Raw genomic sequence first — 55,973 nt, 5'->3', positions numbered from 1 at the left:
ATCACCTTCTCGCCGAAACAGTCACAGGCCTGCCGCCCGGCGAGGCGCTGGACCTCGGATGCGGCAACGGCGGCGACGCGCTGTGGCTCGCCCGCCGGGGGTGGAGAGTCACCGCCGTCGACATCTCGGCGGTGGCGGCCGCCCGACTCGCCGACCTGGCGGTGGCGTACGGCCTGGGTGACTTCCTCGCCGCCGGTCTCGATCTGGATCCGACGACGTGGACGGTCGAGCGGGCCGAGGCGCCCCGCCGGATTGCGACCGGACCAGGCGGGCACACCGCCGAGGTCACCGACCATGTCCTGCTCATCCGCCGCACCGCCTGACCCGTCCCGTGAAGGAGACCACCGTGCCCACCACCTCACGTCGCAAGCGCCGCCCTGACACCCCGCCGCCCCGAAGCGGAAACGGCGAGTCCGAGACCCTGCGCGCCTTCCTCGACTACCTCCGGTCAGCGATTGCCGCAAAGGTCGACGGCGCCCCCGAACCGCAGGTGCGTACAGCGGCAGTACCTTCGGGCACGAACCTGCTCGGTCTGCTCAATCATCTGACCTTCGTCGAGCGCTCGATGTTTCTCGGAGACAACGTGACCGATTGGCAGGCGACGTTCCTGGCCGCGCCAACGGACAGCGTGTCCGATGTCGTCGCGCGCTACCGCGAGACGGTCGCGGCTGCGAACAAGGTCCTCGACGAGTGCACCGAGCTCTGCGCACCTGTTCCCCTGTCGCGGTCGGGACGCCCCGCCCCCAGCCTCCGCTGGGCACTCACCCACATGATCGAGGAAACCGGCCGCCACGCCGGCCACGCAGACATCCTCCGCGAACTGATCGACAACACCACCGGGCGCTGACTTCAACAATCTCTCCAGGACAGAACGCATGATCAGCAGACCACGGCCATTAGTGTGACCGAGAGTCGAGCAAGGTGAAGCAACGGGCGAGCGAGTCGAGGCGGAGTGGCGATGGACGCGGATGTGATCGTCGTAGGCGGCGGCACCAGTGGTGCGGTACTGGCCGCGCGGCTGTCTGAGGACCCGAATCGGCGCGTCCTGCTGCTGGAGCAGGGCCCGGACGATGCGGCATACGACGACTCCGTTCTGCGGCCCGCCGCGGCGGGGGACGTATGGGCCGGAACGCCTTTCGCTCGGCCGTTCCCGATGCAGGCGGGGCACACCACGGTCCAGATGGTGCGCGGGCGCGTCCTCGGCGGCACCTCAGCCGTGAACTACCTCGCCACGATGCGTGGCCAGCCGGCCGACTACGACGCGTGGGCTGCGCGGGGGCTCGACGGGTGGAGCTGGCCCGATGTCCTCGCGACGTTCCGGGCCATGGAGAACGACCTGGACTGCGGCGCATCGGAGCTGCACGGCTCCGATGGGCCACTCGTCGTACGCCGCTCCACCCCCGACCAACAGACCGAATCGCAGCGGGCGTTCCTCGCGGGACTCCAGGAACTCGACGTGCCGTGGGCCGACGACGTCAACAACCCCGGGCAGCTCCCCGGCGTCGGGATCTTCCCGCTGACGGTGTCCGAGGACGGCGAGCGGCTCACCGTGAGCCAGGCGTACCTGACCGGGGAAGTCCGGTCGCGACCGAACCTGACCGTCGAGACCGGGGTGACCGTGGACAGGGTCCTCGTCGAGGAGGGGCGGGCGACCCGTGTCCTAACCGCTGATGGCAGGGAACTGTCCGCAGGCGAGATCATCGTCAGCGCCGGGGCAACCGGCTCACCCGCATTGCTGCAGCGGTCGGGCATCGGTCCCAAGGATCTGCTCGACGGCCTCGGTATCCCCGTCGTCGCCGACATCCCCGGGGTCGGGGCGAACCTGCAGGATCACCTCGGCTTCCCACTCGTCTACAACCACGCGGGCGGCGGGTCGCTGCGCGGCGGTCCTGTCCAGCCGGTGTGGGTGGGCCGCACGCCGCAGTCGGACACGATCGACTTCCACGTTCTGAACCTGCCGATCGGCGAACCGACCGCCGACGGCGCGTACTTCTCGGTCGTCCCGTACCTGCTCGATGTCACCGGGCGGGGAACGGTTCGGATCTCCTCGGTCGATCCTGACTCCGAACCTGACGTGGCGATGCCGGCGCTGGCAGCGCACGACCTGGAACGCCTCGACTGGATCCTGGGTCGCATTGCCGCACTGGAGTCGACCGGGCCGTTCGCGGAGCTCGGCGCCGCCCGCGTCCAGCCGATGGCCGACCTGAGCGCCGAAGGCGCCGCGGCAGGCCTGGTCGACGGCGGCGTGATCAGCTACGCCCACATGGGCGGTACCTGCGCGATGGGTCCGGACGGAGACCCGCACGCCGTCCTGGACGCGCGCTGCCGCGTGCGCGGGGTCGAGGGCCTGCGGGTCGTGGACGCCTCGGCGATGCCGGTGCTGCCTGCGGGCAACACGTACCTCGGCTGCGTGATGATGGCCGAACGTGCCGCGCAACTGATCTGAGCTACGGCAAGTTCTGCGGGTTCGACTTCGGTGGCCTGCGGCGGAACCGGCGCTTGGCCGGGATGGATTTGTCGCCGCGTTGATCGAATGCGGTACGGCCGATGAGCGGCATGCGAGTCGAATCCTTCTGCAGTGGATCAACTTCCGCCGGTCACGTCGGGGCCGAAGGCGGCCGTCAATGCTGCCGCGATCAGGTTGGACAGGTCCGGGCGACCGTCCTCGGTGGCCCAGCGCGTGAGGGCGGCGTTCATTGCAGCCAGGCAGGCGCCGGCCGCCGCCCAGGCGCGGAAGTCCGATTCGGGGTCGGCGGCGGCATCGCCGCGGAGGGCGTCGACGATGGCCTGCTGAGTGGCGTACTGACTGTCCAGGTGTCGGGCCCGGAGCGCCGGCACGGTGATCATCAGACGGAGTCGGTCGAGCAGTAGATCGTCGGCATCGGTCCGGGAGCCGCTGATCAGGTCGGCCGCCTCGATCAGGGCCCGCCCGATCCGTTGGACCAGCGTGCCGTCGGCCGGGCCTGCCGCGATCCGGTCGGCGATGAGTTGGTCCTGCTGACCGACCAGGACCAGGTCTTCCTTGGTGGGAAAGTGCCGGTACAGCGTCATCGGCGAGATTCCGGAGGCTGCAGCGATCTCGCTCAGGGTGACCGCGTCGTAGCCGCGTTCGGCGAACAGCGGGATCGCGTGGGCCTGGATCGCGCGCTGCATCTCGGCCCGCCGGCGGTCTCGGAGGGTGGGTTGGGGAGCACTCATGTGGTATAGACTACCATCATGCTACTAACTAACAGTTCGAAGCATGGCGGCCCGCTGACGGGTCGAACCGCACTGGTGACCGGAGCTTCGCGGGGGATCGGGCAGGCGGTCGCCCTGCGGCTCGCTGCCGACGGCGCGACTGTGGCCGTGCACTACGGCACGGATCGCGCCGGTGCGACGGCGACACTGGCCGAGATCGAAGCCGCGGGTGGCGGAGGCTTCGTGGTCGGTGCCGAGCTCGGGGTGGACGGCGACATCGACGCCCTCTTCGATGGGCTGGCCGTTGGCCTGGCTGGGAGGCCGCTCGACATCCTGGTCAACAACGCGGCCGCGGAGCCGGCGGGTCCGATCGAGGCCACCACGCCGGAGCAGTTCGACCGCCTGTTCGCGGTCAATGTCAGGGCTCCGTACTTCATCATCCAGCGGGCTCTGCCGTTGCTCCCCGCCGGCGGACGGATCATCACGCTCTCCTCGGTGGCGGCCCGGATGGCCAACGCGACCCAGACCTCGTTCGCGATGACGAAGGGCGCGATCGAGACGATGAGCAGGACGCTGGCCAACGAGCTGGGGGTCCGCGGCATCACGGTGAACGCCGTCGCGCCCGGCGCGACCAGGACGGCGACGAACGGGGCCTACTTCGAGGCCCCGGGCATCGAGAATTTCCTGGCAGGGATGACCGCACTGGACCGGCTGGGGGAAGCGGTCGATATCGCCGACGTGGTCGGGTTCCTGGCCTCACCCGATGCTCGGTGGATCACCGGTCAGGTGCTCGATGCGAGCGGCGGCCTTTTTCTCGGGCCTCGGATCTGAATGACCGTCGCTCAGTGCATCATCGTCGGTTGATGTGAACGCGCCGCACCATCGAAAATCGCAGGCCCGGCAAGGGGATTCCTTCGCATCCGGGCTACTTCGAGCTCCATCATCGGTTGTGTCGCTTGGATCCGCCTACTTCCGTGCGCTGACGTAGGCCGCGATTCCATCGAGGATGCGGTCGATGCCGAATCGCAGGGCATCATTGCGTCCGGCATTCGGATCGGTCTGCTCGGCCTGGTCGGCGAACGCGGCCGCAACGCGCGGGAAGCTGTCGCCGTGGGCGGTCAGGATCGCGCCGATCTCCCTGGCCAGCTGGCCCTCCGTATCGTCGTCCTCGGTGGCCGAACCCACCTGCTGAACCAGGCTGCGGACGTGACCGAGCAGCAGCACCGCACTATCGAGGCGTTCGGGGCCGGTCAGTGAGCTGCCGTCGAGCGCGGCGAGTGCAGTCTCGAGCCAGTTCAGTTCATTGGGGCCGATGGGTCGGGGGCCGGTCGTGAGCTCGAGCGCCCAGGGGTGGGCGCGATAGCGGTTGAAAGCGGTCACGGCCCACGCTGCCAGGTACTCGCGCCAAGGTTCCGGTGAATCCGGCAGGGCTGCAGCCACTTCCGGCGCGGGTCCGAATGCCGTGTCCAGCATGAGTGCTGCGAGCTCGCTCTTGCCGGGGACATAGCGGTAGAGCGCCATCTTGGCGCATCCCAGGCGTTCGGCCAGGCGGGCCATAGAGAGATTGGCCAACCCTTCGGCGTCGGCGAGGGCAATGGCCTCGGCGACGATTCGGTCCAGGGTGAGCGATGGTTTCGGTCCGCGCCTGGGCGCCTGAGGGACTCCCCAGAGCAGTTCGGCGGCGGTCGGTCCGGCCATGGTCGTCATCCTCTCGGAGTTCTTGACGTTTAACTGCGTCCAGCATACGCTAATCACGAAACAGCGTCCGGTAGACACAGTTAATGGAGGGGTCCTCGAAATGCGCAACACCACCGTCCTCATCTCCGGCGCCAGCGTCGCCGGTCCCGCCCTGGCCTACTGGCTGGACCGCTACGGCTTCGACGTCACCGTTGTGGAGAAGGCGCCCGCCCTGCGGGGCGGCGGCCAGGCGATCGATTTCACCGGCCACACGCATATGGCAGTGCTCGAGCGCATGGGCATCATCGAGGACATCAAGGCCCGCCAGACCGGCAAGACCGACATGGTGCTCGTCGATGCGCAGGGTCGGCAGCAGGCCCTCATCTCGGGTGAATTCACCGGCGGCGATATCGAGATCCTGCGCGGCGACCTATCCGAGGTCATGTACGAGCGCACCGCCGACAATTGCCGATACCTGTTCGGCGACACCATCACAGCCCTTACCGAAACCACCGCCGGCGTAGATGTGGAATTCGCCCGCGCGCCCGCCCGCACCTTCGATCTGGTCTTCGGCTGCGACGGCATCCATTCCCGGGTGCGGAAGCTGACCTTCGGTCCTGAACAGGACTTCGTCAAACATCAGGGCTACTACTACTGCATTGCCGGAGCCTCGCACTGGGAGCTCGACGGGAGCAGGCTGCGTGAACGCGCGGTGTCACACGGTCACAATGCACCGGGGCGATTGGCTCTCGTGGGCGGCTCCAAAGCCGGTCAGATGTATCTGTTCGCCTCCCCACAACTCGACTACGACCGTGATGATTTCAATGCTCAGCGGCGCCTGATTGCGGAGAAGTTCGCCGGCGTGGGCTGGGAGGTGCCCGGAATGCTGGCCGAGCTACCCGGCCTGGACGGCTTCTACCTCGACTCGATCAGCAAGGTCAGCATGAAGACCTTCGTCAAGGGTCGCGTCGCACTGCTCGGCGATTCCGGCTACGGCAGCACCCTCGCGGGTTTCGGCACCGGTCTCGCCGTTGTCGGTGCCTATGTGCTCGCCGGTGAACTGGCCACCGCGGGCGGCGATTACGCCGTGGCATTCAGCCGCTACCAGGAAATGATGAAGCGCTACTGCAAGATGGCCAATGGTGCGCAGCCCGGGCGGTTCCTGGCGCCGAAGACCGCGCTGGGTCTGCGCTTGCGCAACTGGTTTCTGCAGTCGAGGTTCTTCGACATGATGGTGAAGTCCGCGGAGAACTCGAAGAATGATATCGAGTTGAAGAACTACCCGGAAATCGTAGGTACACACTGAAGTAGGGGTTACTGCAGTGTCCGACCCACGGGTCCGGATGCGGCGCTTGCATTGGATTACTCAGCTGAGCATGCGGCCTGGCCGACTGGATGGGCGTTCACCAATGGCGGGTCCTCCTGGGCTGCAGGCGGATCGGTCAGGCCGACCAGGCGCTGATCACGCTCGAGGAGGGCTCCCGATCCCACAATTCTGAATGTGTTCCATTCTCGTGTGGCGGCGGGTGTGCGTTCAGGTGTCCAACGGGTGGAACCAAGCGGAATCACGGCGCCGGAGGAACATGTCCAGTGCGGCTCCGACATTCTCGCGCACGAAGTCCTCTTGCTCGGCCGCGATCAAGGAGCGCATCGTCTCGAGTTCACGCTCGGCGCCAGGCAGGTCGAACACCGCACAACCAGCAGCGTTGCGGACATCCCAATCGTCGTCTGTCCGGGCCAGGTGGATCAGTGCCCCGCGGCATCTCTCGGCAAGGGAATCGTCATCGATCCGAAGGATCGCGAAGACCCTTACCGCTTCGATCCTCACCAAGTCGTCTTCTGACACATCAGCCGCTACCGCGAGCAGAAAATGGGCCAGCAGGGATCCGTCGCCATCCTCGGGAACGAATGTTCGCAGTGCGGAGAAACGCCTATCCGCGCTCCACTGCGCGAAGTTGCTGACCAAGTCACGTGCGGCTGCTGATTCGGAACTCATGAAGCTCTCGGCTCACCAACCCTTGACCGCGGTCCCGTCCCACCGTGGGTCGGCCAACAGTTCCGGTGCAGGACCGACGAAGGCGCGCGCGGCGTCGGTGTCGTCGGTGAGGGTGAAGCGCAGCCACGCGGTGAGGTACCCGCGGAATCCGCCCCCGTCGGTGGGCCAGTTGTGCCCCACCCCCAGCAGGCGGCCGCGGGCAGCGGGCCCCGGGCTGACGGAGTGATAGGCGGCCTGCGGTATGGCCGTCGAGACCGGATCGTCTGACCCGGTCAGGTAGAACACCGGACCTGTCAGCCGGGCGACGTCGATCTCGTCGACGGGCCGGGTGGCCCACCACGGATCGGGCAGGTCGAGCACGGCGGTGGAGGTGATGAGACCGTCGGAGTCGGTGCTGGCGTTGATCGATCCCCCGGCGCCCTGCGAATGTCCGACCGCCGCGACGTGAGCGACGTCGATGCGATCGTGAAAGACGCTCTCCGGGTTGTCGTTCTGCGCCAGGATGTAGCGCGCTGCCGCCAGGATCTCGGTCCCGTCACCGGTGACGCTGCTGTCGGCGACCACGACGACGAATCCCCAGGAGGCCAGGTGGCGTAGCAACTCCTCGTACTGCTCGTACGTCGCGTGGCTGCCGTTACCGAAGGTGACCACCGGATGACGGTCGGGGCTGGTGGCGATGTCGGCGGGGTGGAACACCTGATATCCGGGCACCGCGACCGATGCGACGGCGTGGATGCCGGTGGCCGCGTAGCGCTCGCTGACGGATTGCCCTTCTGGAACAGCGGGAGCCGCAGGCGCCGCGGCACCTGGCGCGGGAGCCGATGCGAGTGCCGGTGCCGAGAACCCGGACGCCATCGGCATCGCGATGATCGCGGCGAGGAGCAGTGTCCGGGTGCGTCGGGTGGTGGGAAGTAGAGGTCGCCGTAACGTCACGAAATCGCATGCTACCCAGCGTGGGCGCGTGCGAGCATGCCGCCATGCACAATTCTGTCGAATCCCGGCGGAGCGTCCCGGCCCCGAACGTCGAGACCCGGCCCCGCGTGTGCGTGATCGGTGCGGGGTCGTCGGGCATCGCCGCGGCGAAGGCGCTCCACGTCGCCGGCATCCCGTTCGACTGCTTCGAGCAGGGCAGCGTGATCGGCGGCAACTGGGTCTACGACAACCCGAACGGGGTGTCTGCCTGCTACGAGACGCTGGAGATCAACACGTCCTGCCCGCGGATGGCGTTCTCGGACTTCCCGATGCCCGACGACTATCCGCCCTACGCGCGGCACGACCAGGTCCGGGCCTACTTCGAGTCCTACGTGGAGCATTTCGGGTTCCGGCACACCATCACCTTCGGCACCACCGTCGAGCAGGTCGAGCGGGCACCGGACGGCACATGGTCGGTGCGTACGACCGGCCCCGCCGGCGAGCGCGTGGAGAGCTACGACGCCGTGCTGGTCGCGAACGGGCACCACTGGGACGCCCGCTGGCCGGACCCCACTCCTGGAACCTTTACCGGCGAGGAGATCCACTCCCACGACTACCGCACCGCCGACCAGCTAGCCGGCCGCGACGTGGTGGTCGTGGGCATGGGGAACTCGGGTCTCGACATCGCAGTCGAGGCGTCCAAGGTCGCACGCAGCACCACGCTGGCGGTGCGGCGCAGCCACTGGGTGATGCGCAAGATGCTGCTCGGCAAGCCCGCCGACCGATTTGTGATGCCGGGCTGGATGCCGGGCTGGGCGATCTCTGCCGGACTCCGCGTCACCGCCCTCACGGCCGGTAACCTGACCCGCTACGGGCTCCCGCGGCCGACACATCGGCCCGGTCAAGCGCACCCGGTTCAGTCCGAGCAGATCCGCGCGCGACTGCAGGCCGGTGCGATCATCCCACGCCCGAAGATCGACCGGTTCGACGGTGACACAGTCGTTTTCGAGGACGGGACCCGGTCCCGGGCCGACCTGATCGTGTGGGCCACCGGCTACCGGGTGAGCTTTCCGTTCCTCGACCCGGAGCTCGTCGCCGCCCCCGAGAACGACCTGCCGCTGTGGAGGCGAACTGTGCACCCGGATCTTCCCGGCCTGTACTTCGTCGGGCTTCTGCAGCCGCTCGGCGCGGTGATGCCACTTGCCGAGGCACAGAGCGTGTGGATCGCGGAGACCCTCGCCGGCCGGTACCTACCGCCGCCCGACGCCGAGATCCGGTCGCAGATGACGGCCGAGTACGATCGCGCCAAGCGGCGGTTCTACGACTCGCCGCGACACACCATGGAGGTCGACTTCGACCACTACCTCTGGAGTCTCGAACGCGAGCGCCGGCGCGGCGCCCGCCGCGCCCGGGCCGCCCGCTGACCGCTTTCCTAGGATTGGTGGGTGTCCGATTTGAATTCAGCTACCACCCGAGCACGGGACCTCGACCGTTCGCAGACCTGTACCTTGCTGGACACCGCGTACAGCGACGGCCAGCTCGGTGTGGACGAGTACGAGGCCCGCACCGCGGCCGCGATGCACGCGGCAACGATCGGTGACCTCAGCAGGCTGACGGCTGACCTGCAGATCCCCGCCCACCTTCTCGAGTTGTCGAGTGCACCCGAGGCCCCGGCCCGCCGCTCCGGCCTGCCGGGGCGAGGACTGGTCGTCGCGGTCGCAGTGGTGGTTCTCCTCGGCGGCTTCGGCTTCGGCTATCTGCTGTTCGGCCGCGCCGCCGACAGCGATCAGTCGATCAGCGCGTCCGGATCGACCCCTGCACAACCTGTGGCTGCTGGTGAGCCGGTCGACACCCTGACAGCCGACGGCATCCGCGAGTTTCTGCGCCGCTTCGAGCAGGAATTTCGCGACACGACTGCCGACGATGTCGACCTCTACCGGGACGATGCTGTCGTCGACCGGGTGATGCCCGGTCAGCCGCACCGCTCGCAGCGATGGATGTTCACCGGCGGATTCAAACCATGGACGGAGCCCAGGAACCGGGATCGGGACCAGGCCACGGTCGATCTCGAGCAACTCGATGTCGACCGGATCGGCCAACTGATTGCCGACGCTCCCGGTTTGGTTCGCCTGCCCAGCGGGCGCATCGATCGAGTAGGGATCCGCGCCTCCGACGCCGAGCCTCGCGTCACGGTGTACGTCGAGGACGGTGACGCCTACAAGGGGAACGTGACAGCGACACTCCGCGGCAAGATCCTTGACGTCCAGGCCGCGTGACTGCGCCCGGAATTGGTGACTGGACCACCATGCCTTCCACGCTGCCTGCGGGCACCGACATCGTGGCCGAGACCGAGGTCAAACGCTCCCGGTTCATCGCGGTGCTGCGGCGCGCCGACCGAGCAACCGAGGCGCAGGACTTCCTCGACGAGCAGCGACGCCGGTATCCCGATGCGCGGCATCACTGTTGGGCCTACATCACCGGAGACGAGCCCTCGGAGCGGGCAGAACGCGCGGGGGACGACGGGGAGCCCGGCGGCACCGCCGGGGTGCCGATGCTGCAGGTACTGCGCACCCGGGACCTGGTCGACGTCGCGGTGGTGGTGACGCGGTACTTCGGCGGTGTCAAGCTCGGCGCAGGTGGGCTCGTGCGTGCGTACTCGGGGGCGGTGGCGGCGGTGGTCGACGCGGCGCCACTGGTCGGCCGCGAACGCCTCGAGCTGCTGACGCTCGAGGTCGGTCATGACACCGCCGGCAGGGTGGAGGCCGAATTGCGCGGTCGTGGAGTCGCCGTCGTCGACACCGCCTACGGCGCGGCCGCCGCCCTCACCCTCGCCACCCGTGACCCCGCGCGGCTGGCCGACACGGTCGCCGAGATCACCGCCGGCGCAGGCGAGCTCGTCCCGGCGGGTGCACGGTGGGTGGATGTGTGAGCAGGCCGCCAGCGGGCGTCGACGTCACTCTCGCCCCGTCGAAATCCATTGCGGTCCGTTGAACGTCAGGTTTCGATCGCCGGTCACCAGATCCGCCGCCCGGTCGAGCCTCGACATCTGGTCGTCGCCGAGCGCCACCCGGACCGCGCCCGCGTTCTCGTCGACCCGCGCCGCCCGCCGGGTGCCGGGGATCGGCGCGACCGGCACGCCGAGCCGCTCACCCTGTGCCAGCAGCCACGCCAGCGCCACCTGCGCCGGCGTGGACGACACCTCGCCGGCGACCGCGCGCACCACGTCCACGACGACCTGGTTCGCCTCGAAGTTCTCGTCGAATCGCGGCTGTCCCTTGCGCATCGAACCGGACACGCTCTCCTTGGTCAGCGTGCCGGTGAGGAATCCGCGTCCGAGGGGCGAGTAGGGCACGAAACCCGCCCCGACCTCGATCGCGGCGGGCACCACCTGACGCTCGACATCGCGCGACCAGATGCTCCATTCGCTCTGCACCGCGGTGATCGGATGCACCGCCGCGGCCGCGCGCAGCTCGTCACCGGTCACCTCGGACAGCCCGAGGTGCCGCACCTTGCCCTCCTCGACGAGTTCGGCCATCGCGCCGACGGTCTCCTCGATCGGCCGGCCGAGCTCACGTCGGTGCATGTAGTACAGGTCGATGACGTCGGTGCCGAGTCGCCGCAGCGAGGCCTCGCACGCCGACCGGACGTAGTCGCGGTCGCCGCGGGTCGGCGTGTCCCCGGGCTGGTCACCGATCCTGCCGGTGATGCCGAACTTGGTCGCGAGCTGAACCTCGTCGCGGCGGGTGCGCAGCACCTCGGAGATCAGTTCCTCGTTGGTGCCGGCAGGCCCGAGCGCGTCCGGGCGGGGTCGGCCGTACACGTCGGCGGTGTCGATGAAGGTGACGCCGATGTCGAGGGCGTGGTGCAGGGTGGTCAACGCCTCGGACGGATCGGTCGGTCCGTAGACGTGGCTCAGCGCCATTCCGCCGAAGCCGATGCGGCTGACCGCCAGCCCGTGGCCGAGTTCGACCGTCGGTGCCTGACTCATAGGGAATCTCCTTGTCGTTCGAGAACGGTGAGGTCGGTGATCGGCGCGTTGCCGCAGTCCAGGCCGCGGTCGATCAGCCCTCGGTAGTGCTCGACCTTGTCGTCGATCGCGTCGAGGTCCTGGTGCAGCTGGTCGAGTTGGGCGAGTACTCGTTCGCGATGCGTGAGCAGCAGCGTCATCCGGCGTCCGTGACTGGCTGCACCCTCCTCGTAGAGTTCGAGGAACCGCCGGATCTCCGCCACTGGCATACCGGTGCGGCGGAGCCGAATGATCAGCTGGATCGTCCGCAGCGAGGCGTCGTCGTAGCGGCGGCGCCCGTCGCTCCCGCGCTCGATACGCGGGATCAGACCCTCACGCTCGTACCAGCGAAGCGTGTCGCGGGTCAGCCCGGTCGCCTCGGAGACCTGCGCGATGCCCAGTGCCGTCGTCATGGGTACCGACGCTAGGTGCTGGAGTGCACTCCAGCGCAAGCGTCGGCTCGGACCACGGTGATTCCCTCCGTCGCCAGTGCGGCCAGTGCCCGGTGGTGGGACCCGACCGTCGTGCCGGCGCAGGCATCGGCGATGACGGACACGCGGTACCCGAGCGCGCGCGCCGACCTCGCCGCGAGCGCAACCCCGTGCTCGGTGGCGATGCCGGTGAATACGACATCGGTGATCCCACGCAGGCGCAGGTTCGTGTCCAGATCGGGGTTGGTGAAGACGTCGCGGTCGTACTTCGTCAGCACCTGATCTCCCTCGTCCGGCGCCAGCACCGGATGAAACGACGCGCCGTGGCCCGCCGGATCCGACCGCATCGGATCGGTCGGGTCCGTGCTCAGGTACCGGGTACACACGACCAGCGCTCCCTCGGTCCGAAACCGGGTACGGGCCAACGCCGCCCGGCCGACGACCTCGCGGTCGTGCGCCAGCGCGACGATCCAGTGTTGGAAGTCGATCTCGATCAGTGCGGTGGTGGTGGCCATCCGCGGCACGCTAGCGACTGGAGCGCACTCCAGCGCAAGCCGCTGATACGAGCGCTGTCGGCGCGTTCGTGATGACTCGGACTGGTCTCCGACTGTGGAACCTCAGGTTTCAAGGTGGTCGAGTACCTCACGAAGTCGCGACAAGGTCACCTTCCATCCCCGCTCCAAGGCATTGCGCGCCATTCTCTGCCGACGGTCGTCGATATCAAATCCTGTTTGCGTCAGCAGAAATCGCGTGCCATCGCCCTGTGGCCGGATCGTCCAGTCAACGGTCCACCGCGCAGGATGCGCGGCTCGCAGATCGACCCAACTCAGGATCAACTGCTCACCTGGCCGAGCCGCCAGGACTTCGCAGGCGATCTCGGCGGTCGGCTGACCCGGCACTGCGAAAGTGAAGTGCGTCCCGACAGACGCGGCGAAGCCGACCGATCGCATCAACCATCGCTCGAGCAGTGCCGGTTCTGCCAGAGCACGCCAAACGGCGTCTGGCGAATGCGGGAAGAAGCTGCCGATCTCGACCGCAGCGGGATCCAACTCTGCATCAGCTATCACCGGTGCACCTCCTCAACGAATCCGAATCTGGTCGCCGTGACGCGGTTGCCGCGGCGGGGCGTAGCGCTCAGCGGGTCGCTCGCACTCGAGACGCGTCACTGTTGGTCAGTACGTTGCGGGATCCCAGAAATAGAGCTGACGTGCAAATGCGCCGATCAAGAACCCTGCTGGGGGATTGAGAGCGCGCCTTCTCCCTTGTGGATCGAGCTGGTACACAGCGGTCATTCCGTGGAAGGTGACGCAGTGGATGTTGTCGGATCCGAAGGGGCTGAACGCAACCTTGTTGAGGCCATTCCATGCGTCGAGTGCCCACGGCACCGGAATTGGTCGCTGCACGGGTACTCGCGCAAGCCGATATCTTGCGCCGCTGCGTTGGGTGCCAAGACGGCCCCGAGGCTGACTGTCAGTGCGCAAGCCGCGACGAGCACTGTGCGGTTCATCTCGAATTGCCTCCCCCAGCAAAGGTGATCGACAGTCTGTTAATACGGGCCGGCGGGTGCCGCGTTACAAGCGACTTCGTGGACAAGTACCCGGCTGAGTAGAGAAACGTCCTAGGTTGGGTGGATGTCGATGACGTGGCCGCAGATACGAGGTTTGAATTACAGCACGATGGGGCGGTCCGTCCGCGCCGACATGTGGTGCGACGACACCTTCACGGGGCGGGTGTGGTTCTTGCCGCCCACGACGTGGCGTATCGAGGACGCAGCCGGCGAAGCGACCTACATCGAGAACGACACTGATGAGTACCGCCTCGCCGACGACGGAGTGATGGTCCACACGGCCAAATCTCCGAATCGGTTTGTCATGACCAGCGGTGCCGCGCCATGGCAACTCCTGCAGGCGTATGCCACGTGGCCACTGGAAGATTCAGGGACGGAGCAGCGGCTGGTCCCTACGGGTCTGCCTCGTCCAGTGGAGGTCCGCGGCCGCGCAGGCTGGCAGGTCCAGTTCGCCGACGCTATGCCAGGTGGTGAGGTGACCTACGTGATCGACGCAGAACTGGGCATCGTCCTGTCGAGGTCCATAGGTTCGCAGGTGATGGAACTGGCGAAACCCCATTTCGACGAAGACTTCGATCCGGCGTTGTTCACCTGGATCGGCCCGGTCCGGGAGGAAGAGGATCGGTTCATCACCCCTGCTCAGCGCGAGTATGAAGCGAAGGCACAGGCGCTCGCGCAGATGCCGCGGCCGCAGGTCGCCTGGTTGCCGCGGACCATCGAAGTCCAACCGGTTGACGGTGATCCACGAACCGGGGCCATGGATCTGCAGGTGACGGCTCAGTACGGCTACCTCACTCTGCGCCAATGGGTCACCGAGGTCGGCGAGCCCGAGATCACCTGGATGCAAGGGCAGACACCGTTGCGTCACCGCGAAGCAATCGGTCCATGGACGTTTGAGATCCGCAGCCACAACCTGATCGACTCCGACGACTGCGCACGAATCATCGGCTCGATCGTTCCGGCTGACCCGCCGGCCACCACCGCCGCGCAGATCCGCGAGATGCTCGACCGTGACACAGCCGAACGGGCCGACGCCGAACTCAGTGAAATGTTGGGGACAGGTCGCCACCTCGACGACTACCTCGGCGATCGAGGCGGGGATTCATTGTTCATCCGAACCGATTTCAGCAACGGCGCCGCCTGGCGCGAGGTGGCCGCCGCGGCGATGGCGGCCGGCGAAGGCGACGAATCCGAATTCATGGCGTGCCTGACCTGTATCGACAACCCTGCGAACGACGGCTTGTCGATCTCAGATCTGCTCGAACGGATCGGTGACCGGCCCCCGTACTACGTGTTCATCGCAGACACCACCACGATCACCGACCCCGAACATCCGATCCTCGCCGTGGACACCGGACCCGCAGACTCAGGTCATGGCAGAGGCCAGACTGTGAGGGTGATCCCGTCGCAGATGTGGTCCATCGAGAACAACCTCTCCCTCGCCAACATGGACTTCGAGGACTTCGCCGATTCTGCCGGCCCCGACGGGGTCTATCGCGGATTCTCCTGAACGAGCAAACGGCTGTGCGGGCCTCTGATCTCGATGGGGTATGGCTCCGCTATGGGCCTTGGCTGTTGTCGACGACTTCCCAGAACAGGATGCCATTTTCGATGACTGGCACCCAATATCCGATTGGGAGGGAGTCGGTGATGCAGGTTCGGACTCCTGCGAGCATCGCGCTGATGGATGACCAGGCGGGTCCGTGGCTGTCTGCGGAGTACTTGTCGAATTCGCGTACACAGCCGTGGTGTTCACCCGGGCGGGTGTCGCAGAAGTACGCGTAGGCGTCTAGTTCGGCGATGGGAATATAGCTCGGGAGGAACATCATGGCGGTTGAGCCGGCGTTCGGGTGCTGAACGCACACGCCGTCGTATCCGCCTTCGTAATAGTCGGTGTCCGCATCTGCGAGCTCGCGCCACACTTCGGCTGACATCGCGTGCCAGTCTGCAACCCCGTCGAGGCTGAGAAGATGCTGCACGGGGAGCAACTCTCCCGAGCCGCCACCCGCCGGAGAATTGTCGATCTGACCGTCATGCAGCGAAAAGAACTCGCGCAGTTCAGATGGCCAGACCGTTCCCGTCAGGGCTTCGATCCGGGCTAGCGCCTCGGGCGAGGCGGGTGGGCGGAACGAGTTCGCGGTGCTGGGCGCGACCTCTCGAAGGACGTCAAGCAGCCTTGCCCACTCGGCGGCGACAGTCATGAGCGAACCCTACGCAAACCGTGCTCCTGACTAGGCGTACGAGTCGCGGACGCACCCGCGCTGACCGCCGTGCAGGCAACTCGAGTTATTCGCGTTGCCCCGTTGGTGCAGCCCCGACGTGCATGAATGCGAGCTGGGGGACTCGGCATGTATGAATGTGGCGTCGTCCAGTCGGGCAACGTATTTCGCTGCCCGCTGGTACGACAACCCGACCATCAACAAAGGAGTACATCCATGGGTTCTTCAGACGAACAGCTCGGTCAGATTGGCACCATCGCGGGAGTCGGCGCAGTCGGGCTCCTCGCGATCTGGGGTGGCGCCGGCCTCGTCTCGATGTCGTAGCGCTCAAGCGAGTCCGCTACCGGCAGGTCCAGCCCGTTCCAGATCGGGGCGGGCTGGACCTCCGAGTGCCGCTGCTGCACGGTCCGGGTCGTGCCGTGTGTATCGAGTGGTTGGTGGTTCCGGGCACGCCCTACATTGAGTGGATGGTCCGTGAGGCTGCTGCCACCCATTCGACGGCCGCATCTGTCCCGCGCAGGTTGCGTGTTCTGGGGACGTCCGGGGCCGGCAAGAGTCGGCTCGCGGCGCGAGTATCGGAGGTTCTCGGCGTTCCACGCCTAGAGCTCGATGCGGTCTTCTGGGACGCTGATTGGACGTATCGCGATCTCGACGAGGCACGTTCGCTTGTTCGCGATTTCACGGCCGAGCACCCGAGCGGGTGGGTGATCGACGGCAACTGGACATCGCGTTTGGATGGCTTACTTGACCCGGGCACGCCGGGTGGCGCCGACGCGGTCGTGTGGCTCGATCACTCCCGGCCGGTCGTGATGGGCAGGGTTATCCGGCGCACGCTTCGGCGCGGTCTCTTGCGCGAGGAGCTGTGGCACGGCAACCGTGAGAGTCCGTTGTCGTGGGTGAAGCGCAATCCGCAGGACAACATCATTCTCTGGGCATGGACACAGCACGCTGTCACCCGGCAACGGATGGCAGTGCGGGTCGCGTCGGGGTGGCCAGTGATTCGGCTCGCGGGACAGCGTGAGGTCGATGCGTGGCTCAGGTCGCTGGGCGGGGGTCACCTCGACGCGTGACGGCGGGGGTTGGTTCGTGTTGTTCAGTCCTGGTTGTCGGACGTCAGAAACACTGTTCCGAAAAGCTTTCCATCTATCGTGGTGATGGAGTGAGGGCGGGAGCGGCCGATCGGGCCGCAACCCTGATGGAACAGACGTTGCGGCTGATCGGAAAGGTCAGCGTCCCGTTCGTGGCCGGCTGGTGCCTGGAGACGTTGGCCTGGATCGCGATACGCGAAGACAAGCCGACGCGCGCCGCCGTCCTGATGGGTGCCGCCGGAAGAACCTCTCGCAGACGCTCGGGAGCGTTTCAGTGACCCAACCGCACCTGCTCGGGAACCACGACGAATGTGAGGCGCTCACCCGCGACGCGCTCGGGAATCAAGCCTACGGCGACGCATTCCGCACCGGTGCCGCCGTGAGCATCGACGACGCGGTCGCGTACGCACTCGGAGACCAGCGCGCCGATAAGCCCCCGACGAAATCCGCGGTATCCGTGTTGACCCGCCGCGAAACCGAGGTGGCAAACCTCGTCGCGCCTCGCGGACCCAGATCGTGGCCTGGATTGCCGTGAACCAACAGAATCGACAGCTCTGATCCGAGCGACGATGTAGTTCGTGGCGCACTGCAACGTGGACCGAACCGAAGGAAGAGAATCCGTGACGAAATACGACGACGCCGCCTGGCATTACGGCGGCAGGTTTCCCGACGATCTGCCGAATGCTGCTGGTGGCACTCACATCGGCATGTTTGTCGCGTGGTGCCTGCTGAGCGGTTTCGCGGGGGAGGATGTCGAGGATGAACTCGAACCACTCGAGTCTCGGGAGGTGACGCCCGGCGGCTTTCTGTTGAAGGTGCTCGACGAGAAGTTCGTCAGCGACGATCTCACCGCCGACGGCAACGCCTTCGCCGTCGCGTACTACGCCGGCGAGAACGACGACTCCCGGTACATCGACGACTATCTCGACGCGTTCGACACCACAGCGGCGAACATCTACCGGGTCGAGGACAGCTGGGAGACGTACGCCGTGATCGCGGATCGGATCGCCGCACGCTTCCGCGCCTGGGTGGACGCCGGGCGGCCGCGCTACCTCCGATGACCACCTCCATGGTGGTGGCTAGTCTCGGGGACATGCTGGCCACCGCGATCATCGTCATCACGTTTGCCCTGGTCTTCTATTCCATCGGCGTGTGGTCGGAACGGATCCAGAAGACCCTGAAGTGGTGGCACGCCTGCGCCTTCGCGCTCGGCCTGGTCTGCGACGCCACCGGTACCTTCCTGATGAGCCAAATCTCCGACGGGTCATCGGAAACCGGAACATCCACCTTCGACAAGATCATGATCGTCACCGGAGCCTTGGCGATCGTGCTCATGGCCATTCACCTGGTGTGGGCCGTCATTGTCCTGCTCCGCGATCGCCCCTCGGAGAAGGCGAAGTTCCACCAGTTCAGCCTGGTCGTGTGGACGATCTGGCTGGTGCCCTACTTCACGGGGGCCATCGGCGCCATGACCGGCTAGCGCGGCCTGAGCCAGCCGGACCTAGGTGACTCTGGCTGCGCTGCGCCTTCGCCGGCCTGCTACTTTGATATTGTTCTAGAACACTAGAACACTAGAACACTGGAAAGAATTGGGGGTGGGTGTGGCCATGTCACCAATGGGCGACCCTGGGTTGTCCGGCAGGTTCGGTCGATTCGGTGGGCGGTACGTCCCCGAGGCGCTCGCGCCGGCATGCCGCGCGGTCGAAGCAGGCTTCCGCGATGCGTGGGCGGACCCGGAGTTTCGGGCGGAACTCAGCCGACTCCTGGCCGAGTACTGCGGACGGCCGACGCCCGTCACGCGGGCACTGCGGCTTTCCGAGGCACTCGGCGTCCGCGTCCTGCTCAAGCGTGAGGACCTCAATCACACTGGCAGTCACAAGCTCAACAATGCTCTGGGCCAAGCACTCCTGGCCCGCAGGATGGGCAAGCGCGAACTCATGGCGGAAACCGGCGCCGGTCAGCACGGCGTCGCCACGGCAACGGCCGCTGCACTGCTCGGCATGAAGTGCACCGTGTACATGGGCGAGGTCGACATGGCCCGGCAGGAGCTCAACGTCTACAGGATGGAGACGCTCGGCGCGCAGGTGATTCCGGTTCGAACCGGCGCCAGGACGCTGAAGGATGCCACCAGCGAGGCCTTTCGGCATTGGGTCACTCGGGCGGACGAGAGCCACTACTGCCTGGGCTCGGTGCTCGGGCCGCACCCCTACCCGTGGATCGTTCGCGAGTTCCAGTCCGTGATCGGGATCGAGGCGGCGGCGCAGTGCGCGCACCTGCTCGCCGGCGGCGTCCCCGACATCGTCGTCGCGTGCGTCGGTGGCGGATCCAACGCGGCGGGAACGTTCGCCGGGTTCGCCTCGTCGCAGGCGCGACTCGTCGGCGTCGAGGGTGCGGGTGGCGCCGGCGCCACCAACGGCACCCTGGGTGTGCTGCACGGCTCGATGTCGCTCTACCTGCAGGACGATGCGGGTCAAGTGCTCGAAGCGCATTCCGTCGCTGCCGGTCTCGACTATCCGGGGCTGGGGCCCGAGCACGCCCACCTCGCCGAGCTCGGCCGCGCGGACTACGTGACCGTCACCGACGAGCAGGTCCTCGACGCGGCCGGGCAGCTCGCGCGACTCGAAGGCATCTTCCCCGCCCTGGAGTCCGCGCACGCGCTCGCCTGGGTCGCGCAGGCCGCCCGCGACCGACAGTTCGCTCCCGACTCCACCGTCCTGGTCACGGTGTCCGGCCGCGGCGACAAGGATGCCGAACAAGTCAGGAGACTCGACCGTGAACGTGCTTGAGATGACGCTTCGCAAGGTCCGCGACAGCGGCTCCAAATGCCTGATCGGCTATGTCATGGGCGGGATCCGAGAGGATTGGACCGATCTCGTGCAGGCCATGATCGACGGGGGTGCCGACGCCGTCGAGATCGGGCTCCCGTTCTCGGACCCGATGCTGGACGGGGCAGTCATCCAGCGCGCCTCCCTCGCCGCTCTGCAGCGGGGTGCGCAGGTGGAACGAATCATGGACGAACTCCCGAACGTGTCCGTGCCGCTGATCGCCATGACCTACAGCAATCACCTGGTCTCGCGCGGCGTCCCGAACTACCTGGGTGCGATCGCCGCCGCCGGAATCAGCGGGTCCATTGTCGCGGATCTGCCGTTCGAGGAATCGGCGGACTATCTCGCGGCGGCCCACACCGCGGGCGTGGCTCCGGTGCTCATGGCGGCCCCGTCGACATCGGCGGACACGGCGCAGCAAATCGCCCGGGCCAGTGGCGGATTCGTCTACTCGATGGGCGCGATGGCGCCGACCGGGCGGCACCGGACCACGGACGAGAGCGGGTGGGAGTTCGCCCAACGCCTCCGGTCGGCGGACGGTCTGCCGGTTGTGATCGGGTTCGGAATCGACTCACCCGAGCGCGCGGCACGGGCCGCTCGGTACTCCGACGGCGTGGTCGTCGCCTCGGCGCTGATGGACCCGGTGCTCGAGGGTGCGACCGCGGCGTCGATCATGGGAACCGTCCAAGACTTCCGCCAACGACTCGACGAGGCAGCAATTCCGTGACCAGGCAATCTCGACTGCCCAAGTACCTGGCGATCTACGACGACCTGCGGGCCAGGATCGACACCGGCGAATGGCAGTCCGACGACGCCTTGCCCGCGCAGCGTGAACTCGCGGCGTCCTACGGTGTCACGATCATGACCCTCCGGCAGGCACTGCAACTGCTGGAGAACGACGGACTGATCGAAATGCGCCCGGGAGCGGGCACCTTCCCGGCGAACAAGCGGTACACCTACAACCTGCTCCACCTATCGGGATTTGCGGACGATCTCAGGGCGCAGGGCGCCAACGTCGCGACGCACATTCTCGGGTCCGCGCGGGAGATTCCGCCACCCGAGGTCGCCCGCTCGCTGCACCTCGGGCCGACCGAGCAGGTGCTCGTGGTCACGCGCCACCGCGTGATCGACACGCATCCCTCCGTGCTCCAGTACTCCTACATACCGCGGGGAATGGGCATCTCCCCGGATGAACTGGTCGATGCGTCGCTGTATCAGGTTCTCGCACAACACGGTTACCCGGTCGCCTCGGCCAACGAGTCGATCACCGTCACCACGCTCGGTGCTGCCGAAGCCGAACTGCTGGCGCGCCCGGAGCAGAGCCCGGCGATGCTCAGTCGCCGGACGAACGTCACCGAGGACGGCACCCCGGTCCTGCACGACACCGCCCTCATTCCGTCCGACATCGCAGAGATCCACATCGACCGCGGGCCCCAGCAGCTTCGCGTCACCTATCGCATCAACGACCGGCACACCTGACGACGTGTGGGTACGGCGGGGTTCAGTCGATCTCCAGGTCGTGCAGGATCGGGCGCAGGCGGGCAAGCGCGCGTTCATCCTCGACAGCGATGTCGCCGCTGGAGTCGAAGCGATCGTCGCGGTCCACGAGGGAACGGAGCTTCTTCGCGACCTCGCGGCGGACCGTTGCCGGTGCTGCCGCCAGCCGTTCGGCGAGTCGGAGGCCGAGATCGCGTGCCCACCGGTCGGTCAGGGCACCCGCGACGATCTTCACGATTCGTGTGGGAGTGCCGGGCAGGGGCAGCCCGAGGTCGAGGAGGGCGATCGCGGCGGCGGCATTGGCTTTGATGAGCGGGCCGTTGTAGTTCTTGCGGTCGGTGACGACGAGGTCGGCGAGCAGCGCCTCGAAGTCGGTGTGCGCCTTGGGCGGTAGCAACTGCTGGGCGCGCCACTCGAGCGCGAGACCGATGGCTTCTTCGATCGGGCCGCGCCCCTCGTCGATGATGCTGCGAAGCACGGGCCAGCCGGTTGCGGCCTCGCCCGGGTCGGTGGCGGCGAGAATGCGTAGTGAGGCGAGCTGGTTATCTCGCTGGTAGTCGCTCGTCGCGGGCTCCTCGCCGACGAGGCTGCGGCACCAGTCGAGGAAGCGCGGATCGGTGCGGTCAGCCCAGTGCGCGAGCACCGCGGACTCCCTGTACTCGAGGTCAGCGTCGAGGACGCGATGGAAGTCCTCCGGGTCCTTCGTCAGGCGTGCGAGAGCGAGCAGCACGGTCGCGTCGCCGGAAACGCTCGCCTCGCGGACGCGGTCGATGCCGGCGGTGTCGCCCCATGTCGCGAGCGCGTCGGCGGACTGCTTCGGCGCGACCGCGAGCATCTCCTGTACCTCGGGCAGGGCCTCGGCGGCAGTCTCGGCGGGCCAGGAGGCGAGCAACTCGATGAGGTGTCCGGCGCCGTCGCGGGACGGATCGGCAGGAGGCTGCTGCCGCAGCGCCTGCCGGATGCCGACGATGAGCATGGTGGCGGACGGTGCGTGTTCGCGCACGAGCGCGTAGCCGAGCGCGGACCGTCCCGACGCGGAGGCGGCAACCATGAGGCCGCGCGCGGCGGGGTTCGTGAGCAGGGCCTGAGCCATCGGGCGAGCCCACCGTCCGTCGCCGGCCCGCAGCAGAGCGAGCGCGGAATCTGCCCGAGCATCCGTGTCGACGGTGCTCGACCCGATGGCGGAGGTGTCGCCCGTAGTGACCCGCTCCGCGAGGGCGACGAGCAGGTCGCAGACCTCGGGTGTCGGTGGGCACTGCCGGAGCGCAGCGATCATCGCCTCCGGCCTGGCCTCAGGCAGCGCCGCCAGCGCGAGCAAGCGACGGACCGCCGCCGGAGCGTTGCTCCGGGAACCGATGACGACATCGACGAGCCCTGCGATCGTCGTCTCGTCCGGCGCCGGCAGCGCGGCGAGTACGACAGCCGATGCCTCCGGGTTGACCTCGCTCAACCATTCCGGGAGGTTTCCGACGCCGAACGCGATGCGGGGCGCCACCTCGACGGCGAGCTCCCATCCCGCTACGAGCGCGTCGAGATCGGTGGTCTCAGTGCCCCCGGCCGTGATCCGCGCGAGCGTCGCCGCCATCACCAGGCCGGGATCCCCGTCAGCGAGGGCGGCCGAGACATCGACACCGAGAGTCGTGAGCGCGGCGACACATGCCTGCTCGACCTGCTCCGCCGGGCGGGAGCACGCCCGCGCCGCGAGCGTGTCGAGGGCAGCGGAATCGGCCGTGCGCGCAGCGGCCTGCAGCAATGCCGCGGCCGCGGCCTCCGAGCCGTCGTCGACGATCAGTGGTCGCACGAGCGCCGCGATATCGATCAACGAGTCCCGGGCCGACCGGACCAGGGCGGCCGTCTCGGCGTCGTCCACCTCGACCTGTTCGTAGGCACGCACCGTGTCGGCGAACATCAGCAGCAACCACGCCGTGCTCTCCGCATCCGCGGACTGCCGTGCGCCGAGCACCGACGCGATCGACGTCATCGCCGGCGGGGTCGAGTCATAGAGGGTTCCCTGGTGCAACACCGCCGCCCACAGTTCGTGCAGCGACTCCTCGACCGTCTCCGCGCCGGCGAGCCCCTCGATCCAGCCGGGCACATCGCTCGCGTCGCCGTAGGCGTGTTCCAGTGTCGGCCAGTCGACCTCGGCGAGGTGGGTGCGCCGGGACACGCTGTTCATGGGGTCTCCTTGTCATTGAACTGCCCGGTGTCGGACAGGGCAGTTGCACAGTTGCGCCGCCACCGCGACGGGTCGGCGTATCCGCCGCTTCAGGTGATCGTGTAGCCGAGTTGATGGGCCTGGCGTCGCTTGCAGGGCGAGGAACTATTGGTCGCTTCGGTAGACGCTGCGGACGGCGCCGTCGAACCCGACCGTCAGAAAGCCCTGCGCGCCCGCGTCCTCGTTCCACAAGTGGATGCTCACGACCGGCCCGTCATCGCCGCGCTTCGCTTCCATGTGGATCCGGGTCGGGTCGTCCACGCGAAGCGTGCGATCCGCGCCGTGGAGCAGCCCGATCACCCGCGGGACGTTCGGGCGCAGCTCCGCCAGGTTGATGGGAACGCCCTCGGTGCGATTGGACGACGTCCCGTTTTCCGTGATCCGGGCCTGTCCCTTTTCGACCTGGTACTCGTACCTCTGCGCGAGGCCGGGTTTGCTGGGCACCGGGCGTGAGAACGTCGCGTACTCGGGGTAGACGGTCAGCTGGTCGACCTCCGAGTTGCCCAGTTGGTGGGCTATCTCGTCGAGCATCCGTCCGAGTCCTGCCGCGGTGGTCAACTCCGTGGTCGTCGCGGCGGCGGTGGCCGGCTCGTCGTGATCCCGGGCCGACGTGACCACCACGATTCCGCACACCAGGACCACGGCTGCCGAGAGCGCGACGGCCCAGCGGGCGTCCCGCAGTGATGGCGGTGTCGGCACGGCATCGTGCAGATCCGGATGTACCTGCAGGTCCCGCACGAGTCGGTCGAGGTCGGCGAGCGTTCGCGCCGACCGGGTCGCCTCGGTCCGATGTCGGTGCTCCACATCGCTCAGCTGGCCGTCGGAATACGCCGCATCGAGGACGTCACACACCGCGGCGCGGTCGACGTCGCGGGCGCGCAGCCGCAGTGCCGAGGCCCGGGGGCGCCGGCTGTTCGGTGTGGTCATCGTCCCTCGGCCTTGGAGACGTCGACGACCGTGCCGTTCAGGCGCGTGTCCACCATTCCCCGTCGATCGTCCTTGTCCTGGAACAACACGCTGACCAGACCCTCGCCGGTCGACGAATCGGGGCGCACGAAGATGTGCTCCACCTTTCCCGCCGGGATCCCGACCAGGCCCGCCCCCGTCGTGATCAGCTCGCCGAGCCGGTCGACGTCGAGGGCCGCGAGATCGACCGTGTCGGTGTCGGAGGTGCGTGAACTCGGCGACCCCGACGTGGAGAAGCCGGCGCGGAAGCTCCAACTCTGCTCGCGGTGCGGCTGGTCCTGCAGCATTCGGGTGAAGAACACGTAGGTCGGGTAGAACAGCACTTCATCCACCCGCAGATCCCCGAACGTCTGCTCGTACTGATGTAGGAAGTCACGGATCGCGGCGGGAGAGCGCGGATCGAGCGGTTCGATCACGATCGGCTGCGGCTCGCCAGGAGCGACGGGCGCCGGAACCGGTTCGGCTGCGACGACCGTCGCGGGTGCCGCGTCGTGGCCTCGGGTCATCAACACGACGGTTCCGACGACCGCCACGGCCGCGACGACACCGGCGGCCACGACGCGTCCGGGAACGCGCCTGCGTGGTACCGGTGCGGAAGCGCGTGCGGCCTCGACGAGATGCTCGGGAATCTGCAGGTCCGAGGCCAGCGCGTCGAGTTCGCCGAGCGTCTTGGCCTTCATTGCCGCGGCGGTGCGGGCCTCGTACTCGGCCGGGTCGAGCTGTCCCTCGCCGTAGCCGGCGTCGAGCAGCCCGCATGTCTGGGCGCGATCGATATCGCGCGCGCGAGTGGAGGAAACCTGATCAGGCACGCACGTGATCCTAGGAAACCGTTCGGAACCTTGTCCGCCCGGCTCCGGACCGATCCGGTCCCGACCTGTCCATGCCGTATTTCGGTCCCCACGTGCGGCTACGCCCACTCGACCGGGCGCTACGCCTCGATCGGGCTGTACCAGTCGGCGTTCTTGAGCAGCACCCTCGTGCCCAGGTCGCGGTTCCATTCCGGCTCGATGCCGTGCCGCAGGAAGACGGGGAACATCACGTCGTCGAGCAGGCGCGTCACGTCGGCCGTGTAGAGGTCTTGTTTCGCGTCATCGCTGAGCGTGTCGTAGGTGGCCTCGTCGAAGTCCTCGGGCGGGAACGCGCCGTACCCGATATAGGTCTCGCCGTCCTCGATGAGACCGCTGGTGTCCTGTTGGTGGAAGTAGGCGTAGCCCATCCAGTGGCGGCTGTCGTCGAGCTCGCCCCAGATCTCGCCGGACGCGCAGCTGCCGCAGCAGGAGAAGTCCGCGCGGGCGACCACGCCGTTGGCATTGAGCTCCTCGAACGCGGCGATCGTGCGGGAGGTGTACGGGCCGATCTCCGTCTGCTGGAGCAGCCGTGCGGTTCGGAGCGCGGCGAACGCCGCCCGGAGCTGCTCGTCGGTGAGGTCGTAGTCGTCGCCGTAGGTGTCGACGAAATCGTCGGCGTCGCCGCGGCCGGTGATCAGCTGATCCCAGATCTGCCGGGTCAGCTCAACGCGGCCGTCCTCGTCGAGGGGCAGGTCGGGCAGGGTGGCGTAGGGCGGGAACGTGTTCGGGTTCGACAACGCGCTCACAGCGCCACCTCCGGATAACGAGCGGAACCGGGCAAATCGCCCGGCAGCGACGATGCTAGCTTTCGTCGATCCACGGGTGGATTCAGCGTCGGGGAGCGGTACCGCGTCGTCAGTGTGCGAGTGCGTTGAAGACCTCTGCCCAGTTTCCCCCAGCAACATTCATCGCATTCCGAGTCTCGAGGAGAACGTCCCGAGCGATCTGCTCGAGCGTGGTCCCTCCGGCAGAGCTCTCGATGCCCTGGAGGGCCGTCATGCCCTCTTCGGTTGCGGTGAATTGCTCTTCCCACTGCCCGGCGGAGGACAACAGGAATCTCAGGTGGTAGGGGTAGTCGAAGTCAGGCGCCGGCACTCCGGTCTCGGCAATATTGTTCAGCGAGGTGACGATCAAGCGCAGTTGGTCGGACTCGAAGGAGCAAGATTCCGGCTCCGCCAACCCTGAGTATTCGAGTGATCCATCAACGAGATCCCGCCAGTACTCGCGATCGTGCAGGCCGTCCCGCTGCTCCATGTGCGTCTCCGCGAAGACCGACATGAGTTCGGTGTCGTCGATGAGTGGGGAAAGCACCAGATCCTCGCTGAAGTCGTAGCCGAAGAAGTACCGAGTGCCGTCGACCGCGATTGATTCGATTCCTCCGATGTGGCGGTAGTCCCGAAGAAGCGGTGCAGGAATACTCGTCGCCGCTGCTTCTGCACCATCGGGGGTTCCGGACTCGCTGCATCCCTGGATGCCCATCATCGCTCCATTCGTCCACGAGTCCGACCTTGTTGATCGCAGTGGGTAGGAGAGTAGCGGTTCGTAGCGACACAGTGGTTGGTGGTACGGCGGAGGATAGACATAGCCGGCGTCGGTCTCAGAGGTCGACGCCGGAACCTGTCAGTCGATGACTCGAGTCGCCTGTCATACGACCAGCGGCAGAAGTTCGTGCAATCTCTGGGCACGGCTCGCGCGCGATGCGTGCCGCGTGCAAGACGCTGAATTCTCGTCGTGACCCGTCCGATCTGGACTCGCACTTGGCGCACATATATTAGACCGGGTGCGGCGGGATCTGTTTAATGGCAGTCGAACCTGATCTGAAACCGACTCTCGCGCACCGAAAAACCCCGACGGCATTCGGTATATTTCGAATCTGTCAACTTGTGGTGCTCGCTGGTTCCCAGCTTCTTCATGAGGAGTTGACACTCGTGACGACGATCCTGTGCGGCCTGATCCGAACAGGACGATCGTGATTCGCGACAGCAGATTCGGATCGGAGCTCCTCCTCTGCGGCGGATGGTGGGGCGTAAACCCAGACGGCCATGTGGTCGAGTCCGAGTAGCGGCAATGCCTCTCGTCCGCGCCAGCACTCTCAGCGCACAGGTGATGCCGACAAGTCAGCCAGGGCGACGACAGCGCGCGCTGTCCTAGCGGTCGCCAGAAACCTCACTCGCAAGCACGACGAGAAGGCACCGGCAAGGGGACCGGTCAGGGGGATCACAACTTGGGGCGCGAAGTAGCGCTGGAGCGAGCCGGTCGTCGCCCCGCAACTGCTCGAAGGGCGGAGAATCGAGAACTCGAGCGGGCCCACGCAAACGTCCTTTGGAGCTGGGGACGCGCACTTAGCTAGACGCGATCGAGGGCGAAGCCAGTCGAGATCGCTTGACGGGGATGCCGTCGTCGATCCGCACGCCTATCCGCCGCCGACCCGCGCTGACCGCCCCGGCAAGCTTGAACCCGTCCTGTGAAGAATCTACGTCTTGTTGGCCTGCTCGGGTGCGTCGGCGGGCTCGATGATCTTCCTTTCCTCACTCGCGCCGGGAGTGATCTCGATGCGCCTGGGCTTGGCCTTCTCCACCACCGGGAGGGTGACCGTGAGCACCCCATTCTGATAGGTCGCGGCGATGTGCTCGGAGTCAATTCCGTCGCCGAGAGACAGTTGGCGCATGTAACCCCCGGCGAAACGTTCAGAGGCCAGCCACTGCACATCATGTTCGGTGCGCTCGCTGCGCTGGGCCTTCACCGTGAGGATGCCGCCTTCGACGCTGACCTCGACGGAACCTGGGTCCACACCCGGAAGGTCGGCGTGCAGTACGTAGTGATCGCCGGACCGGTAGAGGTCCATCGGCATGAACCGTGGGGCCCGGGCGGATCCGGCCGACGCCCCGAGCACCTGCTCGGTGAGCCTGTCGAAATCGCGGAATGGATCGAATCGAAGTGGCACAGCAACCACCTCCTACAGGTTGGTGGGCCGCACCCCGCCACCGTGGTGGGATATCGGCTCGGCTGTACTCCTTTCGGTTTAGCACTTCGCAGGCACTAGTGCCAGTGCCAGGGGATTGCCCCCGGTTTGGTTGACGAGTCAGTGGAGCTCGGGGCAGTCCAGGCGCTCCTATGCGTCGGTGCGGACGAGTCTGCGTCGCTTCTGACAGGCGGTGACATCTGACGCTGTCGACGACGTTGTCGGACAGGTGCTGGGCTCGGATCCAGGAGTTGATCCGCAGTCGCACCGGCTCCGCCGGCGGGATGCTGAGCATTCCGTTGCGGGCTGCGAGCATCACTCCGGCTCGGCGATCACCGCCTCGATGCCCCGTGATCACAGATATGAGCGCGGTTGGCCCTCGGCCGGCGCGATCAGCGCCTAGAGCGTGCCGTTTTCGATGTCGCGTTGCATGGCCTGCTGGTTCGCGATGTGCGAGGACACGCCGTTCTGCACGGTGTAGTCGATCAGCGCCGCCGGCGCCGAGAACGTCAGGTGCTCGGTGACCGTGGTCGCGTCGCCGTCCTCGGCGAAGGTGACCTTCTGGTGGGTGATCACGCCGGGCATGTCCCAGGTATCGGTGCTGTACCAGTGGTCGGCGGCGTACACCCGCTGCTGCCCGACGGTGCGTCCCGGGATCGACATCGGACCTGCCGGGATGTTCTCGAGGGCGATGAACTCCCATACGTCGGCGCCACCCTCGGTGAACTTGCGGCGATCGAGCACGCCCTTCAGGAACGGGTGCCGTCCGAAGCCGTTGGAGAAGTTCGAATACGCCGGGAACACGCGATCGATGGGCGCGTCGATGGTGACCGGCAGGTCGACGTTCACCGTCACCAGTGCCGAACCGGCCTGGCTCTCCTCGAACTCGTAGGCGGCCCACGAGGCCTCCCATTCCGCGTCCAGTGCGGACGAGGAACCCGAATCGGGATCGGCCCCGGCGACTCCCGTGCCGCCCAGCGTGATGCAGGCGGCCAGCACGCAGGCTGCGACAAGCTTGGGTGCCGAGCTCCCGGCTCGCTGTCCGCAGATCTGCTCAGGACGTTCGACCATTCGCGTTTCCTCATCCGTCGAGACCGCTGCCGCCCTTCGGCGACCGGGCGAATGATACGCCGCCCGTGCCTTCAAACGACACGGCCTCGTTGACGTGGAGGGCGGATTCTTCTCGACACCAAGCGACGACACGGTGGCGAGCCTGACCGGCGTGCGGCCGGTCTAGATCGGCATTCCGGAACCCAGGAAATCGATGATGCGCAGGATCTGATCGAGATCGAACGGGTCGCGCCCCATCTGCGCCAGCATGGCCCCTGTGAGCGCGCCCGCAAGTGCGCGGATCTCGAAATCCTCTGTGCTGCGCCCGGTTCGCGCCACCGCGAGTCCCACGACCAGTTCGATATTGCGCTCGAATTCCCGGGCGATGACACCGCGCAGTTCCGGCACCGAGTACACCAGGTTGATCCGTTCCTTCTCGAACGCGTAGTCCTCGTCGGAGATCTCCTCGAAGGATTCGATGGTGGCCTGGCGGAAGGCCGCGAGCAGCGGCATATCGGCCGGTTGGCGTTCGATGGCCTGGATCATGACCGGATCCAGGTCGTCGGCGAGTACCACCTGCTCCTTGGACGGGAAGTAGCGGAAGAAGGTGCTGGGCGAGATGTCCGCGGCCTCCGCGATCTGTTCGACGGTGGTCTCGGTATAGCCCTGCTCCCGGAAGAGGCGGAACGCCTCGGTGCGGATGGTGCGCCGAGTGCGTTCCTTCTTCCGTTCCCGCAGCGTCGGCTTGGGCCGACGTGCGGGTTCTTCGGAATGTAGAGCGTTGGTGGACTCAGCTGGCATGAACCGATTGTGCAGCATCGGTCTCGGGCTCCGGTGTCACCGGCTTTCGCTGGGTCAGCGTCGCGGCCAGAACGGTGGCGGCGAGGCAGATCGCGGCGCACACCCAGAGCATGACGCTCATGCCGTCCATGAACGCCGTCTGCACGTGGGTGAGCATGGCCGGATCGCCGAGTTTGTGCCCGACTCCCATCCCGGCGTTGACACCGTCGGAGACGGGGTCGTGGTTGAGCTCGCCGAGGCTGGAACGGTACTGCGTGGACAACACGGTGCCTAGCACGGCGACGCCGATGGTTCCCGCCGCCTGCCGCAGCGCCTGCAGCAGTGCGGAGCCGGAGCCGGCGCGTTCGGGGGTGAGGTCGTCCATGGCCAGACCCATGGCGGCGGGCATGACCAGCCCCATGCCGAAGCCGAGCAGGACCAGCGCGGTGGCCGCGAGCCCGTAGCCGCTGTCCACGGTGAGCAGTGCACCCATGCCGAGTCCGGCTGCGAGCAGCGCGAATCCGGCGGTCAGCACTGCGCGCAGCCCAGCCTTGGGCAGCACCCTGTCCACCACCCGGCTACCGACGGCGAGCCCGCCGATGAGTGGCAGCAGCCGCAGTCCGCTCCCGAGGGTGTCGGTGCCGAGCACGGACTGGAAGTACTGCGGCATGGTGAAGAAGATGCCGAACATGGCGAAGTTGACCAGGACCAGATAGACGGTGCCCCAGCGGAATCCGCGTGCGCCGAAGAGGCCGAGGTCGATCAGCGGATAGGCCGCGCGCCGCTGCCACAGCACGAACGCCCCGAGCACGAGCGCGCCGCCGAGAATGGCCGCCCAGGCGAGGCCATCATCCCAGCCCTCCTGTCCGCAGCGAATGAAACCGTATGTAAGACCGAGCATTCCGGCGATCGACAGGGCGACACCCGGCAGATCGAGCCGGAACTTGTTGTCGGAGCTCGATTCTGGCACCAGTAGCGCGACGGCGGTCGCCCCGATGGCCACCATGGGCACATTGAGCAGGAACACCGAACCCCACCAGAAGTTCTGCAGCAGCCAGCCGCCGAGGATCGGGCCGAGCGGCAGGCCGATGGCGGTGGAGGTGATCCAGATGGTGAGGGCGCGCTGACGCAGCGCCGGTTCGGGGAACAGGCCGGGCAGCACCGACATGGACAGCGGCATCATGGCGGCCGCCGCGACGCCGAGCACCACGCGGGCGGCGATGAGCTGTCCGGAGGAGGCCGCGAAGGCGCAGGCGATCGAGGCCGCGCCGAACAGCAGCAGGGCGGCGAGCAGGAACTTCTTGCGTCCGTAGCGGTCACCAAGCGCGCCGGCCGGAAGCATGAAGGCGGCGAGGGCGAGGGTGTACGCGCCGCTGAACCACTGCAGCGCGGCGGTGTCGGCGTGCAGGTCGACGGCGAGGGTGGGCAGGGCGACGGTCAGGACGGTGACGTCGAGTCCGATGGTCAGCATGGCGACGGCCAGGGCGCCGAGGGCCAGCCAACGGCGCACGCCTGGTGCTTTCATGGCAGTTCCAATCATTTGGGTTCTACTCGATAATGAGAGTGTCTCGCATTTAGTAGTAACTGTCAAAACTTGAAGCGTCATCCATTCGGCACCTGCCCGCTGGATGGCGGTGGACGGCGATGGATGGATGATTTCCAGCGTGGTTGGCGCTCGGCTTCGTCGCTGGTCATGGAAGGGCACCCGGACCGATGAGTTAGAGCCGCGGAAGTGGTCTCTTCTTGCGAGATGCAACCGTGGAGGAGTCGCCATGCCGCTTCATATTCAACGATCGCCAGAGCGCCTGGTCGCCGTCGGTGACGCCGACCTGTGTGTGACCACATTTGGGGACCGGAAGCAGCCGCCGGTGGTGCTGCCGTGCACATCGAGATTGTTCTGGGACGACCGGTTCTGCGAGCAGCTTGCCGGAGCTGGTCGGTTCGTCCTGCGCTATGACATCCGCGACACTGGCCGGTCGACTAGTTATGCGACCGGCTCTCCCGGCTACAGCCTCCGTGACTTGGTCTCGGACATCATTGGACTGATGGATGTCTTCGAACTTCCGCGAGCTCACCTGGTGGGCTTCTCGGTGGCCGGATGGATCTGTCAGCTTGCCGCCCTCGACCATCCCGGCCGTATGTCGGCGCTGACCCTGATCAACACCCGTCCGACCTCCCCGGGCCCGGCGGACACGGATCTACCCGAACACTCGGACCGGATCGTGGAGTTCTTTACCAAGGCAGCCGATCCGGACTGGTCCGACCGGGCTGCGGTGATCGACTACGGCGTCGAACAGGCCCGGGTACGAGCGGGCGCACTCGGATTCGACGAACAGGAGGCGCGTCAGCAGATGACCCGAATGGTCGACCGCACCACCAACATGGCCTCCAGCATGCGCAACCTGGCATTTGCCGAGGCGGGCGACCGCTGGCGGGAGCGCCTGGGCGACATCGCCGTGCCGACCCTCGTCGTCCACGGTACCGATGACCCGTTCTTTCCGTACGGCAACGGACAGGCCATGGCTCGCGAGATCCCCGGCGCCGACCTGCTCCCCCTGAACGGCATCGGCCACGAACTTCCGGCCACCGCCTGGGATCAACTGCTCGCCGCCATGCTGGTCCTCCAGCCGGAATCCGTGGTCGGCGAAGGGGTTGGACAGCAGGCGAGGCGAGGGGCGGCCATGCCGTGATGATGTCGTGTTGCTGTGTGACACCACTGAATTGGTGGCGGGGCAGGGGCGGGGAGTGTTCACCAACACCATTGTGGCGACTCGGCGCGGAGCCAGGTTTTGTGCGGACAGGGCGAGGACGCACGGTGTGTCATCGGCTTCGCAACCCATTCATGGGGTCACAAATCGTGTGGAATACAGGCTATTAGCGGCTCGCCGGTGAGCAGCCTGCACAGCAAGTCAAACGGAGCCAGTCCCACACTGTTCGCGAGGTCGGTGGATCCGGAGTTGTGGCCAGGGGTTGCATTGAAGAAGTTGCTGCTGCCGGAATCGGCGACATCAGCCGGATTTCCGAGGTTGACCGGCGCGGCCGATGCCGAAGCCGCGGTGCCGAGGGCGATGGCTGCGCTGGCCAACGCAACGATGATTGAACGCTTCAAGGTGATCCTCTCCACTAGTGCTGTTCGACGCCGAGTGACGTCGTGGAAACCATATATATCGCCCGTCCGGTTGGTGGCTGATTCGATCGCATCGGTGGCATCGAGAATCCCGTTGTCCCGGTGTCGATTTCTCTACACAGAATGGCGCGCGCGGACGGATGACGAGCTCCCGCTGCCGCCGGATCCCTGGATGGACGCCGTCGACGACGACTGGGCGGCAATCCGTGGGACAGCGATCGGCGATAGGTTGACCAGCTATGTCGAACCAGATGATCGCTGTCGCGTATGTAGGCGGGGTGATGCTGTTCGCAGGGATTCTGCTGCTGGGCATCTTTGCGGCCGGACGTCGTGCTCGCGCGGGACGCAAGGCCGGCCGCTACACGTCGCGACCTGGTAACTCGTCGTCCAACTGGTAGCCATCATCCTCGTCGACGGCATCTGCGGCCCGCCGGAGCTGATCGCGGACGGGGTTCAGGCGGTCGTGTGCCAGGTGGAAGTCCGTGGCGCAGATTTGGGCTACCGTCGGCTCAGTCGCCTCGCCGGTGGGCGACGAAGGTGGCCAGGCTGGGCCCGCCTTCATCCGCCTTCATCCGCGTTCCAACGGCCGATCATTCAACGCACTCGCGCGCATCGCTTCGATGAGGTCGGCCGCACGGGACACAGCCGGGGCAGTCCCCATCGGCCAGGTCCGCCATCGTCTCTAGAGGCACTACGAAGAGAGAGAAAATTCGTTAGCCTTGCAACCCACCTCGACCCGCCCGAGTTTAGGGTTAAACACCAAGCGGCCCAGCCGAATCAAGAAAGTTCGGGGTGGCGAGGCCGACGTACGCGGTAGGAATTCGACCAGTTATATTCCCCCGATGTTGAAAGTGCGCCTCGGTGTCCGAGCCCGGATCCTGGCCATCGCATTGGTTCCAAGCCTGGCGTTGCTCGGAATCGGTGTAGGCACGGCGGGATACCTGATACGTGAGGGCCGACAGTCCGAACAATGGGCGGCAGCGAACGGAGATGCCGTGAGCCTCGCTCGCGACGTGGTTGCCGGGGTAGAACAGGAACGGATGCTGTCGCTGTGGCATCTGTCCGGTGAACAGAGCGATCCGGCCGCGCTCGCCGCAGCACGGAACAAGCTCGACACCGCGTTCGCAGAGCTGGCCCCCTACTCATCGAGGCTGCAGAGCGCGTCGCAGGGCACCATGGGTGCCGACACGGGTGGATTCGACACCTTGTTGGCTCGCCTGCCCCAGATTCGCGGTCAGATCGATGCAGGAAGAATGCCGATCGAGGACACATTCGCCCTCTACAACACGATTCTCGATGCGGTTGCGCTCGGCACCAACCTCATCACCGGCAACGCACCCAACGCCCAGGTCGGCGTCACGCTGATCAATGGCGTGCGCGTCCTGCACGCGATGGAGGGAATGTCGCGTTCCGCCGCGCTCACCGCTGCCGAACTACAGGGGCAGCTCAGCAGCGGTCCACTGCGCAACGACTATCGAAATCTGGTCGGGTTCTACCGGACCGCACTTCCGCAGCTCGCCGCCGACCTGGGCGCTGATCCAGCAGCTGAGAAGATCCAGGCAGCGCTGGCCTCTCCCAGCTGGCAGCAGGTGGCCGCGATGGAGGACTACCTCATCAATCCGCCGAAGTCGGACAAGAACGGTGACGTCCCGCCACCGCCAATGACCTTTGCCGAATGGCAGACCGCGCAGGAACAGCTGTCTGCAGGGGTGATCGGCGCATGGAAAGGCCTGAACGACCATGCGAACCAGATCGCTGCCGACGAGGGCAAACGCACCGCGGCGAACTCACTGTGGGCGGGTGCCGCTGTGCTCGCGCTTGCGCTCGTCGCGTTCCTGCTGTCGCTATGGATGGCCAACCGACTGATCGGGCGGCTCACGCGCCTACGCAAGGAAACGCTGGACCTGGCAGAGGTCGAACTGCCCGAAACCATGCGCAAGCTGGGTGCGGGCGAGCAAATCGATCCCAAAGCTGCGCACCTGGACTTCGGTGACGACGAAATCGGCTCGGTGGCACAGGCCTTCAACCGTGCACACACAGCAGCCGTTTCCGCCGCGGTCACCGAGGCCCGCACCCGCGAGGGCGTGCGCGCGGTGTTCCTCAACATCGCCCACCGAAGCCAGATGGTGGTGCACCGGCAACTCGAGGTCCTGGACGAGGCCGAACAAAGCCAAGAGGATCCCGCCCTGCTGGAGACATTCTTCCGACTCGACCACCTGGCGACCCGCGAACGCCGCAACGCCGAGAACCTCATCATCCTCGGTGGTGGCGAGCCCGGCCGGCAGTGGCGGAGTCCGGTGCCACTGGTCGATCTGGTGCGTAGCGCGACCGGCGAGAGCCTCGACTACGCGCGGGTGCACACCCGCCGCATGCCTCAGGTGTTCATCGTCGGCAATGTGGTCGCCGACCTCATCCACCTGCTCGCCGAACTGATCGACAACGCGACGGCGTTCTCCCCGCCGCAGTCGCGCGTCGAGGTGAGCGGCAACGTGGTCGGCAAGGGTGTCGCGATCGAGATCACTGATCAGGGCATGGGAATGTCCGTCGAAGAACTCGACCGCGTCAACGAGATGCTGCGCAATCCACCGGATTTCGGAGTCGAAACGCTCTCTGCGACTTCACGCCTGGGCTTGTTCATCGTTTCACAACTGGGTGGACGGCACGGAATCTCTGTGCAGCTAACCGAATCCGAGTACGGCGGCGTTCGCGCCATCGTGCTGGTGCCGAACTCGGTGGTCGCCGCCGATGCGACACCTGTAGCTGGCCATCAGCCGGATCGGTTCGCCGGACATCGGCCCGAGAGGCGGATAGCCACTGCGATACCGGACCTCGATTCATCCGAATCGGTCTCGGCTGCAGCGGGTGTCGCGACACTGGCACCCCCGGCTCCAGCGCCTCCCATCGAACAGCCAGTGCAGTCGGTGGCCCCGCCACAGGCGTGGTCGAATGTCGAGCGCATCGATAGCGCGCCGCACACCGAGTACACGGAATCTTCTGTGGCAACGCCGTGGCATGAGCCGCCGACCCCCGCTGTCGAGCCGGAGGCCCTCACCCCGCAACCGTTGCCCGACAACGGCGGTGGCGTTCGCCCAAGCCTGCCTCGCCGGCGCCGGCAGGCCAGTCTGGCGCCGGAGCTGGCGCACGACACTCAACTCGAGGTGGACGCGCAGCAGCCGTCACGATCGGCGGAGGAAGCGCGAGATCTGATGTCCGCCATCGCGTACGGTACCCAGCAGGCTCGCCATTCGGAACCACCGCAGGGGTATACAACGAGGGACGAAATGGAAGGTGAAGGAAGGTGAACGTGACGACTTCTAACACAGGTGATCTGAACTGGCTTCTCGACGATCTGGTCAATCGTCTTGCCGGGGTGCGCTACGCAGTCGTGCTTTCCACCGATGGTCTGCTGCTGGGCCGGTCCACGTCCATGAGCCGTGAGGACGCCGAGCACTTCGGCGCCATGTCGGCCACCCTGTACGGACTGGCCCGCAGCGCGGGACATCGCTTTCAAGGCGGCGGCGTTCGCCAGGCCGTCATCGAGCTCGAGAAGGCGGTGTTGTTCGTGACGGCGGCCGGAAGCAACGCATGTATCGCGTTGCAAGCCGTCGACACCGCGAATCTGGGTATGGTCGCGTATGAAATGAACCTGACTGTGCAGCGTGTCGGTAGCTATCTGTCCGCCCATCCTCGTAACGGTGTGGCCGAGCAGGGAGCGTAGGTTGCCGTGACAGGTATAGGTCAATCGTGGTTCGACGATGCGGCCGGTCCTCTGGTCCGCCCGTACGCCGTCACACGGGGCCGCACGATGGGCGCGGGACACGATCTCGACATGCTCACGCTCGTAGTGACCGTGTCCCCCGCTCCGCGGCTGCAGCACATCGAAACGGAGTACGCGGAGATCGTTCAGCTGTGCTCTATTGCGCAGTCGGTGGCCGAGGTCTCGGCGCACCTGAATCTGCCTCTGGCGGTTACCAAAATCCTGGTCGGTGATCTCATCGCCGAGGGAATGCTGAACTTCCGGGCTCCCGCCAGCAGCGACTCCTACAACGACATTGCCGGGATCGGCGACCTGAACATCTTGCAAGCAGTGCTCGATGGAATCCGAAAGCTGTAGACAACTATGCATGACAATGCGTCCTCAGCCGACCTGGCTGCTTCGGTCAAAATCCTCGTAGCCGGCGGCTTCGGAGTCGGTAAGACCACGATGGTGGCCTCCGTCAGCGAGATCGCACCACTGCGTACCGAGGAAACGATCACCGAATTATCCACCGGCATCGACGATTTGTCGGGCGTGGAGGGTAAGACCACGACCACCGTGGCCCTGGACTTCGGTCGTATCACCCTCGATGAAAGCCTGGTTCTGTACCTGTTCGGCACTCCTGGACAGGACCGATTCTGGTTCCTTTGGGACGAACTGGTGCGCGGGGCCCTCGGCGCCATCGTTCTCGCAGACACCCGTCGGTTGGAGAACTCGTTCGCCGCCATCGACTTCTTCGAACGGCGGGGAGTCTCGTTCGCGGTCGCGGTGAACTGTTTTGACAGCGCCCAGGCCTACACAACTGACGAGGTTCGTGAGGCACTCGACCTCGATACCGAAACCCCCATCGTGCTTTGCGACGCTCGTGATCGCGATTCGTGCAAATCTGTACTGATAACGCTCGTCGAACACCTCATCGCCCAGGTCAGCACCGCGGTGGCCTGAGCAACGTAACGTTTGTCGTCGCGGCGGGATCAGTCGCCGGACTCACCGGGCGGTTCGAACACGCCTGCGCGGTCGCAGACTCACTCTCCATCCTCCGGAAGGGAGTGGGGGTGGCATGCAGCTCGTCGAGCGGCTGGCGTTCGTAGCGGACGGGGCGGCCGGGGCGGCCGAGCTGTTCGGGCATGCTGCGGGCTAGGTCGTTAGGGGACAGGTCCTGCGGCAGGGCGGCCGTCGCAGTTCGTGTCCGGGCCCGCGGAGCGCGCGGGCTGATGACGAGGCGCCGCGGCCGCCGGATCCCAGTCCCGATCCTTGGCTGGACGTCGTCGATGACGAGTGGGGCAGCGATCCGTGGGACAGCGATCGGCGATAGGTTGACCAGCTATGTCGAACCAGATGATCGCTGTCGCGTATGTAGGCGGGGTGATGCTGTTCGCAGGGATTCTGGTGCTGGGCATCTTTGCGGCCGGACGTCGTGCTCGCGCGGGACGCAAGGCCGGCCGCTACACGTCGCCACCTGGTAACTCGTCGTCCAACTGGTAGGTGCTGTACGGATCGACCACCGGGCGTCGATCGCTCTTCGTCGATCGGCTGCGACTCCGTCCTGTTTGCCGATCGCCACTCAGGTTTCTGATGTGACGGATGCCGACTGCGGCCGGCGGGAGCTGATGGCGGACGGGGTTCAGGCGGTCGTGTGCCAGGTGTAAGTCCGTGCGTGCCGCAATGTGCTCGACTACGTCGTCGACGGCGCGATCGTCGGTATCGACATGTTCAGTGAATCGTTCCGTGGCTAGCGCGGTCACGCACCGGCCGATCTGTTGCATAGCCCAGGTTTCATCGTTTCCCACAGCGCGACCCAGCCAGTAACCGGCGCGGGTTCGCAGTCGACGTCGGAGAGTGTCTGGTGACGCGACGAGGGAGAAGTGCCTGACGTCAACCCCTTCGGCGGACAGACCCACCATGATCTCGTCGAAATAGTCCAGGTTGACCAGCGTCATCGGGACGATCACTGGACCGTCGTGGGCAGCCACCGTGTCGGCGAGCGTCGCGGCTACAGCTGATCGCCACTGGGGTCGGTCCTGAAAGTCGCGTCGCGCGGATGCCGGAAGCATCTTGTGGATTGCGAATCCGATGAGTTCAGGATCGGCGACGTGAGAGCGAGAGACACGTCGATTCAACTCGAACGCAGTCTGAGTCTTTCCCGCACCGAACGCGCCGTTGATCCATATGAGCATTGCGCCGAGCCTAGCGAGCACGGCCGATTCGCGTCGGCGCTGACCTCGTAGCAGTCTCACCTGATTCGGAGAAACCGACTGGGACAGCCGTGACGAGCGGACCGATCCGTGCAACGAAAATGAAGAAGGCCACCGCTCTTGCGAGTTTGCGATCTCGTTCGTCGCAGTTCGTGGATGGATGGAGGGGTGTTCACCTATGCCTGTTCGGTCTGGGCTGCATGCGGATTGGATAGGTTGACCAGTCGGTGATCACACTTGACGGGCGCTTCGAATCACACAAGTCTGGATGGATTCCAGATTGATGACATTCACGCCCCACCCCCGCGATGCCCGCAGTCAGACGGACGCGCTCGCCTCCCCGGATCTACGGCCGGCATCGCGGACCTCAGGTCACCAATCCAGCTCTGGCTGACAACACTCCAGCACGGCGACCAATTCGACAGTGGCCTCTCACTTCCGGGGACCGACACTGCATCTCGCCGGAAAGAACCCTGCATCTGTCCGATGCAGGGTTCTTGGCGTGAGTCATGTCTGAATACATTGTTGCAGTGAATGTTCTGGGACTCTAGGCATGATGAGTCGGCGGGTTGAGGCTGAGCAGTAGATCGGTCGGCAATACTCCTCAGACCCCTTATCGGGTGGCTCGGGGGGCGCCGGGGCCAGGGTTGATAGTGATGGGTCCGGCGGCGGTCGGGACGATAGGGAAGTCGAATATGGCGGTCGGAATGTAGACGGTGGCGCATGAGTTGGGGATGTCGACCACCCCGGAAAAGCGTCCTTCGATCGGCGCGGCCCCGAGCAGCAGGTAGGCCTGCTCCGGGCTGTAGCCGAACTTTGTGAGGTAGTCGATAGCGTGCAAGCAGGCACGTTGGAAGGACAGCTGGGAGTCGAGGTAGCGCTGTTTGCCGTCGAGGGTGACCGAGGTGCCGGAGAAGGCCAAGAATTCGGTGTAGTTCGGACCTTCGTTGCCCGGCAGGAAGATTGCGTTCTCGGCGACGCCGTAGAGCTCCATGCCGTTCTTGATCAGATCGACTCGTAGGTCGATGAAGCCGCCCATCTCGATGGCGCCGCAGAAGGTGATTTCGCCGTCGCCTTGGGAGAAGTGAAGGTCGCCGACGGACAGGTTCGCGCCGTCGACGAACACCGGGTAGAAGACCCGGCTGCCGCGGGTGAGGTTCTTGATGTCCTGGTTGCCTCCGTTCTCGCGCGGTGGGGCGGTGCGTGCGGCTTCGGCTGCGGCCCGATCGAATGCGGTACCGGTCAGTGATCCGAGGATCGCGTCTTGCGGCTCGGGTGGCAGCGCGAGCGGCGGTACCCGCTGCGGGTCGGTCGCGATCAGTGCGCCTTCTCGGGTGTTCCACTTTGCCAGCAGCGCAGCGGAGGGGGCGGTTCCCATGAGGCCGGGGTGCGTGATGCCGGTGAAGCTGACCCCGGGGATGTGCCGGGAGGTGGCGGTGTGGCCGCTGAAGTCCCAGATCGCCTTGTAGGCGTCGGGAAACTGTTCCGTGAGAAATCCGCCGCCGTTCTCGGTGGCGAAGATGCCCGTGTATCCCCAGCCTTGGCCGGCGAGTGGACCCGAGTCTTCTTGGGGGATCGGTCCGATGTCGAGGATGTCGACGATAAGCAGGTCGCCTGGTTGTGCGCCTTCGATCGCGAACGGGCCGGAGAGGCAGTGCACGGTGCTGAGCGGGGCATGGAGAACGTCCTCGGCGGAGTCGTCGTTGTGGATGGCGCCATCGAACCATTCGCGGACGTGTACGCGGAACTCGTCGCCCGGTTTGACGGTCACGGCCGCGGGGATGTCGGGGTGCCAGCGGTTGTGGCCGACGATGTGTTGATCGGTGAACTTCTTGGTGGAGTCGAGGGGGAAGATCAGTTCGGGCATGGCGGACCTTCTTTCGGTATCAGGGGCGGGGGAGCTGGCGGTGCAAAGGGTTTCGGGTGAAGGCCCGGCTTCCGGTGTTGGACGGTGGCGCGCTGACGACTGCGGGTTCGCTGGCGGTCCGTTTCGTTTGGTCGATCAGTCGTGTGGCCGCGGACCGAGTTCTGATCAGGCCGGCGCCGCCGAAGCTTCGAGCACTGGGGTTTGCGCAGTGCGGGCAGGGGGACTCGAGTGGGACGTCGGCCATTGCGTAGTTGCTGTCGAAGCTGCCGCAGCTTCGGCATGTGAACTGGTAGTAGGGCATGGCCACCTCCTTTAGTTTCATGCGGAGCTATTCCGTATGGCGACGATATAAGTCGCGGTAGGTCACCGCGGCGAATCCGTCAGGTGAGCTTCGTGTTACGTGCGCGGCGTCTTGTGGCGGTCCCGTTAATTTCCATCTGAAGTAGTTCCATTTGGGCCTATTCCCCTTAGCGTCTTGCCTACTGCAGCTCGTGGACACGCCGCAGCTTCGACAGCAAGAGAGGACACAGATGAGCACCGTCTCGCCAACACCCGCCGGGCATCAACCGACGGACACGGGCACACGAACAACCTGGTCCAGGTTCCGGGAGTGGGCCGCGAAGGACAACATCGAGGACTATTCGCTGCGCTACGCACCGAAGTCGTTCCGCCGCTGGAGTCCGATGGCCTGTTCCGTGACCGCACTGGGAGGCATCGCGTATCTCGCCGACTACTCCATCGGCGCGTCGATCGCCGTCAGCCATGGCGCTGCCAGCGCGATCGTGGCGATCCTCGTCGCAGCGGTAACCATCTTCCTGACCGGTATCCCGATCGCGTACTACGCCGCGAAGTACAACCTGGACATGGACCTACTCACCCGCGGCGCCGGGTTCGGCTACTTTGGGTCCACTCTGACCAGCCTGATCTACGCCAGCTTCTGCTTCATCTTCTTCGCACTCGAGGGTGCGATCATGGCCCAGGCGATGTATTTGGCCTTTGACATGCCGCTGCCGGTCGGATACCTGCTCGGCTCCCTCATCATCATTCCGCTCGTCCTTTACGGCATGTCTGCACTGGCGAAATTCCAGGTGTGGACACAGCCGCTGTGGCTGATCCTGTTCGCCGCGCCGCTGGTGATGATCGCGATCGCCGACCCGAGCGGCTTCGACGGGTTTCTCTCATGGGGCGGAGACGGCGGCACTGAACGGGTAACCGCTATCGCGGTCGGCGCGGGCGCCGGCGTCGCCCTGTCCCTGATCGCACAGATCGGCGAGCAGGTCGACTACCTGCGTTTCATGCCCGAAAAGTCTGAGACCCCGCCGCTGCGGTGGTGGGCCGCCGTACTCGCCGCCGGCCCCGGATGGGTGATCCTCGGTGCCGCCAAACAGATCTGCGGAGCGTTCCTCGCGTTCTACGTCGCTGGAGAAGTGGGCTTCGCCCGGGCCACCGAGCCGATCGAGCAGTTCCTCGGCAGCTACGGCTCGATGATCCACAACCCCACCGTGGCCCTCGCGATCGCCACAGTCATGGTGCTGCTCTCCCAGATCAAGATCAACGTCACCAACGCCTACTCGGGTTCGCTGTCGTGGTCGAACTTCTTCAGCCGCGTCCTCCACGTCCACCCCGGCCGCGTCGTCTGGCTCGCCCTGCACATCACGATCGCGCTGACACTGATGCTGGCGAACATGTTCACCGTCCTGAACACGATCCTGGGGTTCTACTCCAACGTGGCCATCGCCTGGATCGGAGCCATCGTCGCGGATCTCGTCATCAACAAGGGGATCCTCAAGATCAGCCCGCCCTACATCGAGTTCAAGCGGGCCTACCTCTATCCGATCAACCCGGTCGGATTCGTTTCGATGCTGGTCGCATCATCGGTCTCGATCGTCGCCTACTTCGGAGCTTTCGGCGCCTTCCTACAGGCGTGGTCGCCCTACCTGGCACTGGCGATCGCACTGGTCCTGACCCCACTCATCGCGGTCCTCACCGGCGGCAAATACTACCTGGCCCGGCCGAACCCGCTCCGTGAAGAGATCGAAAAGGAACCACTGTGGGCCGGGCAGACCCTCCTCGACATCGTGGACGGGAAGCGCTACGAACTACCCGACATGGTGCACGACTGCCCGTTCCATGGCGGACCGATCTCCTCGCTCAGCTGCACACTCACCAAGAACTGTCACGAGCAGTGCCAATCCGCGTCCTACAAGAATGACGTCGACGCCGACGGACTCGGCCTTCGGCAAGCACACAGCGTCGTGTGATCGGCATGGGCGTCCTGGCCAGGTCGTTCACCCGACCTGGCTGGGACTGTCCGGTCAGGGCTTGTCATCCTCCCCGCCGTAAACGACCGGGCTTGCACCGACAAATCTCAGGTCAATTCGGCGAGCACGTTGAATTCGAGTTCGTCCGCGGCGGCGAGATAGACGGGCTGGGTGGTGTGGGTTCCGCGTACCCGGACCTCACCGCGCGGACCGCCGTAGGTAACGGAGGGGGCATGACGTTCGATCGCACGCAGGTCGAGGCTCCGGGCCGCCTGTGCCAAGGCCGCGAACAGCAGGATCCCCTCGTAGCAGGATTCGCCGATGTTGTTCAGCGCTGGCGCCGCCGGACCGTGGTGTTCGAGGTAGCGGGCACCGAAATCCATGCCTGCCGACGAGATCACGCCCTCGAAATAGCCGCTGGCGGTGAACAATCCGCGTGTGCTGTCCGGTCCGCCCGAGTAGAGCACGTCCTCGCCGATCATCATGCTCAGCCGGATCCGGTCCTCGTCGAGGCCGGCCCGTGCGAACGCATCGTTGAAGGCGGCACAGTCGGCGCCGACCATCAACAACAACACGCCCTGTGCCCGCGAGCGCCGAACCATCTCGAGCGCCGCAGTGAAATCGCGTCCACCGAGGGGGACGAACGATTCCCCGACGATGTCCATGCCGGTTGAGCCGGCGAATTCCCGTGTTGTCCTTGCTGTTTCCCGTGGCCACACGTAGTCGTTGCCGACCAGACACCAGCGGCGGATTCCCAGTTCGGCGCGCAGCCAGCTCATTGCCGGGAACAACTGCTGCTCCGGTGTCTCGCCGACCATGTAGACGCCGTCGGAATCCTCACCGCCCTCGTAGAAGGTGGTGTAGACGTAAGGAACTCGGCCCGCGGTCGTCGGTGTGATCACCTTGCGAGCATCGGACAGATGCCAGCCGACGACGCCGTCAATCGACCCGGAGCTGACCATCGCGTCGATCTGCGCCGCCAATACCGGCAGCGGCGCCCCGGCGTCGACAGGGTGCAGCCTCACGGGCCGGTCAAGAATGCCACGTGCCGCGTTGAGGGCTGCGACGGCCAGGTCCGCGGATGCCTCACAGGACGGGCCGAACATTCCAGCCGCACCGCTGCGTGGCACGACCAGCGCAATGTCGATGCTCTGTCGAGTGCGACCGAAAGCCGAGATCGAATTCGTCATGGGTTTCACCGCCGCCATATATTTCTATCTGAAACAATCCCATACGGCGCTGTATAGTGTCGTTGTGGACAATAGCACCGGCGCCACCGCGCTCGAGCAGTTGACGCGACTGGTGCGGCAAGCCTCACAAGAACTGGAACGGTCCATCTCAACCTGCCTCGGAGAAACCTCGACCGCCCGCTGGCATGTACTTGCCGCCGTGGCGGATTCCGCCGGCCACCCGATGGCGCAACTCGCCGACGCGACACAGCTCACCGGGGCCAGCCTGACCCGGCTGATCGACGCGATGATCGCCGACAACCTCGTGCACCGCAAAGTCGACGACACCGACCGCCGGCGCGTGCTCGTCTTCCCCACCAGGCGAGGACTCGCCACCCATCAGAAGATGACCCGCGCCATCGAGGCCGGCGGCCTGGACCGGTTCGCCGACGACAACGGCCGGCTGGCGCGGTCATTGAGTGCATTCCTCGAACAACTGCACGACCCCGAGCCTGCCCGGATCTAGAGCCAGGAACGCTGGGGCGACTCACCGACTGGAAGGCTGGTTCACCGGGCGGCCAATGTCGGTTTCAGAATGGATATGGGAACCGCAGATGGCGCGCCCCGTCAGTCCACAGTCTTGGAACTGCAGACTGACGGGGCGAATTAGCAGCGGGCGCCAGTTTCGACCTGACGATCCGAACAGTGACCTGACGCTCCCGACCGGATCGGAACTGCCTGCGCCACCGTGCGGAGGCATACCGGCCCCAGCGGCCGACGCGAGGTTCGGATCATTTCCAGTGGCGGTTGGGCGGTTCGGTGTCCTTAATGCGTTTCTTCGGCTAATGCGGGCTGCTCACGAGGGTCGTCGAGCACCCAGGTGAGCGAATCGGTGCCGATCCAGGCGGTATCGGTGAGCCAGTAGGTTTCGTCGGCCGCCATCCCGCGATGACGCTCGCTGTCTCGGAGTCGGACCTCGCTCAGCAGCTGGTCCAGGACCCATACGTGTTCGACTTCCTCGGTCTGATAACAGAGGGAAGGAGACATACCGGGGCTACGAAGAAGGTAAGGGGGAGGAGACGAGGCCGGGCCGGTCACTGTCTGGTCGAGCTCACGCCAGGCCGGCCTGGAACGCGATGATCACCAGGTGTACGCGGTCGCGTGCGTCGAGCTTGGCGAGTAGGTGGCCGACATGCGTTTTCGTCGTGCCCTCAGTGATGTACAGCTGATCTGCGATCTGCTTGTTCGTCAGGCCCTCCGCGATGAGGGTGAGCACTTCGCGCTCGCGGGCGGTGATGGCGAGCGGGCCGATCGGGACCGGTGGGGCATCGGTGGGCCGGCTGGTGAACTCCCCGATCAGTCGGCGGGTGACGCTCGGTGCCAGCAGGGCCTCGCCGGCGGCGACGACCTCGATTGCGTCGAGCAACTGTTGTGGTGTGGCCTCTTTGAGGAGGAATCCGCTCGCGCCGGCGCGAAGCGCGCCGTAAACGTAGTCGTCGATGTCGAAGGTCGTCAGAATCAGAACCCGTGCCTGCATGGTCGCCGTGATGCGGCGGGTCGCCTCGATCCCGTCCATGCCGGGCATCCGGATGTCCATCAGGACGACGTCGGGGTCCGTCGCACGCGCGATGGCCACCGCTTCCCGCCCATCGGAGGCCTCGCCGACCACGGCGAATCCGTCGGCGGCCTCGAGGATGCCGCGCACGCCGGACCGCACCAGCATCTGGTCGTCGGCCACCAGCACGCGAATCGTCCGTGATCTCAACTGAGTCCGCCCATCGGGAGACGGGCCGAGACCAGGAAGCCCGTGTCCGGTCCGGCACCCGCGCTGAATCGTCCACCATAGATCGCCACCCGTTCGCGCATCCCAGACAGGCCGTGCCCGTCCGGAGCGGCGGTCCCGAGGCAGCCGTCGTCGCAGATCTCGACGGCCAACTCGTCCGCCCTGTAGTCCACCCGGACTACGGCTGTCGTCGCATCCGCGTGCTTGACCACGTTGGTGAGGGCTTCCTGGATGATCCGGTAGACGGACACCTCCATGCCCGCAGTGAGGGGCCGGGCGGTGCCGGTGATCCGCAGGTCCACCTGGACGCCGGCGTCCTCGGTCCGGCCGATCACGGTGTCGAGGTCCGCGAGCCGGGGTGTGGGGACCAGACCGTCGGTGCCGTCGTTGCCGGACCCCGCGCGCAGCACGGCGAGCAGGTTCCGCAGCTCTCGGATCGAGGACTGGCTCGTGGCCTGGATCGCGTCGAGGGCCGAGCGTGCCTTCGCCGGGTCTCGATCGAGCACGTAGAGCCCGTACCCGGATTGGATGGAGACCACACTCATGCTGTGGGCGATGACGTCGTGCAGTTCGCGGGCGATCTCGAGCCGCTGTTCTACGAACTCGGCGTGCACGAGCCGGCGCTCGTGTCGGGCGAGGTCCGTGCGGTATGCGCGATGCCGTGCGACCGCGTACCCGATCGCCCACGCGCTCGTCGTGGCGATGGCGGCCAGGTACCCGAACTGTCGCAGGTCGGCATGGCCGAAGAGCGCCAGGGCGCCGGCCGCGACGGCGACCCCGAGCGCCCTCAGGCCGATCCAGGTGCCGCGGGTCGACGCCAGGAGGTACACCACCATGGTCGCGGCGACGATTGTGGTGGTGCATACGACGACGGCGATCCAGTACCGACCGTCCACGGCGACGAAGACGACCCACGTTGCCAGAAGGGCCAGGGACGCACCGAGCGGGGCGCGGCGGCGCAGTGCGATCACCATGCCTGAGGCGATGATGGTTCCGACGGCCAGCGCAAGGGCGGCCGGGCCCGGATGTGGGAGTCCGCGGCCGAGTGGGTCTGGATCGCGGGATTCCCCTTGCAGCTCGACAATGCTCCATAGCGCGACCAGCGCGCCGAATGCGGCATCGAGCACGAGCCAGAATCCGGGCGGAAGCCGCGTGATCAGGGGTGGATGCGGCGTGACCGGCATCTGCCCATCGTAGGAAGTGGTGCCCGCCGAGACATCCCCCTACGGTCCGATGATCGGCACGGCACAGACCGGTCGTCGCCCGCCGCAATCAGGGTTTTCCCCTAGGGAAAGCTCCCCAGTGTGCTTGCGGCCGAATCTGCCCGCAGGGCGATCTGAACACTGTGCATGCGCTCCTAATGTCACGGTATGACTACCCAGATAGGGGCCCCTGCGGTCTCTCGCATCGAAGCACTCGACGTGCTGCGCGGTTTCGCGCTCGGCGGCATCCTCATGGTCAACATCACCGTGATGTCGACCCCGGGCGGATTCGCCGACGGTCCAGCGCAGTCGCTGATCGCGGCGATATTCCACAACAAGTTCTACGTGATCTTCTCCTTCCTGTTCGGCTACTCCCTCACGATGCAGATCCGTTCGGCAAAGCGCGCCGGGGCGAGCCCGCGAGCCAGGACAGTGCGGCGTTGCCTGGCGCTGATGGCGGTCGGGCTGGTGCACTACGTGTTCTTCTTCAGCGGAGACATCCTGTTTTGCTACGGGGTCATGGGCCTGATCCTGTTGGCGCTCAGTTCCCTTCGCCCCCGAACCGCGCTGATCGCGGCGGCGGTGCCCTTCTCAATCTCCGTTATCGGGATGACCGTGCTGGGCATGATCAAATCCGCGGCGGCCACCGGCTCCGCGGAGGATGCGGAGACCGCGAGGGAGTTGGCGGCGATGCAGTCGGGATGGTTGGAAGCCGCGCACTACCGATGGGAGAACTTCACCGATAACATCGCCGCGTTCCTGCTCATCAGTCTGCTCAGTGTGCTGCCACTGTTCCTGGTCGGCCTGGCTGCCGGCAAGGTGCGGCTGCTCGAACGCCCGGAGCGCTACCGGCCGTTGCTCCGCCCCGTCCAGTGGATCGGCTTCGGAGTCGCGGCTCCGATCTCCGTGCTCTCTGCGGTGACCGAGATGCCGATCCTGACCGGCCCGAACGCACTCGCAAGCCCGGTCCTGGCCGCGGCGTACGGGGCCACCGTGCTGCGGGTCATGGACCGGCACCCATCGGTCGCCCGGGTGCTGGCGCCGGCCGGAAAGCTCGCGGCGACCAATTACATCGGCCAGTCGGTGGTCACCGCCATCATCTTCACCGGATACGGTTTCGCGCTCGTCGGGCGCCTGTCCGACTGGGCGGTGCTCGGCATCGCCGCGTCGGTCTATGCGATCCAGCTGGTTGTCAGCGCGTGGTGGGTCCGGCGCCACCGCTACGGCCCGGTCGAGTGGGTCCTTCGTATGGCGACCTACGGCCGATCGCGCTCGAGATGACCACCAGGTGCGCGGCCCGTCGCGTCCGGTCCGGCCTGAACAGCGTAGGCGCTCTCGAAGACCGGGTATCGGCGGTGGACCGCGCGCCACTCCGATTATCCGCCGCGATGCCAGTAGGGGTTATCCCTGAGGAACTCGGAGCAAATGTCCTCCCGTGCGCAGATGTGTGGTGCCTTGCGGTGCGCGATCGTGGGAAGCATGAACAGACGAGCAATGATGATCTCTGGCGCAGCGCTGATTACAGTCGCCATAGCGACCGCCACCACGGCCTGTACGGACACGGAAGCTCGCATCGCGACAACATCGGGGGCGCTCCCAGCGTCCAGTCTCGGAGCCGCCGATTTTTCGCCGGCAGCGCCGACCGGACCGAATCGGATCGGCACACAGTCCCTGCACCTGATCGACGAGTCACGCCCAGATCCCTGGGTGGCCAACGAAAAGCGGGAACTGATGGTCAGCCTGTGGTATCCCACGCGGGCAGGTGAGGGCGAGTACCCGAGCGCCCCGTGGTTGCCGAAGGCCGCTGCTGACAGCTATATGGAACACGCCGGTGTGGAGCCGGGCAAGGTTGCCTTCGGCAATACTCGGGGCCTCGTGGGAGCGCCTGTCGACCGGAGCCTGGGGGACTTGCCGGTGGTGCTGTATTCCCCTGGAGCCAACGCATCACGAGCCTATGGCACCGGCGTCGTACAGGAGCTGGCCAGCCGCGGGTACCTGGTGGTCGCCATCGATCACACCTACGACGCAATGGTCGTGGAATTCCCAGGCAATCGGGTCGTGACGAATCCGGAGGGCGAGATCACGGACTTCGGCAAAGCGGTCAGCGTTCGTACGGACGACACACGATTCGTACTCGATCAGCTCGAGTCGCTGGAGGCCGGTCACAACCCCGACGTCGACAGCGCGCCACTTCCTGCAGGCCTCGCCGGTGCACTGGACCTCACGCGGGTCGGCATGATGGGTCATTCTCTCGGTGCCGCGGCCACAGCGTCGGCGATGTACGCCGACGGACGCATCAAGGCAGGCATGGGTCTGGACGGCGGAGGTGTCGGACCGGTCGTCGAGGCCGGCCTGGATCGACCTTTTCTCGTAGTGGACACCGAGGGCAAGGGCGGCATGGCCACCAACCCTCTCCTACAGAAGTTCTGGTCAAACCTACGCGGGTGGCGACTCAACCTGACACTGAAGGGTGCGGCGCACAATTCCTTCGGCGATGACGCTCAGCTCATACCGATCGCACTGCCGTTCGCAGGCGTTTCGTCGGAGGACATTCAAGAAATGGTCGGCACCATCCCGACCGATCGTGCGCTCGCGTTCCAGCGAGCTTATCCACTCGCATTCTTCGACGAACAGTTACGCGGCGTCGGTCACCTGCTGGACGGGCCCTCGCCCGATTTCCCCGAGGTGGCGTACACCCGGTGAGGCCACTCGTATTACGCCTGGAGGCGTCGATGCCTGGTCGCGAGAAGCAGGCTTCGGCGACGGAGGAAGCTGCAGGTCGGATGAAACCTCCATTGCGCGCGGATGAAATCGATTGCACTACTGCAGTTTTAGGTGCAAGCATCGTCAGGATTGTATAACGCGACGGCAGGGCGGGACTGGTCCGATCGAGCGGGGGAGATGCCGGCGCCGCGTGAGCCCCTGTGTGACCGCGCATACAACTGCGCCGCCCGCTGACGTTCTCCCTGCCGTTGCGGCAGGAAGACATCCTGATCGTCGACCTTCATCCCCGCCGGTGCGCCGTGCATCCCGGCCCGATTCGGGGCACCGTCGACGGCACCCTGTTCTCCGCCTGCATTCCGCCCGGTTTGGTCGAGGACGTGCCGATCGCCCGCGACACCAGCCGCGTCGAGGGTCTCCTGCAACGGCACCGAGCGAGCGAGATGGAGCGGCATGGATGGATGAATGGATGGATGGAGGAAGGTGGGTGGATGTGGATGGAAGGCGAGCGCGTGGGTGGAGGGGTGTTCACCAATGGCGATTCGGTCTGGGCTGCATGGGGATTGGATAGGTTGACCAGTTGGCAATCACACTTAAGGGCGGCTATAGATCACACGAATCTGGATGAGTTCCAGGTTGCTTCGCGCTTGGCTTTCGGGTCGAAGAAACCGTTTCGATTGGTTCGCTTCTTCAGCTGTGGTGCTTGACGAGAAACTCGACAACTCGGGAACGACATGCTGAGCATGCGTCATCACCCAACCATGCCCAGCCTCGGGGACCGCGCCGCTGATTGACGATGCCGCCCGCCCCGGTGCGGGGAAGCGGGCGACGTCGTGTGGCACGGGTGTGTGCCTTCCGTGGGAGGCGCTCGGACTCAGCTGATCTTGCGACGGTAGATGGTGATCGCGAAGGTGTAGGCGACGACGAGGATGCCGACCAGCCAACCGAGGGCGATCCAGATGTCACTGCCGACGGGTTCCTGGGCGAACAGGGCTCGGATAGTGTTCACGATGGAAGTCACGGGCTGGTTCTCGGCGAACCATGCGACCGGGCCGGGCATCGAGTCGGTGGGCACGAACGCCGAGCTGATGAACGGCAGGAAGATCAGCGGGTAGCTGAACGCGCTCGCGCCGTCGATCGTCTTCGCCGAGAGCCCGGCAATCACGGCGATCCAGGTCAGTGCGAGGGTGAACAGGATCAGGATGCCGGCGACCGCGAGCCACGCGGCCACGGATGCTCCGGTGCGGAACCCCATGAGCAGCGCGACGCCGGTGACGATCGCGACCGAGACCAGGTTCGCGGCCATGGAGGTGAGCACATGCGCCCAGAGCACGCTCGACCTCGCGATCGGCATGGACTGGAAGCGTTCGAAGATGCCGCCCTGCATGTCGAGGAACAGCCGGTACGCGGTGTACGCGATGCCGGACGCGATCGTGATGAGCAGGATGCCGGGGAGCATGTAGTTCGCGTACGACTCGTCGGATCCGGTGTTGATCGCGCCGCCGAACACGTACGTGAACAGCAGCATCAGCGCGATCGGGGTCACCGCGGTGGTGACGATCGTGTCAGGGCTGCGGACGATGTGTTGCAGCGAGCGGCCGGTGAGGACGCCGGTGTCGCCGAGGACGTGGGTGGTCATCGGGATTCCTTTCCTGCCGGGACGGTGCCGTCGGTACGGTCGCCGGCGGTTTCGGTCTCGCCGGTGTCACCGACGAGGGAGAGGAAGACGTCCTCGAGGGAGGGCTGCTTCTCGATGTACTCGACCTTGGCGGGCGGGAGGAGTTTCTTGAGTTCGGTGAGGGTGCCGTTCTGGATGATCGTGCCCTTGTGCAGGATCGCGATGCGGTCGGCGAGCTGCTCGGCCTCGTCGAGGTGCTGGGTGGTCAGCAGCACGGTCGTGCCGCCCCTGGCGAGTTCCTTGACCGTCTGCCACACCTCGATCCGGGCCTGTGGGTCCAGCCCGGTGGTGGGTTCGTCGAGGAAGATGATCGGCGGGTTCCCGATCAGGCTCATCGCGATGTCGAGCCGACGTCGCATGCCACCCGAGTATGTCGCCGCCTTGCGGCTGCCTGCATCGGTGAGTGAGAAGCGGGCGAGCATGTCGTCGGCGATCGCACTCGGGTTCTTCAGGTGACGCAGCTTGGCGACCAGTACGAGGTTCTCACGGCCGGTGAGCACTTCATCGATCGCGGCGAACTGGCCGGTCAGGCTGATCGACTCGCGCACGTTGCCGGGATTCGCGGCGACGTCGAAGCCGTGCACCGTGGCGGCGCCCGCGTCGGCCTTCAGTAGCGTCGACAGGATCCGCACCAGCGTGGTCTTGCCAGCACCGTTCGAGCCGAGCAGCGCGAGGATGCTCCCCGCCGTCACGTCGAAGTCGACACCCCGCAGCACGTGTAGGTCATTGAACGATTTCACGATGCCCTGCACCCGGATCGCGGGTTCGAGGGCCTGATCGGTGGTCATATCCGGTTCTCCGTTCTTGGCGGGTTCATTCCTCGTCGGCGGCCTGATCGATGGCGTCCGTCAGGCGCTTGCGCTCCTTGTTGATCCATTGGCCGTCCGAGTAGTTCTGGATGAAGGTGTCCGCAAACTCCACCGGGTCGTCCCCGACGATGTCGCGGATCGGGGTGCCGTCTGCAGCGGCGCGCTCGATCAGGTCGGCGAGGTCCTCGTGCATCTGCATGAGGACATCGCCCTTGACGATCGACCCGGCGTACATGAAATAGCGCTCAAGCCCGTCGATCCCGGTTCGGTAGCTCGTAGGGAGCTGTTCCTTGCGGGCCTTGTACTCGCGCCAACGCTTCTTGTCCTCGAACGAGCCCGTGATCTGCTCGATCCATCCTGCGGCCATGACTACTCTCCTTCGTTCTGCGGGTGTTCGACGTGTTGGTGGAGCTGTTCGATCCGTTCCGCGAGGAAGCTCCACGTCCTCCAGAACTCTTCGAGGTACTCGCCGCCCAGCAAGTTGAGCGAGTACACCTTGCGCGGCGGCCCCTTCTCGGACGGGACCTTCTCCACATCGACGAACCCGCGCTGCTCGATCCTGACCAGCAGGGCGTAGATGGTGCCCTCGGCGATCTCGGAGAAACCCTGCTCGCGAAGCCGCGCCGTGATCTCGTAGCCGTACGCCGGCCGCACGGCCAGAATCGCGAGGACGATGCCCTCGAGCGTGCCTTTGAGCATCTCGGTCATCTGCCTGCCCATGGAACCCCCCTCCTCTCCACTACTCAGTGTTGCTGACTACCACTAGATAGTAGCACTGAGTAGTGATCGCGCAAGGGGTAGATGCTGCGGAGTATTTCGGCCTGCCGGGCGAGCGGACAGTGATCGTGGGTTCCCGAATCGACGTGTAGGCGCCTCTGGGCGGGAGCAGGAGAAACAGTCGCCAGGCGACCAGACTTGATTGTCTGCGTTCCGGCAGGCGAGCATCTGGAGGGCGTTCTTGGACAGCGATCCCGCTCTGGCGATGTACAGCCCGAAACCTGTCGGGGTTGCCCGCGGGGGTGAACGCTTCGAAGCCGAGTGGCGCAACGATCCACACACAGCCGTGCACGGGTCGTAATCACAAGGTGCGCCACGGGTTAGCCGATTGGGCGGGTTCCTGCGCGACCACTACTTGAGGACCGGGGCGTGAAGGTCGCGTCAACGATGTGCGCGGCAATGTAAGCAGTTCGTCAATGGGGCGGCGCGTCGACTGCTATCAGCGGTACATATGGGGAGAGGGAGTCTGCACCCGAGACGCCCGGATGTCCTAGGAGGCACTCGATGACCCTGAATCTGCACCGACGCCACCATTGGCTGGCCCGGCCGCAGCCGAAGCGGAACGCCCTGGTTCACGTGCCCCAGCAGGCCGATGCGGCGACCCGGCGCGCGATCACGCGCGAGCTGACTGAGGTGATCGAGCAGCCAAACCTCTCCTTGGTCGGGCTCTGCTACACCGTCAGCGGTGAAGTAGCCGCGCCGCGGAGCATCGGCGCGACAGTCGACTTGATGGTCTCGCTGATGGAGCAGGTCCACCGTGACCACGGCCAAATCCTCACCGAGTTGGTCATCGAGGTTGCTGAACGGCCGGCGGGACACGAGCTCGAACTGGTCACCGCGGTGGACGAGGCGTTGGATGTGGCGTGTGCGACCTACCGGTTCCCGCGCCCCAGCGTCACATTCATGACCAGGCCCACTGCTTTCGCTACGACTTCGACGGACTGACCTTGCGGCGACCGGCGCCGCACTCGCCTCCGGCGCCCGCTGGTATTGGCTGGGCCTGAAACTCGGTGCGACCGCTGCCGTGGCATTCGTGCACTGGCTGATCGCGCAGAGCTCTACGTCATCGGCGCCCTCTGTCCGTACTGCATGGTGGTGTGGGCCGCGACCATCCAGGTCTTCTGATACGTCACCCTCCGGAAACTGCACAACGGCACCTTCGCCCGGCCCCTCCGTACGAAAGCCATGACCGCGGCCGGGAGCCACCTGATCTCGGTGACATTCTGGTTCCTCGCCGTCGCAGTGCTGGTTGTCCACCGCTTCTACTTGTACTGCCTCAGCCTCCTGTAGCCGACTCGGCCGATCCGTCGCCGTCGCTGTGACACCCGAATTGCCCTGTGCCACTGCCAGTCCCGTAGGGTTCTATCGGCATCACGGCACGGCCCGACACCACCCAAGACTGGATTCGCGGGGTGAACACCCGATCCTCGTCCGCGAGGAGTACTCCACCCGGGCTTGTCGAGTCGATTCCGATCGCCCGTGACATGAGTGCCGGCTGTGAGCGGGCAGAAGTCCAGCGCCGACTGCGAAAGCCATGGGCCTTTCGCCCGCACTGACCCAGGAAGCCGAACGGCACCCGGCGTTACCGGGGGACAGCGCTTGCCCCTGCGTAGATTAGAAGTCTGCGGGCTCCTAGATCGATGCGTCGCCGATATGAAGTCCCAACGGCGCACTGCGACCTTCTCGGCCCCGGTGTGGAGTGCGGATGTGCCAAAACGGTCACGCTGAGAGATGAGGACTTCCCGAAAATCCGGATGCCCTTCCAACACATGGATGGATGAATGGATGTGGACAGTGGATGGTTGGATGGAGGGGTGTTCACCTATGGCGGTTCGTTCTGGGCTGCATGCGGATTGGATAGGTTCACCGGTCGGTGACCACACTTAACGGGCGCTTCTAATCACACAAATCTGGATGGATTCCAGATTGATGGCCTTTGGGTGCCGCGGTTAACGCCGCGGAAAGCGAATCGTGCGCCCCGCACCCTCTTCACCGACCCCAGACTCTGCGCAGCCATCGTCGACCGGTTCACCCACCGCGACACCATCATCGAGACCTGCACCCACGCCTATCGACTCGCCCACACCGAAGCAGCGACAGCCGGCTAACCCGTCGGGGTCGGGACGGTCAGACCCCACCTTGCGCCATTTCCAGTTGACAGAGCCAGTCGGGTCGAAGAAGAGTGATCTGCTGACCGAGCGCACAGGACGGCACGAAAGGGGGCTCATCGGATGAGCGGAACCGTGATCATTCTGACCGGCCCGCCGGGAGCGGGGAAGAGCACTGTCGCGGCCGCGCTCGCCCGGAGCTTCGAGCGGGGCGTGCACCTGCATACCGATGACTTCTGGCATTACATTGTCGCCGGGGCGATCCCGCCGTACGAGCCAGCATCCGCTAAACAGAACCAGACC

General features: G+C 65.8%; 57 protein-coding genes and 1 pseudogene (2 of these 58 cut by a window edge). 29 read left to right on the top strand and 29 right to left on the bottom strand.

What is annotated here, in order from left to right; genetic code table 11:
• The 3 genes from C8K38_RS11860 to C8K38_RS11850 form a co-directional block, all read left to right on the top strand.
• Nucleotides 1-323, top strand: the 3' portion of a protein-coding gene (locus tag C8K38_RS11860; protein ID WP_097211804.1) for a class I SAM-dependent methyltransferase. It extends 76 nt beyond the left edge of the window; 323 of the gene's 399 nt are visible here — the last part of the coding sequence; its start codon lies off the left edge, out of view; its stop codon occupies nt 321-323.
• Nucleotides 324-346: 23 nt separating this feature from the next.
• Nucleotides 347-847 (top strand): DinB family protein, encoded by a 501-nt coding sequence (locus C8K38_RS11855; protein ID WP_097211803.1) that lies wholly within the window; start codon nt 347-349, stop codon nt 845-847.
• Nucleotides 848-958: 111 nt separating this feature from the next.
• Complete coding sequence (locus C8K38_RS11850) at nt 959-2,446, top strand: GMC family oxidoreductase (protein WP_097211658.1); 1,488 nt, start codon at nt 959-961, stop codon at nt 2,444-2,446.
• A gap of 137 nt (nt 2,447-2,583) precedes the next feature.
• Here the strand turns inward: C8K38_RS11850 and C8K38_RS11845 are convergent, their stop codons facing one another.
• Nucleotides 2,584-3,198, bottom strand: a complete 615-nt coding sequence (locus C8K38_RS11845; protein ID WP_097211657.1) for a TetR/AcrR family transcriptional regulator — start codon at nt 3,196-3,198, stop codon at nt 2,584-2,586.
• A gap of 75 nt (nt 3,199-3,273) precedes the next feature.
• Between C8K38_RS11845 and C8K38_RS11840 the strand changes: the two genes are divergently transcribed.
• Complete coding sequence (locus C8K38_RS11840; protein WP_257017464.1) at nt 3,274-4,008, top strand: SDR family oxidoreductase; 735 nt, start codon at nt 3,274-3,276, stop codon at nt 4,006-4,008.
• Between the two features lie 135 nt (nt 4,009-4,143).
• On the opposite strand, the gene C8K38_RS11835 is transcribed toward C8K38_RS11840, so the two are convergent.
• Complete coding sequence (locus C8K38_RS11835) at nt 4,144-4,875, bottom strand: TetR/AcrR family transcriptional regulator (protein WP_097211802.1); 732 nt, start codon at nt 4,873-4,875, stop codon at nt 4,144-4,146.
• 100 nt (nt 4,876-4,975) lie between these two features.
• Here C8K38_RS11835 and C8K38_RS11830 point away from each other — a divergent pair, with 100 nt between their 5' ends.
• On the top strand, nt 4,976-6,160 hold the full coding sequence (locus C8K38_RS11830) for an FAD-dependent monooxygenase (protein ID WP_097211655.1): 1,185 nt from the start codon (nt 4,976-4,978) through the stop codon (nt 6,158-6,160).
• 228 nt (nt 6,161-6,388) lie between these two features.
• On the opposite strand, the gene C8K38_RS11825 is transcribed toward C8K38_RS11830, so the two are convergent.
• Entirely contained in the window at nt 6,389-6,850 is a 462-nt protein-coding gene (locus C8K38_RS11825) for a HEAT repeat domain-containing protein (protein WP_108168820.1), read from the bottom strand.
• A gap of 12 nt (nt 6,851-6,862) precedes the next feature.
• A complete protein-coding gene (locus C8K38_RS11820) occupies nt 6,863-7,783 on the bottom strand; it encodes a poly(ethylene terephthalate) hydrolase family protein (protein ID WP_257017463.1) in 921 nt (306 codons plus the stop codon).
• 44 nt (nt 7,784-7,827) lie between these two features.
• Between C8K38_RS11820 and C8K38_RS11815 the strand changes: the two genes are divergently transcribed.
• Genes C8K38_RS11815 through C8K38_RS11805 form a run of 3 tightly spaced genes read left to right on the top strand, consistent with a single transcriptional unit; the run spans nt 7,828 to nt 10,691 of the window.
• A complete protein-coding gene (locus C8K38_RS11815) occupies nt 7,828-9,186 on the top strand; it encodes a flavin-containing monooxygenase (protein ID WP_097211801.1) in 1,359 nt (452 codons plus the stop codon).
• 21 nt (nt 9,187-9,207) lie between these two features.
• Entirely contained in the window at nt 9,208-10,038 is an 831-nt protein-coding gene (locus tag C8K38_RS11810) for a DUF1707 SHOCT-like domain-containing protein (protein ID WP_097211652.1), read from the top strand.
• A gap of 29 nt (nt 10,039-10,067) precedes the next feature.
• Nucleotides 10,068-10,691 carry an IMPACT family protein gene (locus C8K38_RS11805; RefSeq protein WP_097211651.1) on the top strand — a complete coding sequence of 208 codons (624 nt, stop codon included), beginning with the start codon at nt 10,068-10,070 and terminating at the stop codon, nt 10,689-10,691.
• A 24-nt stretch (nt 10,692-10,715) separates the two neighbouring features.
• Here C8K38_RS11805 and C8K38_RS11800 read toward each other — a convergent pair whose 3' ends face one another.
• The 4 genes from C8K38_RS11800 to C8K38_RS11785 form a co-directional block, all read right to left on the bottom strand.
• Nucleotides 10,716-11,750: an aldo/keto reductase gene (locus tag C8K38_RS11800; RefSeq protein WP_097211650.1), complete on the bottom strand. Its 1,035-nt coding sequence runs from the start codon at nt 11,748-11,750 to the stop codon at nt 10,716-10,718.
• The gene (locus C8K38_RS11795) at nt 11,747-12,181 is read right to left on the bottom strand and encodes a MerR family transcriptional regulator (protein ID WP_097211649.1); all 435 of its coding nucleotides are present in this window, start codon (nt 12,179-12,181) and stop codon (nt 11,747-11,749) included. The genes C8K38_RS11800 and C8K38_RS11795 overlap by 4 nt, the downstream gene beginning before the upstream one ends.
• Nucleotides 12,182-12,192: 11 nt before the next feature.
• Complete coding sequence (locus C8K38_RS11790; RefSeq protein ID WP_097211648.1) at nt 12,193-12,714, bottom strand: cysteine hydrolase family protein; 522 nt, start codon at nt 12,712-12,714, stop codon at nt 12,193-12,195.
• 102 nt (nt 12,715-12,816) lie between these two features.
• Nucleotides 12,817-13,266, bottom strand: a complete 450-nt coding sequence (locus tag C8K38_RS11785; protein ID WP_097211647.1) for an SRPBCC family protein — start codon at nt 13,264-13,266, stop codon at nt 12,817-12,819.
• 564 nt (nt 13,267-13,830) lie between these two features.
• On the opposite strand from C8K38_RS11785, the gene C8K38_RS11775 reads away from it, so the two are divergent.
• On the top strand, nt 13,831-15,276 hold the full coding sequence (locus C8K38_RS11775; RefSeq protein ID WP_143548445.1) for a DUF6924 domain-containing protein: 1,446 nt from the start codon (nt 13,831-13,833) through the stop codon (nt 15,274-15,276).
• Between the two features lie 49 nt (nt 15,277-15,325).
• Here the strand turns inward: C8K38_RS11775 and C8K38_RS11770 are convergent, their stop codons facing one another.
• Entirely contained in the window at nt 15,326-15,967 is a 642-nt protein-coding gene (locus tag C8K38_RS11770) for an SMI1/KNR4 family protein (protein ID WP_097211645.1), read from the bottom strand.
• Nucleotides 15,968-16,374: 407 nt separating this feature from the next.
• On the opposite strand from C8K38_RS11770, the gene C8K38_RS11765 reads away from it, so the two are divergent.
• The 7 genes from C8K38_RS11765 (at nt 16,375) to C8K38_RS11730 (ending at nt 21,377) form a co-directional block, all read left to right on the top strand.
• Nucleotides 16,375-17,055: an AAA family ATPase gene (locus C8K38_RS11765; RefSeq protein ID WP_218840969.1), complete on the top strand. Its 681-nt coding sequence runs from the start codon at nt 16,375-16,377 to the stop codon at nt 17,053-17,055.
• A gap of 292 nt (nt 17,056-17,347) precedes the next feature.
• Nucleotides 17,348-17,608 carry a hypothetical protein gene (locus C8K38_RS11755; RefSeq protein WP_097211644.1) on the top strand — a complete coding sequence of 87 codons (261 nt, stop codon included), beginning with the start codon at nt 17,348-17,350 and terminating at the stop codon, nt 17,606-17,608.
• A gap of 85 nt (nt 17,609-17,693) precedes the next feature.
• On the top strand, nt 17,694-18,134 hold the full coding sequence (locus C8K38_RS11750; RefSeq protein WP_097211643.1) for a DUF7832 domain-containing protein: 441 nt from the start codon (nt 17,694-17,696) through the stop codon (nt 18,132-18,134).
• A 32-nt stretch (nt 18,135-18,166) separates the two neighbouring features.
• Nucleotides 18,167-18,553 (top strand): HsmA family protein, encoded by a 387-nt coding sequence (locus C8K38_RS11745; RefSeq protein ID WP_097211642.1) that lies wholly within the window; start codon nt 18,167-18,169, stop codon nt 18,551-18,553.
• 127 nt (nt 18,554-18,680) lie between these two features.
• Nucleotides 18,681-19,859, top strand: coding sequence for a tryptophan synthase subunit beta (trpB, locus tag C8K38_RS11740; RefSeq protein WP_108168825.1), 1,179 nt, complete (start codon nt 18,681-18,683; stop codon nt 19,857-19,859).
• Nucleotides 19,846-20,625 carry a tryptophan synthase subunit alpha gene (trpA, locus tag C8K38_RS11735; RefSeq protein ID WP_258195861.1) on the top strand — a complete coding sequence of 260 codons (780 nt, stop codon included), beginning with the start codon at nt 19,846-19,848 and terminating at the stop codon, nt 20,623-20,625. The genes trpB and trpA overlap by 14 nt, the downstream gene beginning before the upstream one ends.
• Nucleotides 20,622-21,377, top strand: a complete 756-nt coding sequence (locus tag C8K38_RS11730; protein ID WP_097211639.1) for a GntR family transcriptional regulator — start codon at nt 20,622-20,624, stop codon at nt 21,375-21,377. The genes trpA and C8K38_RS11730 overlap by 4 nt, the downstream gene beginning before the upstream one ends.
• Before the next feature lie 22 nt (nt 21,378-21,399).
• On the opposite strand, the gene C8K38_RS11725 is transcribed toward C8K38_RS11730, so the two are convergent.
• The 9 genes from C8K38_RS11725 to C8K38_RS11685 all read right to left on the bottom strand — a co-directional run bounded on the left by C8K38_RS11725 (nt 21,400) and on the right by C8K38_RS11685 (nt 31,741).
• Nucleotides 21,400-23,571 (bottom strand): hypothetical protein, encoded by a 2,172-nt coding sequence (locus C8K38_RS11725; RefSeq protein WP_097211638.1) that lies wholly within the window; start codon nt 23,569-23,571, stop codon nt 21,400-21,402.
• A gap of 144 nt (nt 23,572-23,715) precedes the next feature.
• Entirely contained in the window at nt 23,716-24,537 is an 822-nt protein-coding gene (locus C8K38_RS11720; RefSeq protein ID WP_097211637.1) for a DUF1707 SHOCT-like domain-containing protein, read from the bottom strand.
• Nucleotides 24,534-25,385, bottom strand: coding sequence for a DUF1707 SHOCT-like domain-containing protein (locus tag C8K38_RS11715; protein WP_097211636.1), 852 nt, complete (start codon nt 25,383-25,385; stop codon nt 24,534-24,536). The genes C8K38_RS11720 and C8K38_RS11715 overlap by 4 nt, the downstream gene beginning before the upstream one ends.
• Nucleotides 25,386-25,504: 119 nt before the next feature.
• Nucleotides 25,505-26,170, bottom strand: coding sequence for a DUF6891 domain-containing protein (locus C8K38_RS11710; RefSeq protein ID WP_097211635.1), 666 nt, complete (start codon nt 26,168-26,170; stop codon nt 25,505-25,507).
• Between the two features lie 109 nt (nt 26,171-26,279).
• Nucleotides 26,280-26,903 carry a hypothetical protein gene (locus tag C8K38_RS11705; RefSeq protein WP_257017462.1) on the bottom strand — a complete coding sequence of 208 codons (624 nt, stop codon included), beginning with the start codon at nt 26,901-26,903 and terminating at the stop codon, nt 26,280-26,282.
• Nucleotides 26,904-27,897: 994 nt separating this feature from the next.
• The gene (locus C8K38_RS11700) at nt 27,898-28,368 is read right to left on the bottom strand and encodes an Hsp20/alpha crystallin family protein (RefSeq protein WP_257017461.1); all 471 of its coding nucleotides are present in this window, start codon (nt 28,366-28,368) and stop codon (nt 27,898-27,900) included.
• A gap of 417 nt (nt 28,369-28,785) precedes the next feature.
• Nucleotides 28,786-29,457, bottom strand: a complete 672-nt coding sequence (locus tag C8K38_RS11695) for an SRPBCC family protein (protein WP_097211634.1) — start codon at nt 29,455-29,457, stop codon at nt 28,786-28,788.
• 162 nt (nt 29,458-29,619) lie between these two features.
• A complete protein-coding gene (locus tag C8K38_RS11690; protein ID WP_245221135.1) occupies nt 29,620-30,237 on the bottom strand; it encodes a TetR family transcriptional regulator in 618 nt (205 codons plus the stop codon).
• Nucleotides 30,227-31,741, bottom strand: a complete 1,515-nt coding sequence (locus C8K38_RS11685; RefSeq protein WP_245221136.1) for an MFS transporter — start codon at nt 31,739-31,741, stop codon at nt 30,227-30,229. The genes C8K38_RS11690 and C8K38_RS11685 overlap by 11 nt, the downstream gene beginning before the upstream one ends.
• 127 nt (nt 31,742-31,868) lie before the next feature.
• Between C8K38_RS11685 and C8K38_RS11680 the strand changes: the two genes are divergently transcribed.
• The gene (locus C8K38_RS11680) at nt 31,869-32,906 is read left to right on the top strand and encodes an alpha/beta fold hydrolase (RefSeq protein WP_209928347.1); all 1,038 of its coding nucleotides are present in this window, start codon (nt 31,869-31,871) and stop codon (nt 32,904-32,906) included.
• Between the two features lie 158 nt (nt 32,907-33,064).
• Here the strand turns inward: C8K38_RS11680 and C8K38_RS11675 are convergent, their stop codons facing one another.
• A complete protein-coding gene (locus C8K38_RS11675; RefSeq protein WP_143548444.1) occupies nt 33,065-33,325 on the bottom strand; it encodes a hypothetical protein in 261 nt (86 codons plus the stop codon).
• Between the two features lie 860 nt (nt 33,326-34,185).
• On the opposite strand from C8K38_RS11675, the gene C8K38_RS11665 reads away from it, so the two are divergent.
• Genes C8K38_RS11665 through C8K38_RS11650 form a run of 4 tightly spaced genes read left to right on the top strand, consistent with a single transcriptional unit; the run spans nt 34,186 to nt 38,045 of the window.
• Complete coding sequence (locus C8K38_RS11665) at nt 34,186-36,645, top strand: sensor histidine kinase (protein ID WP_097211628.1); 2,460 nt, start codon at nt 34,186-34,188, stop codon at nt 36,643-36,645.
• A 2-nt stretch (nt 36,646-36,647) separates the two neighbouring features.
• Nucleotides 36,648-37,061, top strand: a complete 414-nt coding sequence (locus C8K38_RS11660) for a roadblock/LC7 domain-containing protein (protein ID WP_097211797.1) — start codon at nt 36,648-36,650, stop codon at nt 37,059-37,061.
• 6 nt (nt 37,062-37,067) lie between these two features.
• A complete protein-coding gene (locus C8K38_RS11655; RefSeq protein ID WP_097211627.1) occupies nt 37,068-37,457 on the top strand; it encodes a DUF742 domain-containing protein in 390 nt (129 codons plus the stop codon).
• Nucleotides 37,458-37,463: 6 nt separating this feature from the next.
• Nucleotides 37,464-38,045: a GTP-binding protein gene (locus tag C8K38_RS11650; RefSeq protein ID WP_097211626.1), complete on the top strand. Its 582-nt coding sequence runs from the start codon at nt 37,464-37,466 to the stop codon at nt 38,043-38,045.
• A 500-nt stretch (nt 38,046-38,545) separates the two neighbouring features.
• Here the strand turns inward: C8K38_RS11650 and C8K38_RS11640 are convergent, their stop codons facing one another.
• The 3 genes from C8K38_RS11640 to C8K38_RS11630 all read right to left on the bottom strand — a co-directional run bounded on the left by C8K38_RS11640 (nt 38,546) and on the right by C8K38_RS11630 (nt 41,463).
• Nucleotides 38,546-39,277, bottom strand: a complete 732-nt coding sequence (locus tag C8K38_RS11640) for an AAA family ATPase (protein ID WP_097211625.1) — start codon at nt 39,275-39,277, stop codon at nt 38,546-38,548.
• Nucleotides 39,278-39,908: 631 nt separating this feature from the next.
• Entirely contained in the window at nt 39,909-41,162 is a 1,254-nt protein-coding gene (fmdA, locus tag C8K38_RS11635) for a formamidase (RefSeq protein ID WP_097211624.1), read from the bottom strand.
• Nucleotides 41,163-41,181: 19 nt separating this feature from the next.
• On the bottom strand, nt 41,182-41,463 hold the full coding sequence (locus C8K38_RS11630; protein ID WP_179800547.1) for an FmdB family zinc ribbon protein: 282 nt from the start codon (nt 41,461-41,463) through the stop codon (nt 41,182-41,184).
• Between the two features lie 229 nt (nt 41,464-41,692).
• On the opposite strand from C8K38_RS11630, the gene C8K38_RS11625 reads away from it, so the two are divergent.
• Nucleotides 41,693-43,423 (top strand): purine-cytosine permease family protein, encoded by a 1,731-nt coding sequence (locus C8K38_RS11625; protein WP_209928348.1) that lies wholly within the window; start codon nt 41,693-41,695, stop codon nt 43,421-43,423.
• A gap of 107 nt (nt 43,424-43,530) precedes the next feature.
• On the opposite strand, the gene C8K38_RS11620 is transcribed toward C8K38_RS11625, so the two are convergent.
• Nucleotides 43,531-44,613: a substrate-binding domain-containing protein gene (locus tag C8K38_RS11620; RefSeq protein ID WP_179800539.1), complete on the bottom strand. Its 1,083-nt coding sequence runs from the start codon at nt 44,611-44,613 to the stop codon at nt 43,531-43,533.
• Here C8K38_RS11620 and C8K38_RS11615 point away from each other — a divergent pair.
• On the top strand, nt 44,582-45,118 hold the full coding sequence (locus C8K38_RS11615) for a MarR family winged helix-turn-helix transcriptional regulator (protein WP_258195860.1): 537 nt from the start codon (nt 44,582-44,584) through the stop codon (nt 45,116-45,118). The genes C8K38_RS11620 and C8K38_RS11615 overlap by 32 nt on opposite strands.
• A 585-nt stretch (nt 45,119-45,703) precedes the next feature.
• Here the strand turns inward: C8K38_RS11615 and C8K38_RS11605 are convergent.
• Nucleotides 45,704-46,336, bottom strand: coding sequence for a response regulator (locus C8K38_RS11605; RefSeq protein ID WP_257017458.1), 633 nt, complete (start codon nt 46,334-46,336; stop codon nt 45,704-45,706).
• Nucleotides 46,337-46,353: 17 nt separating this feature from the next.
• Nucleotides 46,354-47,559, bottom strand: a complete 1,206-nt coding sequence (locus tag C8K38_RS11600; RefSeq protein ID WP_097211621.1) for a sensor histidine kinase — start codon at nt 47,557-47,559, stop codon at nt 46,354-46,356.
• 186 nt (nt 47,560-47,745) lie between these two features.
• Here C8K38_RS11600 and C8K38_RS11595 point away from each other — a divergent pair, with 186 nt between their 5' ends.
• The 3 genes from C8K38_RS11595 to C8K38_RS11585 all read left to right on the top strand — a co-directional run bounded on the left by C8K38_RS11595 (nt 47,746) and on the right by C8K38_RS11585 (nt 51,005).
• Nucleotides 47,746-48,858: a DUF418 domain-containing protein gene (locus C8K38_RS11595; RefSeq protein ID WP_097211620.1), complete on the top strand. Its 1,113-nt coding sequence runs from the start codon at nt 47,746-47,748 to the stop codon at nt 48,856-48,858.
• A 198-nt stretch (nt 48,859-49,056) separates the two neighbouring features.
• Complete coding sequence (locus tag C8K38_RS11590) at nt 49,057-50,280, top strand: alpha/beta hydrolase family protein (RefSeq protein ID WP_097211619.1); 1,224 nt, start codon at nt 49,057-49,059, stop codon at nt 50,278-50,280.
• A gap of 269 nt (nt 50,281-50,549) precedes the next feature.
• A complete protein-coding gene (locus tag C8K38_RS11585) occupies nt 50,550-51,005 on the top strand; it encodes a hypothetical protein (RefSeq protein WP_097211618.1) in 456 nt (151 codons plus the stop codon).
• Between the two features lie 167 nt (nt 51,006-51,172).
• On the opposite strand, the gene C8K38_RS11580 is transcribed toward C8K38_RS11585, so the two are convergent.
• From C8K38_RS11580 to C8K38_RS11565, 4 genes are read right to left on the bottom strand one after another with little or no spacing between them, the layout of a single operon-like run.
• Entirely contained in the window at nt 51,173-51,937 is a 765-nt protein-coding gene (locus C8K38_RS11580; protein WP_097211617.1) for an ABC transporter permease, read from the bottom strand.
• Nucleotides 51,934-52,764, bottom strand: coding sequence for an ABC transporter ATP-binding protein (locus C8K38_RS11575; RefSeq protein WP_097211616.1), 831 nt, complete (start codon nt 52,762-52,764; stop codon nt 51,934-51,936). Before C8K38_RS11575 ends, C8K38_RS11580 begins: the two co-directional genes overlap by 4 nt.
• Before the next feature lie 25 nt (nt 52,765-52,789).
• Nucleotides 52,790-53,152, bottom strand: a complete 363-nt coding sequence (locus tag C8K38_RS11570) for a DUF1048 domain-containing protein (RefSeq protein ID WP_097211615.1) — start codon at nt 53,150-53,152, stop codon at nt 52,790-52,792.
• A 2-nt stretch (nt 53,153-53,154) separates the two neighbouring features.
• Nucleotides 53,155-53,505: a PadR family transcriptional regulator gene (locus tag C8K38_RS11565; protein WP_097211614.1), complete on the bottom strand. Its 351-nt coding sequence runs from the start codon at nt 53,503-53,505 to the stop codon at nt 53,155-53,157.
• 561 nt (nt 53,506-54,066) lie between these two features.
• Here C8K38_RS11565 and C8K38_RS11560 point away from each other — a divergent pair.
• From C8K38_RS11560 to C8K38_RS11550, 3 genes and pseudogenes are all read left to right on the top strand, one after another.
• Nucleotides 54,067-54,507, top strand: a complete 441-nt coding sequence (locus C8K38_RS11560) for a decarboxylase (RefSeq protein WP_108168818.1) — start codon at nt 54,067-54,069, stop codon at nt 54,505-54,507.
• Between the two features lie 1,043 nt (nt 54,508-55,550).
• A pseudogene (locus tag C8K38_RS27390) lies at nt 55,551-55,670 on the top strand (IS21-like element helper ATPase IstB); the annotation flags it as partial.
• 123 nt (nt 55,671-55,793) lie between these two features.
• Nucleotides 55,794-55,973, top strand: the 5' portion of a protein-coding gene (locus tag C8K38_RS11550; RefSeq protein WP_097211612.1) for an AAA family ATPase. It continues 357 nt past the right edge of the window; the window shows 180 of its 537 coding nt (coding positions 1-180); it begins with the start codon at nt 55,794-55,796; its stop codon lies off the right edge, out of view.

The sequence above is a fragment of the Rhodococcus sp. OK611 genome (genome assembly GCF_003050885.1).
Classification (GTDB): Bacteria; Actinomycetota; Actinomycetes; order Mycobacteriales; family Mycobacteriaceae; genus Rhodococcus_G; species Rhodococcus_G oryzae.
Note: the sequence above shows the minus strand (reverse complement) of the source record. Positions and strands in the feature narration are given on the sequence as shown.

What these genes read in the sequence shown, in the direction of transcription:
- C8K38_RS11850 (WP_097211658.1), top strand. Translation starts at nt 959, where the DNA reads ATGGACGCGGATGTGATCGTCGTAGGCGGCGGCACCAGTGGTGCGGTA.
- C8K38_RS11845 (WP_097211657.1), bottom strand. Translation starts at nt 3,198, where the DNA reads ATGAGTGCTCCCCAACCCACCCTCCGAGACCGCCGGCGGGCCGAGATG.
- C8K38_RS11835 (WP_097211802.1), bottom strand. Translation starts at nt 4,875, where the DNA reads ATGGCCGGACCGACCGCCGCCGAACTGCTCTGGGGAGTCCCTCAGGCG.
- C8K38_RS11830 (WP_097211655.1), top strand. Translation starts at nt 4,976, where the DNA reads ATGCGCAACACCACCGTCCTCATCTCCGGCGCCAGCGTCGCCGGTCCC.
- C8K38_RS11825 (WP_108168820.1), bottom strand. Translation starts at nt 6,850, where the DNA reads ATGAGTTCCGAATCAGCAGCCGCACGTGACTTGGTCAGCAACTTCGCG.
- C8K38_RS11815 (WP_097211801.1), top strand. Translation starts at nt 7,828, where the DNA reads ATGCACAATTCTGTCGAATCCCGGCGGAGCGTCCCGGCCCCGAACGTC.
- C8K38_RS11805 (WP_097211651.1), top strand. Translation starts at nt 10,068, where the DNA reads ATGCCTTCCACGCTGCCTGCGGGCACCGACATCGTGGCCGAGACCGAG.
- C8K38_RS11800 (WP_097211650.1), bottom strand. Translation starts at nt 11,750, where the DNA reads ATGAGTCAGGCACCGACGGTCGAACTCGGCCACGGGCTGGCGGTCAGC.
- C8K38_RS11795 (WP_097211649.1), bottom strand. Translation starts at nt 12,181, where the DNA reads ATGACGACGGCACTGGGCATCGCGCAGGTCTCCGAGGCGACCGGGCTG.
- C8K38_RS11790 (WP_097211648.1), bottom strand. Translation starts at nt 12,714, where the DNA reads ATGGCCACCACCACCGCACTGATCGAGATCGACTTCCAACACTGGATC.
- C8K38_RS11775 (WP_143548445.1), top strand. Translation starts at nt 13,831, where the DNA reads ATGTCGATGACGTGGCCGCAGATACGAGGTTTGAATTACAGCACGATG.
- C8K38_RS11770 (WP_097211645.1), bottom strand. Translation starts at nt 15,967, where the DNA reads ATGACTGTCGCCGCCGAGTGGGCAAGGCTGCTTGACGTCCTTCGAGAG.
- C8K38_RS11745 (WP_097211642.1), top strand. Translation starts at nt 18,167, where the DNA reads ATGCTGGCCACCGCGATCATCGTCATCACGTTTGCCCTGGTCTTCTAT.
- trpB (WP_108168825.1), top strand. Translation starts at nt 18,681, where the DNA reads ATGTCACCAATGGGCGACCCTGGGTTGTCCGGCAGGTTCGGTCGATTC.
- C8K38_RS11725 (WP_097211638.1), bottom strand. Translation starts at nt 23,571, where the DNA reads ATGAACAGCGTGTCCCGGCGCACCCACCTCGCCGAGGTCGACTGGCCG.
- C8K38_RS11720 (WP_097211637.1), bottom strand. Translation starts at nt 24,537, where the DNA reads ATGACCACACCGAACAGCCGGCGCCCCCGGGCCTCGGCACTGCGGCTG.
- C8K38_RS11705 (WP_257017462.1), bottom strand. Translation starts at nt 26,903, where the DNA reads ATGGGCATCCAGGGATGCAGCGAGTCCGGAACCCCCGATGGTGCAGAA.
- C8K38_RS11695 (WP_097211634.1), bottom strand. Translation starts at nt 29,457, where the DNA reads ATGGTCGAACGTCCTGAGCAGATCTGCGGACAGCGAGCCGGGAGCTCG.
- C8K38_RS11690 (WP_245221135.1), bottom strand. Translation starts at nt 30,237, where the DNA reads ATGCCAGCTGAGTCCACCAACGCTCTACATTCCGAAGAACCCGCACGT.
- C8K38_RS11685 (WP_245221136.1), bottom strand. Translation starts at nt 31,741, where the DNA reads ATGAAAGCACCAGGCGTGCGCCGTTGGCTGGCCCTCGGCGCCCTGGCC.
- C8K38_RS11680 (WP_209928347.1), top strand. Translation starts at nt 31,869, where the DNA reads ATGATTTCCAGCGTGGTTGGCGCTCGGCTTCGTCGCTGGTCATGGAAG.
- C8K38_RS11665 (WP_097211628.1), top strand. Translation starts at nt 34,186, where the DNA reads ATGTTGAAAGTGCGCCTCGGTGTCCGAGCCCGGATCCTGGCCATCGCA.
- C8K38_RS11650 (WP_097211626.1), top strand. Translation starts at nt 37,464, where the DNA reads ATGCATGACAATGCGTCCTCAGCCGACCTGGCTGCTTCGGTCAAAATC.
- C8K38_RS11640 (WP_097211625.1), bottom strand. Translation starts at nt 39,277, where the DNA reads ATGCTCATATGGATCAACGGCGCGTTCGGTGCGGGAAAGACTCAGACT.
- fmdA (WP_097211624.1), bottom strand. Translation starts at nt 41,162, where the DNA reads ATGCCCGAACTGATCTTCCCCCTCGACTCCACCAAGAAGTTCACCGAT.
- C8K38_RS11630 (WP_179800547.1), bottom strand. Translation starts at nt 41,463, where the DNA reads ATGCCCTACTACCAGTTCACATGCCGAAGCTGCGGCAGCTTCGACAGC.
- C8K38_RS11625 (WP_209928348.1), top strand. Translation starts at nt 41,693, where the DNA reads ATGAGCACCGTCTCGCCAACACCCGCCGGGCATCAACCGACGGACACG.
- C8K38_RS11620 (WP_179800539.1), bottom strand. Translation starts at nt 44,613, where the DNA reads ATGACGAATTCGATCTCGGCTTTCGGTCGCACTCGACAGAGCATCGAC.
- C8K38_RS11600 (WP_097211621.1), bottom strand. Translation starts at nt 47,559, where the DNA reads ATGCCGGTCACGCCGCATCCACCCCTGATCACGCGGCTTCCGCCCGGA.
- C8K38_RS11595 (WP_097211620.1), top strand. Translation starts at nt 47,746, where the DNA reads ATGACTACCCAGATAGGGGCCCCTGCGGTCTCTCGCATCGAAGCACTC.
- C8K38_RS11590 (WP_097211619.1), top strand. Translation starts at nt 49,057, where the DNA reads ATGAACAGACGAGCAATGATGATCTCTGGCGCAGCGCTGATTACAGTC.
- C8K38_RS11580 (WP_097211617.1), bottom strand. Translation starts at nt 51,937, where the DNA reads ATGACCACCCACGTCCTCGGCGACACCGGCGTCCTCACCGGCCGCTCG.
- C8K38_RS11575 (WP_097211616.1), bottom strand. Translation starts at nt 52,764, where the DNA reads ATGACCACCGATCAGGCCCTCGAACCCGCGATCCGGGTGCAGGGCATC.
- C8K38_RS11570 (WP_097211615.1), bottom strand. Translation starts at nt 53,152, where the DNA reads ATGGCCGCAGGATGGATCGAGCAGATCACGGGCTCGTTCGAGGACAAG.
- C8K38_RS11565 (WP_097211614.1), bottom strand. Translation starts at nt 53,505, where the DNA reads ATGGGCAGGCAGATGACCGAGATGCTCAAAGGCACGCTCGAGGGCATC.
- C8K38_RS11560 (WP_108168818.1), top strand. Translation starts at nt 54,067, where the DNA reads ATGACCCTGAATCTGCACCGACGCCACCATTGGCTGGCCCGGCCGCAG.